At 68.5% G+C, this 57,671-nt stretch carries 38 protein-coding genes, 1 tRNA gene and 1 pseudogene (1 of these 40 running past the window's edge); 20 read left to right on the top strand and 20 right to left on the bottom strand.

Translation table 11 applies throughout. From position 1 onward, the window contains the following. On the bottom strand, nucleotides 1-1,356 hold the 5' portion of the coding sequence (locus ABDW21_RS00490) for an MBL fold metallo-hydrolase (RefSeq protein WP_343709919.1). Its footprint begins 192 nt before the window's first position; 1,356 of the gene's 1,548 nt are visible here — the first part of the coding sequence; its start codon is at nucleotides 1,354-1,356; the stop codon falls past the left edge of the window. Nucleotides 1,357-1,536: 180 nt separating this feature from the next. Between ABDW21_RS00490 and ABDW21_RS00485 the strand changes: the two genes are divergently transcribed. The 4 genes from ABDW21_RS00485 (at nucleotide 1,537) to ABDW21_RS00470 (ending at nucleotide 4,164) form a co-directional block, all read left to right on the top strand. Beyond that, nucleotides 1,537-2,319 carry a 1-acyl-sn-glycerol-3-phosphate acyltransferase gene (locus tag ABDW21_RS00485; RefSeq protein WP_343600569.1) on the top strand — a complete coding sequence of 261 codons (783 nt, stop codon included), beginning with the start codon at nucleotides 1,537-1,539 and terminating at the stop codon, nucleotides 2,317-2,319. 5 nt (nucleotides 2,320-2,324) lie between these two features. After that, nucleotides 2,325-3,074 carry a lysophospholipid acyltransferase family protein gene (locus ABDW21_RS00480; protein ID WP_343709918.1) on the top strand — a complete coding sequence of 250 codons (750 nt, stop codon included), beginning with the start codon at nucleotides 2,325-2,327 and terminating at the stop codon, nucleotides 3,072-3,074. 111 nt (nucleotides 3,075-3,185) lie between these two features. Further along, a complete protein-coding gene (locus tag ABDW21_RS00475) occupies nucleotides 3,186-3,326 on the top strand; it encodes a hypothetical protein (protein ID WP_343600567.1) in 141 nt (46 codons plus the stop codon). A 22-nt stretch (nucleotides 3,327-3,348) separates the two neighbouring features. Continuing rightward, nucleotides 3,349-4,164, top strand: a complete 816-nt coding sequence (locus tag ABDW21_RS00470; RefSeq protein ID WP_343709917.1) for an HAD family hydrolase — start codon at nucleotides 3,349-3,351, stop codon at nucleotides 4,162-4,164. Nucleotides 4,165-4,195: 31 nt separating this feature from the next. Here the strand turns inward: ABDW21_RS00470 and ABDW21_RS00465 are convergent, their stop codons facing one another. Both ABDW21_RS00465 and ABDW21_RS00460 read right to left on the bottom strand, forming a co-directional pair. Next, a complete protein-coding gene (locus ABDW21_RS00465; RefSeq protein ID WP_343600565.1) occupies nucleotides 4,196-5,806 on the bottom strand; it encodes an N-acetylmuramoyl-L-alanine amidase in 1,611 nt (536 codons plus the stop codon). Nucleotides 5,807-6,012: 206 nt separating this feature from the next. Beyond that, entirely contained in the window at nucleotides 6,013-6,813 is an 801-nt protein-coding gene (locus tag ABDW21_RS00460; RefSeq protein WP_343709916.1) for a hypothetical protein, read from the bottom strand. A 294-nt stretch (nucleotides 6,814-7,107) separates the two neighbouring features. On the opposite strand from ABDW21_RS00460, the gene glf reads away from it, so the two are divergent. From glf to ABDW21_RS00405, 11 genes are all read left to right on the top strand, one after another. Beyond that, on the top strand, nucleotides 7,108-8,301 hold the full coding sequence (gene glf / locus ABDW21_RS00455) for a UDP-galactopyranose mutase (RefSeq protein ID WP_343709915.1): 1,194 nt from the start codon (nucleotides 7,108-7,110) through the stop codon (nucleotides 8,299-8,301). Next, the gene (locus ABDW21_RS00450) at nucleotides 8,298-10,214 is read left to right on the top strand and encodes a glycosyltransferase (RefSeq protein WP_343709914.1); all 1,917 of its coding nucleotides are present in this window, start codon (nucleotides 8,298-8,300) and stop codon (nucleotides 10,212-10,214) included. Before glf ends, ABDW21_RS00450 begins: the two co-directional genes overlap by 4 nt. Next, complete coding sequence (locus tag ABDW21_RS00445; protein ID WP_343709913.1) at nucleotides 10,207-10,809, top strand: phosphatase PAP2 family protein; 603 nt, start codon at nucleotides 10,207-10,209, stop codon at nucleotides 10,807-10,809. Before ABDW21_RS00450 ends, ABDW21_RS00445 begins: the two co-directional genes overlap by 8 nt. After that, nucleotides 10,802-11,716, top strand: coding sequence for a decaprenyl-phosphate phosphoribosyltransferase (locus ABDW21_RS00440; protein WP_343600560.1), 915 nt, complete (start codon nucleotides 10,802-10,804; stop codon nucleotides 11,714-11,716). Before ABDW21_RS00445 ends, ABDW21_RS00440 begins: the two co-directional genes overlap by 8 nt. A gap of 49 nt (nucleotides 11,717-11,765) precedes the next feature. Then, nucleotides 11,766-13,724, top strand: coding sequence for a flagellar motor control protein ZomB (gene zomB / locus ABDW21_RS00435; protein WP_343709922.1), 1,959 nt, complete (start codon nucleotides 11,766-11,768; stop codon nucleotides 13,722-13,724). 360 nt (nucleotides 13,725-14,084) lie between these two features. Further along, nucleotides 14,085-15,170, top strand: coding sequence for a diacylglycerol acyltransferase/mycolyltransferase Ag85A (gene ag85A, locus ABDW21_RS00430; RefSeq protein ID WP_343600558.1), 1,086 nt, complete (start codon nucleotides 14,085-14,087; stop codon nucleotides 15,168-15,170). A 177-nt stretch (nucleotides 15,171-15,347) separates the two neighbouring features. Then, complete coding sequence (locus tag ABDW21_RS00425) at nucleotides 15,348-16,235, top strand: alpha/beta hydrolase family protein (protein WP_343600557.1); 888 nt, start codon at nucleotides 15,348-15,350, stop codon at nucleotides 16,233-16,235. Nucleotides 16,236-16,421: 186 nt separating this feature from the next. Next, nucleotides 16,422-17,444 carry a cutinase family protein gene (locus ABDW21_RS00420; RefSeq protein WP_343709912.1) on the top strand — a complete coding sequence of 341 codons (1,023 nt, stop codon included), beginning with the start codon at nucleotides 16,422-16,424 and terminating at the stop codon, nucleotides 17,442-17,444. 269 nt (nucleotides 17,445-17,713) lie between these two features. After that, on the top strand, nucleotides 17,714-19,603 hold the full coding sequence (fadD32, locus tag ABDW21_RS00415) for a long-chain-fatty-acid--AMP ligase FadD32 (RefSeq protein ID WP_343709911.1): 1,890 nt from the start codon (nucleotides 17,714-17,716) through the stop codon (nucleotides 19,601-19,603). A 5-nt stretch (nucleotides 19,604-19,608) separates the two neighbouring features. Continuing rightward, complete coding sequence (gene pks13, locus ABDW21_RS00410) at nucleotides 19,609-24,984, top strand: polyketide synthase Pks13 (protein ID WP_343709910.1); 5,376 nt, start codon at nucleotides 19,609-19,611, stop codon at nucleotides 24,982-24,984. Next, entirely contained in the window at nucleotides 24,981-26,534 is a 1,554-nt protein-coding gene (locus ABDW21_RS00405; RefSeq protein WP_343600553.1) for an acyl-CoA carboxylase subunit beta, read from the top strand. Before pks13 ends, ABDW21_RS00405 begins: the two co-directional genes overlap by 4 nt. 599 nt (nucleotides 26,535-27,133) lie before the next feature. Here ABDW21_RS00405 and ABDW21_RS00400 read toward each other — a convergent pair. The 3 genes from ABDW21_RS00400 to ABDW21_RS00390 all read right to left on the bottom strand — a co-directional run bounded on the left by ABDW21_RS00400 (nucleotide 27,134) and on the right by ABDW21_RS00390 (nucleotide 34,609). Further along, nucleotides 27,134-30,358 (bottom strand): arabinosyltransferase domain-containing protein, encoded by a 3,225-nt coding sequence (locus tag ABDW21_RS00400; RefSeq protein ID WP_343709909.1) that lies wholly within the window; start codon nucleotides 30,356-30,358, stop codon nucleotides 27,134-27,136. Continuing rightward, entirely contained in the window at nucleotides 30,355-33,672 is a 3,318-nt protein-coding gene (locus ABDW21_RS00395) for an arabinosyltransferase domain-containing protein (protein ID WP_343600879.1), read from the bottom strand. The genes ABDW21_RS00400 and ABDW21_RS00395 overlap by 4 nt, the downstream gene beginning before the upstream one ends. Nucleotides 33,673-33,808: 136 nt before the next feature. Next, the gene (locus ABDW21_RS00390; RefSeq protein ID WP_343600880.1) at nucleotides 33,809-34,609 is read right to left on the bottom strand and encodes a helix-turn-helix transcriptional regulator; all 801 of its coding nucleotides are present in this window, start codon (nucleotides 34,607-34,609) and stop codon (nucleotides 33,809-33,811) included. A gap of 303 nt (nucleotides 34,610-34,912) precedes the next feature. Between ABDW21_RS00390 and ABDW21_RS00385 the strand changes: the two genes are divergently transcribed. Beyond that, nucleotides 34,913-35,338 (top strand): MmpS family transport accessory protein, encoded by a 426-nt coding sequence (locus ABDW21_RS00385; RefSeq protein ID WP_343600881.1) that lies wholly within the window; start codon nucleotides 34,913-34,915, stop codon nucleotides 35,336-35,338. Beyond that, nucleotides 35,335-38,202, top strand: coding sequence for an MMPL family transporter (locus ABDW21_RS00380; protein WP_343600882.1), 2,868 nt, complete (start codon nucleotides 35,335-35,337; stop codon nucleotides 38,200-38,202). The genes ABDW21_RS00385 and ABDW21_RS00380 overlap by 4 nt, the downstream gene beginning before the upstream one ends. A 14-nt stretch (nucleotides 38,203-38,216) precedes the next feature. Here ABDW21_RS00380 and ABDW21_RS00375 read toward each other — a convergent pair whose 3' ends face one another. The 11 genes from ABDW21_RS00375 to ABDW21_RS00325 form a co-directional block, all read right to left on the bottom strand. Next, nucleotides 38,217-41,465: an arabinosyltransferase domain-containing protein gene (locus ABDW21_RS00375; RefSeq protein ID WP_343600883.1), complete on the bottom strand. Its 3,249-nt coding sequence runs from the start codon at nucleotides 41,463-41,465 to the stop codon at nucleotides 38,217-38,219. Next, complete coding sequence (locus ABDW21_RS00370; RefSeq protein ID WP_343709908.1) at nucleotides 41,465-43,444, bottom strand: galactan 5-O-arabinofuranosyltransferase; 1,980 nt, start codon at nucleotides 43,442-43,444, stop codon at nucleotides 41,465-41,467. Before ABDW21_RS00370 ends, ABDW21_RS00375 begins: the two co-directional genes overlap by 1 nt. A gap of 2 nt (nucleotides 43,445-43,446) precedes the next feature. Beyond that, nucleotides 43,447-44,211 (bottom strand): decaprenylphospho-beta-D-erythro-pentofuranosid-2-ulose 2-reductase, encoded by a 765-nt coding sequence (locus tag ABDW21_RS00365; protein ID WP_343600885.1) that lies wholly within the window; start codon nucleotides 44,209-44,211, stop codon nucleotides 43,447-43,449. After that, the gene (locus ABDW21_RS00360) at nucleotides 44,212-45,594 is read right to left on the bottom strand and encodes an FAD-binding oxidoreductase (RefSeq protein ID WP_343600886.1); all 1,383 of its coding nucleotides are present in this window, start codon (nucleotides 45,592-45,594) and stop codon (nucleotides 44,212-44,214) included. It abuts the gene before it with no gap. Nucleotides 45,595-45,627: 33 nt separating this feature from the next. Next, nucleotides 45,628-46,041, bottom strand: a complete 414-nt coding sequence (locus ABDW21_RS00355; protein ID WP_343600887.1) for a GtrA family protein — start codon at nucleotides 46,039-46,041, stop codon at nucleotides 45,628-45,630. Nucleotides 46,042-46,076: 35 nt separating this feature from the next. Beyond that, on the bottom strand, nucleotides 46,077-46,568 hold the full coding sequence (locus ABDW21_RS00350; protein WP_343600894.1) for a GreA/GreB family elongation factor: 492 nt from the start codon (nucleotides 46,566-46,568) through the stop codon (nucleotides 46,077-46,079). Between the two features lie 101 nt (nucleotides 46,569-46,669). Then, the gene (locus ABDW21_RS00345; RefSeq protein ID WP_343600888.1) at nucleotides 46,670-47,509 is read right to left on the bottom strand and encodes an ABC transporter permease; all 840 of its coding nucleotides are present in this window, start codon (nucleotides 47,507-47,509) and stop codon (nucleotides 46,670-46,672) included. Further along, nucleotides 47,506-48,417 (bottom strand): glycosyltransferase family 2 protein, encoded by a 912-nt coding sequence (locus ABDW21_RS00340; RefSeq protein ID WP_343600889.1) that lies wholly within the window; start codon nucleotides 48,415-48,417, stop codon nucleotides 47,506-47,508. Before ABDW21_RS00340 ends, ABDW21_RS00345 begins: the two co-directional genes overlap by 4 nt. Continuing rightward, entirely contained in the window at nucleotides 48,410-49,219 is an 810-nt protein-coding gene (locus ABDW21_RS00335; protein ID WP_343600890.1) for an ABC transporter ATP-binding protein, read from the bottom strand. The genes ABDW21_RS00340 and ABDW21_RS00335 overlap by 8 nt, the downstream gene beginning before the upstream one ends. A gap of 10 nt (nucleotides 49,220-49,229) precedes the next feature. Next, a complete protein-coding gene (locus ABDW21_RS00330) occupies nucleotides 49,230-49,757 on the bottom strand; it encodes a bacterial proteasome activator family protein (RefSeq protein ID WP_343709907.1) in 528 nt (175 codons plus the stop codon). 14 nt (nucleotides 49,758-49,771) lie between these two features. Next, nucleotides 49,772-51,760: a DUF6541 family protein gene (locus ABDW21_RS00325; protein WP_343709906.1), complete on the bottom strand. Its 1,989-nt coding sequence runs from the start codon at nucleotides 51,758-51,760 to the stop codon at nucleotides 49,772-49,774. A gap of 108 nt (nucleotides 51,761-51,868) precedes the next feature. On the opposite strand from ABDW21_RS00325, the gene ABDW21_RS00320 reads away from it, so the two are divergent. Further along, entirely contained in the window at nucleotides 51,869-53,065 is a 1,197-nt protein-coding gene (locus ABDW21_RS00320; protein ID WP_343600893.1) for a cysteine desulfurase-like protein, read from the top strand. 343 nt (nucleotides 53,066-53,408) lie between these two features. On the opposite strand, the gene ABDW21_RS00315 is transcribed toward ABDW21_RS00320, so the two are convergent. Next, entirely contained in the window at nucleotides 53,409-54,389 is a 981-nt protein-coding gene (locus tag ABDW21_RS00315) for an NAD(P)H-quinone oxidoreductase (protein ID WP_343600895.1), read from the bottom strand. Nucleotides 54,390-54,513: 124 nt separating this feature from the next. Between ABDW21_RS00315 and ABDW21_RS00310 the strand changes: the two genes are divergently transcribed. Further along, nucleotides 54,514-54,599, top strand: a tRNA-Ser gene (locus ABDW21_RS00310). On the opposite strand, the gene lipE is transcribed toward ABDW21_RS00310, so the two are convergent. Next, a complete protein-coding gene (gene lipE / locus ABDW21_RS00305) occupies nucleotides 54,581-55,840 on the bottom strand; it encodes a lipase LipE (RefSeq protein WP_343601229.1) in 1,260 nt (419 codons plus the stop codon). The two genes, ABDW21_RS00310 and lipE, sit on opposite strands and share 19 nt — an antisense overlap. Before the next feature lie 336 nt (nucleotides 55,841-56,176). Further along, nucleotides 56,177-57,001, bottom strand: a complete 825-nt coding sequence (locus ABDW21_RS00300; protein WP_343601228.1) for a crotonase/enoyl-CoA hydratase family protein — start codon at nucleotides 56,999-57,001, stop codon at nucleotides 56,177-56,179. Between the two features lie 23 nt (nucleotides 57,002-57,024). Between ABDW21_RS00300 and ABDW21_RS00295 the strand changes: the two are divergent. Continuing rightward, nucleotides 57,025-57,599: pseudogene (locus ABDW21_RS00295) on the top strand (TIGR03086 family metal-binding protein). The last annotated feature ends 72 nt before the right edge of the window (nucleotides 57,600-57,671 follow it).

Here is a 57,671-nt window from a genome sequence, read left to right as displayed (position 1 = left end):
GTCGTGGGTTTCGGCGAACCAGCCGTCGGCGTAGGCGATACGCTCGTCGGTCAGGCACTTGAAGAACGTGTACAGGTATTCGTTGTATCCGCCCACCCGCCAGGCCGTGAACCTGGTGGACAGGAAGATCGAGTTCACCCAGTCGCGTTCGTCGTCGCGCAGCACGGTGCGCACCAGCTCCGGCGCAATCGCGAACCCGTAGCGGAACTTCTCGGCGGAAATCGGCTCGCGCACGGCCCGTTTGGGGAAATCGAGCACTACGGTCTCGCTGCCCAGCATGAGTTCGACCGGGTAGCCGATGCCGTCGCACACCTCGTCGCTGCCGAGCATGATCGGCTCGAACAGCATCCTCAGCGGCTCCAGCAGCGATTCACCGGTCGCGGACGCCCAGCTCGCCTTCTCGGCCGCCAGCACCGGCGCCATCCGGGTGGCGTAGTCGGCGATGTACGCGGCTTTGTCGGTGGTGAAGATCGCCTCGACCTGCTCCGCGGGTAGTGGGTGACGCAGTGAATTGCGTTCTGCGCCGGTGAATTCCACAGTCGAACCGGGAATCATCAGCAATCCCCGGTCATGGCCGTGCTTGCGCAGCTGGTCCAGGAAGACCGTCTGGTCGGGGAAGATGTTGGCCGGGTCGCCTTGGTCGTCGTTGAGGTGGCGCAGCTCTGGGTCGAGAAAGCAGGGCGGACCCGCCGACGGGATCACCCAGCCGGCGCCGACCTGGGCGATGTACTGACGGGCGCGGTCCATCTGACGTTGCCGCTTCTGGGTGCCGAACGCGTGCTTGGCGCGCGCGGGGATGTCGTAGACCATCGGGTACCAGATCGCGCCCGAGTACTGCAGCATGTGCACGTCGATGTGGCCGAACTGCGCCAGCACGTCCAGGTCCACCGGCCGGGCGTCGTTCATATTGAAAGCCGTGGTGAGGCCATCGGAGATCACCAGCGCGGAGTCGCCGATCGGGCCGTCGGCGGGAGCCCGCAGCGCGATCACCATGATGTCGAGGTCACCCTTGGGCCCGCTGATCCGGTGTCGCTGCGAATCGGTGGTCTCGAAGAATCGGTGAAACCCAAGCCGTGCCAGCTCATTACGCAGGTCCGGCACCGGAAAGTCCGGCAGCAGCACCACCGCGTCGGTGTTGACGTGCTCGGCCAGCAACCGCGCGTCGAAGTGGTCTTTGTGCAGGTGTGAGACGTAGAGGTAGTCACAGTCGCCCAGGGCGGCCCAGTCCAGGCCGCTGTTGTCCGGGAACGGGAACCACGACCCGAAGTAAGCCGGGTTCACCCACGGGTCGCACAGGACGCTGCCCGCGTGGGTGTCGATCCGAAAACCGGCATGGCCGATGCTGGTGATCTGCACGTATGACCCTCGGTAGCTCGTACGAAGACGCCGACGTCTCCCCGAGCCTAGCGGGCCGGCGCGGCGTCTTCGCCGTGCCGCAGCGGGCTCGGCCGTGGTAGGCCCGGCTGCGGGAACTCTGAGGTCGACGATTCTGTCCGGCTGCTCCCGGAGTCGGCGTTCGACACTAGGGTTTATGCCGTGGAACCCGCATACGCGACCGCCATCAAGCTCGCTCGACTGGCCTGGCGGTTGCAGGGCCTGCGGTTCACCGTCACCGGGGTGGAGCACCTTCCGACGCAGGGCGGCGCCGTCGTCGCGATCAACCACACCAGCTACTTCGACTTCACGTTCGCCGGATTGCCCGCCTACCAGCAGGGTCTTGGGCGCAAAGTGCGGTTCATGGCCAAGCAGGAGGTGTTCGACCACAAGATCACCGGACCGATCATGCGCAGCCTGCGGCACATCCCGGTGGATCGCGGCAGCGGTGCGGCATCGTTCGACGCGGCCGTCGCGATGCTCATCGCCGGTGAGCTGGTCGGCGTCTACCCGGAGGCGACGATCAGCCGCAGCTTCGAGATCAAGGAGTTCAAGTCCGGCGCGGCCCGGATGGCGATCGCAGCCGGTGTGCCGATAATCCCGCATATCGTGTGGGGCGCCCAGCGGATCTGGACCAAGGATCACCCCAAGAAGCTGTGGCGCCCGAAGGTACCGATCGCGGTGGCGGTCGGCGACCCGATTCCGCCGACGCTGCCCGCGCCGGAGCTGACGGCGCTGCTGCACTCCCGGATGCAGCATCTGCTGGAACGGGTGCAGGACAGTTACGGGCCGCACCCGGCCGGCGAGTTCTGGGTGCCGCACCGGCTCGGGGGCGGGGCACCGTCGCCGGCGCAGGCCGCCCGGCTGGACGCCGAGGAAGCCGACCGCCGCGCGGCCGCCCGCGCGGCCCGCCGGCGAACCGATTCGGCAGGCCCACCGGAGTAGCCGCCGTGGAGCCGGTCTTCCGTGCGCTGGAGATCACCGCACAACTCGTGGTCAAGGCTGTGGGCAGCCGGATCACCTATCTGGGGTTGCACCACATTCCGGGCCATGGCGGCGCCGTGATCGCCGTCAACCACACCAGCTACGTCGACTTTCTGCCCGCCGGGCTGGCGATGCATCGCCGAGGGCGCCGTATGCGGTTCATGATCAAGGCCGAAATGCAACAGGTGAAGCCGGTGAACTTCCTGATCAGGCATACCAAGACCATTCCGGTGAACCGGGGGTCCGGTGCCCGCGCCTACCAGGTGGCCGTCCAGCGACTGTGTGAGGGCGAGATCGTCGGCGTCTACCCGGAGGCGACGATCAGCCGCAGCTTCGAGCTCAAGGAATTCAAGACCGGGGCGGCCCGGATGGCGCTGGAGGCCCGGGTGCCGATCGTTCCCCTGATCGTGTGGGGCGCGCACCGCATCTGGACGAAAGACCACCCCCGAAACCTCGGCCGCGCGAAGATCCCGATCACGGTGGCCGCCGGTCCGCAGTTGCCGCCGTCCGGGGACGTCGACGCGCTGGAAACCCGGCTGCGGGAGGAGATGTCGGCGGTGCTGCACCGGGTCCAGGAGGCCTACCCGCATCCCGCGGGTGCCTACTGGGTGCCGCGGCGGCTCGGCGGCGGCGCACCTACGATGGCGGAAGCCACAGCACTTGAGGAGGCTGAGGTCGCCGAGCGGGCCCGCCGGCGCACGGCCCACGGTCCGTGAAACGGTGCGCACACGCCGTCACCGGCGCGCGACGCCGGGGCGGGGCCCCGGTCGGCAACCGGGTGGAGTCGGCCAGCAGGCGGAGTTGGGCAGAAGAAAGGGACGACGAGCGTGGCCGAGCTGTTCTTGCGGATGACGGAGGCCATCGTTGCGCCGCTGGTCGCGGGGTCCGGTGCGGACGCGATGGGCGTCGAGCAGCGCACGGCCGGCGAACCGGCCGGCCGGGCCCGCGAACAGGGCGCCGCCGGGTGACGCTCCAGGGCAGCGCGTCTCCGTGACCTTGCCGGCGCTGATCGCCTGCGACGTGGACGGCACTCTGCTCGCTGACGACGACACCATCACCCCGCGCACCCGCCACATCGTGCGCGCCGCCGTCACCGCCGGAGCCCGGTTCATTCTGGCCACCGGGCGGCCGCCGCGGTGGGTGCGGCCGGTCGTCGATGCGCTGGGGTTCGCGCCGATGGCGGTATGCGCCAACGGCGCCGTCATCTACGACGCCGCCGCCGACCACGTGGTCGCGGCCCACACCCTGTCGGTCGACACGCTCGCGGAGCTGGCGGAGGCCGCGACCCGAGTCATCCCGGGCGCCGGCCTGGCGGTCGAGCGGATCGGGGCCAGCGCGCACGACACCGCGACGCCGCAGTTCGTCAGCTCACCGGGTTACGAGCACGCGTGGCTGAACCCCGACAACACCGAGGTGTCCATCGCCGACCTGCTCAGCGCGCCGGCCATCAAGCTGCTGATCCGCAAGTCCGGCGCCCGCAGCGGCGACATGGCCGCCGAGCTGGGCAAACACGTCCGCCGCGGGGGTGACATCACCTACTCCACCGACAACGGTCTGATCGAGGTCGTGCCGCGCGGCGTCAGCAAGGCTACCGGGATCGACGAGATCGCCGGTCCGCTGGGCATCGTCGCCGCCGACGTGGTCGCGTTCGGCGACATGCCCAACGACGTGCCGATGTTGCTGTATGCCGGTCACGGGGTGGCGATGGGCAACGCCCATCCCGACGTGGTGGCCGCGGCCGACGAAGTGACCACGACCAACACCGACGACGGGGTGGCCCGGGTGCTGGAACGCTGGTGGCTCTGAGCCGCTATCGCGGCGCGCGCACGGCGCCGGGTCAGCCGGTCGGGGTCGAGAAGCGCTCGAGCAGCTCGGGTGGATCTTCGGCGGACGGTGGCGGCAGTTCTTCGGCGACTCCGTCGAAGACCCGGACGACGTGGCCGCTTTCCAGGTCGAAGTTGAGGGTGCCGTGCGTGAAATTCTGCTTCACCCACAGGGGTTCCTGCATTTCGGCACTCGTCGGCAGGCCCAGGGCGCCGCGCTCGTATCCCAGGGCCGCCCAGGCCTGGTAGATCGCTCCGACGACCGGTTCGGCGCCGGTTTCCGGCGACCAGTACATGGCTCCGTTGGTGAAGTTTGCGTAGCGGGCCGTGCCGACGCCGGCGACCTCCGTCGACGTCGGGGCGCCCAGCGTGCTGTTCATGCCGCCCATCTGCTGCCAGCGGTCGTAGATCGCGCCACCTTGCAGCGCGGCCGCCATCTCGTCGGGTCCCGGCGGCTGGTCGAACCGGGCGGCGATGTCGCGGATCTCGTCCATCAGGCCGTAGCCGAGCTGCCCCGGGCAGTCGGTGTTGCCGACGTCGCGGTGGCTGAAGATGGTCGGCAGCGTGGGTGTGGCACCGGCCGGGAAATGCGTGTTGGCGCCGCCGGCCGAGGTCAGCGTCACCGTCGCGTGCGGATCGACCGCGTCCAGGCCCAGCCGCCAACCGAGCAGCCGGCCGACGGTGTTCAGCTGGATCGGCGTCGGCGGCACGTCGTCGAAATTGCCGATCATCGCGACCCCCCAGGTGTCGCGATTGAACCCCCCCGCGTGGTCGCCGTAGACCGGTCCGGTGAGGCCGCCGGCCCGTCCCTCGAACACCTGGCCGTACTTGTCGACCAGCGCGTTGTACCCGATGTCGCACCAGCCCAGCATTCGGGTGTGGTAGGCGTAGATCGACTGCACGATCGTCGCCGAGTCTTGCGGCTCGTAGTCGTTGGTTTCCGCGGTGTGATGCACCACGCCGGCGCGGAGCTGTTCGCGGTCCGGCCGACTGTGGCAGCGGACGGTGTCGTCGGCGCCCCACTGCGCCCGGCTGACGATGTTGGGCGGCTGGCCGGGGGCGATGATGGCGGTGGGCGGCGACCATTGGATGTCCGCCGGTGCCCGCGGCGGGGAGATCAGCACCGCGGAGATCTGCGGCAGCGCCCGTTCGACGGTCGCCGGGACGTACCCCAGGCTGGGCGCCGCCGGTGCTTCGGCGGGCGCAGACGTGGTGACCGGCGCGCCGGCTGGGCGGCTGATCGCGATCTGCACGGTCGTGGTGCTGCCGACGAACACCGGGTCGGTACCGCGGACACCGCCGTCGCGGCCGGCCGCATCCAGGGTCTCGGCGTCGCGCCAGGGGCCCCAGGAGCCGTCGGCGCGTTGCGCGCGGACCCTCGCGGAAGTGCCGGTGAGGTCGCCGCCGGTGACCGCGACCATGGAGAACGGCGTGGACTGGCTGACCTCACGAATGGTCGTTCCGCCGCCGAGACCGGTCAGGGGTTTTTCGGTGACCCGCGTCGCATCCGAGGCCGGTGGCCGGACGTGACGTGCCGGGGCCGAGGTGAGCGCGCACGGCAGGATCACGACGGTCGCCGTGATAGCGGTGAACAGCATCGTCGGCGCAGGGCGGCGGGTCGACACGAGCCGATGTTACTTGTGTGGCTATTGATACAGTTGTGCCGACACGCAGCGGCTGCCGACTAAACGCAGCTGCGACTGAACTGAGTCGCGCACGGCAACGGCACCGCAGAGATTCGGGCGGCGCCTGGCTTGGCCGCTCCCCACGTCTGCGGTGCCGTTTGGGTGACAAGTCCCGTTCGGCCGTCGCGGCCCCTGCAGGCCTCGCGTCAGGCGGCCGGAGCCGGCGGTATGTCCTCCGGTGCAGCCGCCGCCGCAGCCGCCGCCGGGTTCGCGTTCTGCACCGCCTGCGTGATCGACGGCATCAGAAGGCCTTTGAGCAGGTCGATGGCCTGACCGGCACCCAGTTGGTTGGCCGTGTTCAGCAGATCGTTGACAAGCCCGCCGCTGGCCGGCGTCGATGCCGCCGACCCGGCACCCAGCGACGGATCGCCGAGGATCGGGTAGGTCCCGCCAACGCCGGGGTCGAGGCCGATCGGTGCGCTGATCGGCACCTCGCCAGCGGCTGGCAGGCCGGCGTCCGGGTTGATCAGGGTTGGGTCGCCGCCGGCAGGGCTGGTCAAGCCCGGTGTCGTCGCCGACGGGCTGGTCAGTGCCGGGTTGGCCAGGCCCGGGTTGGCCAGGCCCGGTGAAGTCAGGCCCGGTGAAGTCAGGCCCGGTGAAGTCAGGCCCGGTGAAGTCAGGCCCGGTGAAGTCAGGCCCGGTGTGGTCAGGCCCGGTGAAGTCAGGCCGGGGCTGGACGCCGACGTCGAACCCGACAGGCTCGGCACGGGCGGCAGGTTGATGCCGAACTGCGACAACCCCTGAGACAGGGCGGCGATCAGTTCGCCGGGCAGGTCGGTGGCCAGCGTCGCGCTGACGAATTCGCGGTGTTCGACGGTGGGTGTGGTGTCGCTGGCCAAGTCGGTGGCCACCTGGCACGCGGCAACGTAAGCAAACGGACTCGCGACCGCCAGAGCGGCGATCGCGCTCATGGCTGTCGAGAGCCTGCGTCGACGTCGGTTCGGCACGGAAGTCTCCTCTATCTGGGGTGTATGTTCTCGAAGTCATGCCGGTGTAGCGCGACATGGTGCCTGACGGCGTGAAATCAGATCACGTAGTCGATGGTACGGGTGTGACTGATGTGACTAGAGTGACGATATCGAATCGTGAGTCAATCGCGACTTTCGTCACCCCGCGGTTGCTCGTCCGCCATCCGGGCCGCTGGTGCGGAGCGGGCCGGCCAGATCTCGGCCAGCAACCACCCCGCGCAACGACGCGGCAAAACGGGCTGCGGGCCCGCGGTCGGATACCCTAGGCAACCGATGACCGCTCGTTATGACCTCTTCGTCGTCGGCTCCGGGTTCTTCGGCCTGACGGTCGCCGAGCGCGTCGCCACCCAGCTCGGCAAGCGCGTTTTGGTCGTCGAGAAGCGCCCCCACATCGGCGGCAATGCCTACTCCGAGGCCGAACCGAAGACCGGGATCGAGGTGCACAAATATGGTGCGCACCTGTTCCACACCTCCAACGAACGGGTGTGGGACTACGTGCGGACGTTCACCGAGTTCACCGGCTACCAGCACCGCGTGTACGCCCTGCACCAGGGCCAGGCCTATCAGTTCCCGATGGGGCTGGGGTTGGTGTCGCAGTTCTTCGGCCGCTACTTCAGCCCCGACGAGGCGCGGGCGCTGATCGCCGAGCAGGCCGCCGAGATCGACACCGCCGATGCGCAGAACCTGGAGGAGAAGTCCATCTCGCTGATCGGGCGCCCGCTCTACGAGGCGTTTGTCAAGGGCTACACCGCAAAGCAGTGGCAGACCGACCCCAAGGAACTGCCGACGAGCATCATCACCCGGCTGCCGGTGCGCTACACCTTCGACAACCGCTACTTCACCGACACCTACGAGGGCCTGCCGGTCGACGGCTACACCGCCTGGTTGCAGAACATGGCCGCCGACGAGCGCATCGAGGTGCGCACTGACACCGACTGGTTCGACGTCCGGGACGGCCTGCGCAGGGAGTCTGCGTCGGCTCCTGTCGTCTACACCGGTCCGCTGGACCGCTACTTCGACTACTGCGACGGCCGGTTAGGCTGGCGCACACTCGATTTCGAAGTCGACGTGCTGCCGGTCGGGGATTTTCAAGGCACCCCGGTGATGAACTACAACGACCTCGACGTGCCCTACACCCGCATCCACGAGTTCCGCCACTTCCACCCCGAGCGCGACTACCCGACCGACAAGACGGTGATCATGCGGGAGTACTCCCGGTTCGCCTGCGACGACGACGAGCCCTACTACCCGATCAACACCGAGACCGATCGTGCGCTGTTGGCCGGCTACCGGGCCCGGGCAAAAGCCGAAACCGCCTCGGCGAACGTGTTGTTCGGCGGGCGGCTGGGCACCTACCAGTACCTGGACATGCACATGGCGATCGCCAGCGCGCTGAACATGTACGACAACGTCCTCGCACCGCACCTGCGCGACGGGCTGCCGTTAGACGAAGGCGCCCGCCCGTGAGCGACATCGCCGTGAGCCTGCTGGCGCGGGTCATCCTGCCGCGTCCGGGCGAGCCGCTCGACGTGCGCAAGCTCTACCTGGACGAGTCGGCGACCAACGCTCGGCGCGCCCACCCGGCGACCCGGACGTCCCTGCAGATCGGCGCCGAATCCGAGGTGTCGTTCGCGACGTATTTCAACGCCTTTCCGGCCAGCTACTGGCGGCGCTGGACGACGTGTAGGTCGGTGGTGCTGCGCGCGGAACTGAGCGGCGCCGGACGTGTGGACGTCTACCGGACCAAGGCCACGGCGGCGCGGATCTTCGTCGAAGGCCGCGACTTCGCCGGCGACCGCGACCACCCTGCGGTGGTCGAGGTCGAGGTCGGGCTGGGGCCGTTCGAGGACGGCGGCTGGATCTGGTTCGACGTCACCACCGACAGCGACGTCACGCTGCAGCGCGCCGGATGGTATGCCACCGTGGCGGCACCCGGCGTCGCCAACATCGCGGTCGGAATCCCGACCTTCAACCGTCCCGGCGACTGCGTCAACGCGCTCACCGAGCTCACCTCAGACCCGTTGGTGGACAACGTGATCGGCGCTGTCATCGTGCCCGACCAGGGCACCGCGAAGCTTCGCGACCACCCCGGTTTCCCTGCTGCCGCAGCCGCACTGGGCGATCGGCTCGCCATCCATGACCAGCCCAACCTGGGTGGCTCCGGCGGCTACAGCAGGGTGATGTACGAGGCGCTGAAAAACACCGACTGCCAACAGATTCTGTTCATGGACGACGACATCCGCATCGAGCCGGACACGATTCTGCGGGTGCTGGCCATTCACCGTTTCGCCAAGACCCCGATGCTGGTGGGCGGTCAGATGCTGAATCTGCAGGAGCCGTCGCACCTGCACATCATGGGTGAGGTGGTGGACCGCTCGGTTTTCATGTGGACCGCCGCGCCGCACGCCGAATACGACCACGATTTCGCGAAATTCCCGCTCGCCGACGACAACGAGCGCAGCGTCGTGCTGCACCGGCGCATCGACGTCGACTTCAACGGCTGGTGGACGTGCATGATCGGCCGGCAGGTGGCCGAGGAACTGGGCCAGCCGCTGCCGCTGTTCATCAAGTGGGACGACGCCGACTACGGGCTGCGGGCCGCCGAACACGGCTACCCGACCGTCACCCTGCCCGGAGCCGCGGTCTGGCACATGGCCTGGAGCGACAAGGACGACGCCATCGACTGGCAGGCCTACTTCCACCTGCGCAACCGGCTGGTGGTGGCCGCCATGCACTGGAACGGCGACATCCTCGGACTGCTGCGCAGCCATCTCAAGGCGACCTTGAAACACCTTGCCTGCCTTGAGTATTCGACGGTAGCAATCCAGAACAGGGCCATCGACGACTTCCTCGCCGGCCCCGAGCACATCTTCTCCATACTCGAGACGGCGCTGCCCGATGTGCGTCGCATCCGCGCGGACTATCCCGACGCGGTCGTGGTGCCGGCAGCCAGCGAGCTGCCGGCACCGTCGCGCAAGCACCGGGCGATGGCACCACCGGTCAACCCGCTGTCCATCGGCTACCGGCTGGCCCGCGGGATCCTGCACCAAGTCACGCGGGCCGACACCGCGCATCACCGGCGCCCGCAGCGCAACGTGCCCACCCAGGACGCGCGGTGGTTCCTGCTGTGCATGCTCGACGGCGCCACCGTAACCACGGCCGACGGCTGCGGCGTGGTCTACCGGCAACGCGACCGGGCCAAGATGTTGTCGTTGCTGCGGCAGTCGCTGCGCCGCCAGTGTCAGGTGGCCGTCCGGTTCGCGCACCTGCGCCGGGTCTATCGCGAGGCTTTGCCGGTGTTGTCCAGCACGCAGAAATGGGAGACGGTGCTGTCCCCCGCAAGCGGGTGCTACCCGCAGCCCACACACGCCGATGGCTGAGTCGCCGCCGCCGCGTGGCGAAGTCGCCGCCTTGGTGGCGATCCAGTCGGCGCTGGCCGCACGCCCGGGGATGCTGGCCGCGGCGCGCGCGCTGTCGTACTTCGGCGAGCACAGCATCGGCTGGTTGGCGGTGTCGGCGCTGGGCGCGATTCTGCAGCCGCAGCGCGCGAGGGCCTGGCTGACCGCCGGAGCCGGGGCGTTCGCCGCGCACGCCGCCGCCGTCCTGATCAAACGCCTGGCGCGCCGGCCGCGTCCGCACCACCCGGCGGTCGTGGTGCACGTCGGCACACCGAGCCGGCTGAGCTTCCCGTCGGCGCACGCCACGTCGACCACGGCGGCGGCCGTCCTGCTGACCCGCGTGACCGGAACCCGGCTGCCTGTCATGCTGGTGCCGCCGATGGCGTTGTCGCGGATGCTGCTCGGCGTGCACTATCCCAGCGACGTGGCCGCGGGCCTGGCCGTCGGCGCGGCGGTGGCGGCTCTGGCCGGGCGGCTCGACAACCGCCGTGACGCACGATTCAGCCGTGACGCACGATTCAGCAGCGACACGCGATTCAGCCGTGACACGCGATTCAAAGGTGTGCCGAATGAGTGAGGACGTGGTGCCGGTGACCGGACCTCCGGCAAACCTGGTCGTCGGTCTGGTCAAGGCCATGCGCCCGCGGCAATGGGTGAAGAACGTGCTGGTGCTGGCCGCGCCACTGGCCGCGTTGGGCACCGACGTGCACTACGACTACGTCGACGTGCTGGGCAAGGTGGGCGTCGCGTTCGTGGTGTTCTGCCTGGCGGCGTCGTCGGTATACCTGATCAACGACGTCCGTGACGTCGAGGCCGACCGCGAGCACCCCACCAAGCGGTTCCGGCCGATCGCCTCAGGCGTGGTGCCCGAGTGGCTGGCCTACAGCCTGTCGGCGGTGCTCGGGGCGGCCTCGCTGCTCATCGCCTGGTGGCTGACCCCGAGCCTCGCGGTGGTGATGGCGGTCTACCTCGGCATGCAACTGGCGTACTGCTACGGGCTCAAACACCAAGCGGTGATCGACATCTGCATCGTCTCGTCGGGGTTTTTACTCCGGGCGATCGCCGGCGGTGTAGCCGCGGGTATCTATCTGTCGCAGTGGTTTTTGTTGATGATGGCGTTCGGGTCGCTGTTCATGGTGGCCGGCAAGCGCTACGCCGAGCTGCAGCTGGCCGAGCGCACCGGCGCCAAGATCCGCAAGTCGCTGGAAAGCTACACCAGCACCTATCTGCGGTTCGTCTGGACGATGTCGGCCACCGCGCTGGTGGTGTGCTACGGGCTGTGGGCCTTCGAGCGCGACCAGGGCAGGGCGGGCTGGTTCGCGGTGTCGATGGTGCCGTTCACCCTCGCGATCCTGCGCTACGCGGTGGACGTCGACGGCGGGCTGGCCGGCGAACCCGAGGACATCGCGCTGCGGGACCGGGTGCTGCAGCTGCTGTTCGTGGCCTTGATCGGAACCGTCGGTGTTGCGGCTCTCCTCGGCTGACGTGACGGCGCCGAAAACCCGCCAAACCCAGGCCGGCCCGCCGGGCCTGGTGGCGTTCCGCTACCACGCCACGGTCCGGATCAGCCTGTGGATCAGCGTCGTCGTCGTCGCTGCGCTGTTCGGGTGGGGCGCCTGGCAGCGACGCTGGACCGCCGACGACGGCCTGATCGTGCTGCGCACCGTGCGTAACCTGCTGGCCGGCAACGGGCCGGTGTTCAACCAGGGCGAGCGGGTGGAGGCCAACACCTCGGCGATGTGGACCTACCTGATGTATGCGGGCAGTTGGCTGGCCGGGCCCATGCGCATGGAGTACGTCGCGCTGGCCTTCGCGCTGGTGCTGAGCGTGCTGGGCGTCGCGCTGGTCATGCTGGGCGCCGCCCGGCTGTACGCGCCCGGTCTGGTGGCGCGGCGCGCGGTGCTGCTGCCGGCCGGTGCGCTGGTGTACATCGCGCTGCCGACGGCACGCGACTTCGCCACCTCCGGCCTGGAGAACGGCCTGGTGCTGGCCTACCTGGGGCTGCTCTGGTGGATGATGGTGTGCTGGTCGCAGGCGCCCACAACCCGGCCGTCGGGTCGGGTGTTCACCGGGGTGCTGGCCTTCGTGGCCGGCTGCAGCGTGCTGGTGCGCCCGGACTTGGCGCTGGTCGGAGGACCGGCGCTGATCATCATGCTGGTCGCCGCGACGGGCTGGCGACGGCGGGTGCTGATCGTGGTGGCCGGCGGGCTGCTCCCGGTGGCCTATCAGGTGTTCCGGATGGGCTACTACGCGCTGCTGGTCCCCGGGACCGCGCTGGCCAAGGACGCGGCCGGCGACAAGTGGTCGCAGGGCCTGATCTACCTGGCGAACTTCAACCGACCCTACGCGCTGTGGATCCCCGCGCTGCTGCTGCCGGCGCTGGGTCTGACGCTGTCGATAGCACCCGGCCGCCGGCACCCGACGCGCTCCCGGCCGCCGACCGGAGCCCGCCGGCTTGCTCGCCTGGCGCAAAGCCCCGCGGCCGTCGTGGTCGTCATCGTCGTGGGCGGATTGCTGCAGGGGTTGTACTGGATCCGCCAAGGCGGTGATTTCATGCACGGCCGGGTTCTGCTGGCGCCGCTGTTCTGCATGCTGGCACCGGTGGCGGTGGCGCCGGTGGTCTTTCCCGACGGCACCAGATTCGCGCGGGAGGCCGGATACTGGCTGTCGGCGGCGGTCAGCGTGCTCTGGCTGGCCGTCGCGGGCTGGTCGCTGTGGGCGGCCACCTCGCCCGGCATGGGTGACGACGCCACCCGCGTCACCTACTCGGGGATTGTCGACGAGCGGCGGTTCTACGCGCAGGCCACCGGGCACGCGCATCCGCTGACGGCCGCCGACTACCTCGACTATCCGCGGATGCGGGCGATCCTGGTGGCGCTCAACAACACCCCGGAGGGCGCCCTGCTGCTGCCGTCGGGCAACTACAACCAGTGGGACCTCGTCCCGGCGCTCAAGTCCCCGCCGGCGCCCGCCGGTGGGCGCGACGCCCGCGCACCCCACGCCGGCACACCCCCCGTCGGCACACCCCTTAGGGGCCCGCACGCGGTGTTCTTCACCAACCTCGGCATGGTGGGCATGAATGTCGGCCTGGATGTGCGGGTGCTCGACCAGATCGGCCTGGCCAATCCGTTGGCTGCGCACACCGCGCGCGTGCAGCACAGCCGGATCGGACACGACAAGAACCTCTTCCCGGACTGGGTGATCGCCGACGGGCCGTGGGTCACGTGGTATCCCGGTGTCCCGGGCTACCTCGACGCGCGGTGGGTGGCACAGGCCGAGGCGGCGCTGCGCTGCCCGGCGACCCAGGCGGTGCTCAATTCCGTTCGCGGGCCGATGACTGTGCACCGGTTCGTCTCCAACGTGCTGCATGCCTACCAGTTCACCCGGTACCGCATCGACCGGGTCCCGCGCTACGAGCTCCTGCGCTGCGGCCTGGAGATGCCGGAGGGGGGCGGACCGCCCTACACCGGCATGCCGGCTACCGGGCCGTGACGAAAATTTTTTGTCACCCCGCTCACCGTCGGCAAGTCCGCGTTCGGACACCTCGTCAGCAATCGATCAGATCTGCTTTCAGCAGCACATAGACCTGAATGAGCACACTGACGCCGCGGGCGTTCGGTGGGGTGTGGCAGGCGCTGATCGGGTCGCCCGCGGTGCGGATCGACGGCCCGCGAGGCGCGCCGTCGCCCGCGGATGTGGTTGACTACGCGGGCGTGGCTGTGCACTGTGGCCGGCCCGACGACGAATCAGCCCGGGGTGGGATCTCCTGCTCGTGAGGGCGCGTCGGGTGACGCGAAGCATGAAGTCCGACCCAAATGAAGGTGGGCCCGACAAAGGATGAGGAAAACAAGAATGAAGCTTGTCGACAGGTTGCGCGGTGCCGCGAAGGTGATGCCGCGCCGACTCGTGTTAGGGGCCGTCGGTGCGGCCCTGGTGCCAGGGATGATCGGCGTTGCCGGCGAGACCGCGACCGCCGGGGCGTTCTCCCGGCCCGGTCTGCCTGTCGAGTACCTGCAGGTGCCCTCCGCGGCGATGGGCCGCGACATCAAGATTCAGTTCCAGAGCGGCGGCAACAACTCGCCGGCGGTCTACCTGCTCGACGGCCTGCGCGCGCAGGACGACTACAACGGCTGGGACATCAACACCCAGGCGTTCGAGTGGTACTACCAGTCGGGTCTCTCGGTGATCATGCCGGTCGGCGGGCAGTCCAGCTTCTACACCGACTGGTACAGCCCGGCCTGCGGGAAAGCCGGCTGCCAGACCTACAAGTGGGAGACCTTCCTGACCAGCGAGCTGCCGCAGTACCTGCAGGCGAACTACCAGGTCAAGCCGACCGGCAGCGCCGCCGTCGGCCTGTCGATGGCGGGGTCGTCGGCGCTGACGCTGGCGACCTACCACCCTGACCAGTTCGTGTACGCCGGCACGATGTCGGGCCTGCTCGACCCCTCCCAGGGGATGGGGCCGTCGCTGATCGGCCTGGCGATGGGCGACGCCGGCGGCTACAAGGCGCAGGACATGTGGGGCCCCAAGGAGGACCCGGCGTGGCAGCGCAACGACCCGATGCTCAACATCGGGACGCTGGTGGCCAACAACACCCGCATCTGGGACTACTGCGGCAACGGCAAGCCGTCGGAACTGGGCGGCGACAACCTGCCGGCGAAGTTCCTGGAGGGCTTCGTGCGGACCAGCAACATCAAGTTCCAGGACGCCTACACCGCTGCTGGTGGGCACAACGCCGTCTTCAACTTCCCGGACAGCGGCACCCACAGCTGGGAGTACTGGGGTGCGCAGCTGCAGGCGATGAAGCCCGACCTGCAGCGCGTCCTGGGCGCGTCGGCCGACACCGGCAGCAGCAGCGCCGCGGCCAGCCCGGCCGGCCAGAGCACCGCGGCCAGCGGGGGCACCGTGACAGGTGCGCAGGGCAACGGCGGCGCCTAGGCAGGCGCAACGCAGAACCTACAGCCGACGGCGGCGACCTCGACAGGTCGCCGCCGTCGGTCATTCCGCCCATCCCGGCGCGCCTTCTGTGATTCACTACCTTGCGGGACGGGGGTGCGGTGCTCGCGAAGCGATACACGAGTCGATACACGAGTCGACACACAAGAGAGGTTGAGCATGAGGGGCCTGTCGATGCTGCTGCGAATCATGTGGACGGCCGTCCTGACACTGGGCCTGGGAGCCGTCGGCGCCACCGCGCACGCCGCGAGCTACGAGACGCTGATGGTCCCGTCCGGGGCCATGGGCCGCGACATCCCGGTCGCGTTCCTGGGTGGTGGACCGCACGCGGTCTACCTGCTGGACGCGTTCAACGGCGGGCCCGACGTCAGCAACTGGGTGACCGCGGGCAACGCCATGAACACCCTGGCCGGCAAGGGCATCTCGGTGGCCGCTCCCGCGGGCGGCGCGTTCAGCATGTACACCGACTGGGAGCGGGACGGCAGCAAGCAGTGGGACACCTTCCTGTCCAGCGAGCTGCCGGATTGGCTGGCCGCCAACAAGGGGCTGGCGCCGGGCGGGCACGCCGTGGTCGGGGCGTCGCAGGGCGGATACGCCGCGATGGCGCTGGCCTGCTTCCACCCCGACCGGTTCGGTTACGCGGGCTCGCTGTCGGGGTTCCTCTACCCCTCGAACACCATCACGAACGGTGCGATCACGGCCGGCATGGCGCAGTACGGCGGCGTGGACAGCTACGGGATGTGGGGTGCGCCGCAGCTGGGCCGGTGGAAGTTCCACGACCCCTATGTCCACGCGTCGCTGCTGGCGCAGAACAACAGCCGGATCTGGGTTTACAGCCCGGGATTCGGGGCGCCCGGCGATGATGCCGCCATGATCGGCCAAGCCGACCAGGCCATGGGCAACAGCCGGTTCTTCTACCAGCAGTACCGCAGCGTCGGGGGACACAACGGGCATTTCGATTTCCCGGCCGGCGGGGACAACGGCTGGGGGTCGTGGGCGTCGCAGCTGGGCGCGATGTCCGGTGACGTCGTCGGCGCGATCCGGTAGCCCGCCGGCCCGGATCGGCTGGCCCCGCTCGGGGGCCGGCGCCGCTGCCGGGAACCGGTACCGTGAAGGCGTGCGGCAGACGTAGCGGCCCGGCCGCCGGTTTCTGCGGACGACCCTTCCCGGCCGACCCTTCCCGACCGACCCTTCCCGACCGACCCTTCCCGATCGACTCTGTGAGCAGGAGACATGGCTGCCAACAAGGCTGGTAAGTCCCGGCGCAAGCGCCACCGCGTCCTCGCGTTGGCCGCCGCCGGGGTGGTCGCGCTGGTCGTGGCGTTGGTCATCTGGGCGGCGGTTGTCATCCTGCGCAGGCCTGAACTGCCGCCCACCGCGGTGCCGCCCGGCGTCGTACCGCCGACCAGCGCTCCGGCGCGGCCGACGAAACCCCGCCCGGCCTTCCAGGACGCCAGCTGCCCCGACGTGCAACTGATCGCCGTGCCGGGAACGTGGGAGTCGTCGCTCACCGACAACCCGTTGCACCCGGCGGAGTTCCCGAACGCGCTGCTGCGCGACATCACCCAACCGATCTCCGAGCAGTTCGACTCCAGCCGGGTCGAGGTGTACACGGTCCCCTACACCGCGCAGTTCCACAATCCGCTGAGCGCCGACCAGCAGATGTCCTACAACGACAGCCGGGCCGAGGGAACCCGCGCGACGCTCAAGGCGATGACCGACATGAACGACAGGTGCCCGCTGACCAGTTACGTACTGATCGGCTTCTCCCAGGGCGCGGTGATCGCGGGGGATATCGCCAGCGACATCGGCAACGGGCGCGGACCGGTCGACGCGGATCTGGTTCTGGGCGTGACACTGATCGCCGACGGCCGCCGCCAGGACGGGGTGGGCAAGGACATCGGCCCCAACCCGCCCGGGGAGGGCGCGGAGATCACCCTGCACGAGGTGCCTGTGCTGTCCGGGCTCGGGCTCGCGATGACCGGTGCGCGCGCGGGCGGGTTCGGGGCGCTCGACGACCGGACCAACGAGATCTGCGCTCCCGGTGACCTGATCTGCGCCGCACCCCGGGATGCGTTCAACATCGCGAACCTGCCCAAGACGCTGGACGCCCTGGCCGGGGGCGCCGGCCAGCCGGTGCACGCCATGTATGCGACCACCCAGTTCTGGAGCCTGGACGGGGAGTCGGCAACCCAGTGGACCCTGAACTGGGCGCGGAATGTCATCGCCGACGCACCACATCCCCGACACCGCTGAGCGGCGCGACACGCGGCGCTTTCGGATTTGGTCCGGAGCGGCTGACCCCTTAACATTAAGAGATCGTTAAGATGCATTGCGGTTGGTATTTCGCGTCGACGTGCTGCCCATTTGCGCATGGGCCTCGGTACCATCTGGGGGTTTGCGGCATCCCGCGGGGCGCGTCGGGTCGGCTGCGACGGCCCGGCGAGCCGCACAGACGTAGCCGACCACAGACGTAGCCGACCACAGACGTAGCGGGCCGAGATGTGTTGTGACAGGAGAATGGTATGTACCACAACCCGTTCATCGTGAACGGCAAGATCACGTTCCCCGACAACGCCAACCTGGTCAAGACCGTCGAACGCTGGGCGGCGGTGCGCGGCGACAAGCTCGCGTACCGGTTTGTGGACTTCTCCACCGAACGTGACGGCGTGGTACGAGACATCTCCTGGTCGGAGTTCGGCACCCGCAACCGGGCGTTGGGGGCCCGGCTGCAGCAGGTCACCCAGCCGGGGGACCGGATTGCGATTCTGTGCCCGCAGAACCTGGCCTACCTGGTGGCGTTGTTCGGCACCCTGTACGCCGGCCGGATCGCGGTGCCGCTGTTCGACCCAGCAGAGCCGGGTCACGTCGGCCGCCTGCATGCGGTGCTCGACGACTGCGCCCCGTCGACGATCCTGACCACCGCCGATTCCGCCGAGGGCGTCCGCAAGTTCATCCGCAACCGGCCGGCCGGGGAACGGCCGCGCGTCATCGCCGTCGACGCGGTGCCGGCGGAGGTCGGTGCCACCTGGGAGATGGTGCCCGTCGACGCGGACTCCATCGCGTACCTGCAGTACACCTCGGGCTCCACCCGCGCCCCGGCGGGGGTGCAGATCAGCCATCTGAACCTGCCCACCAATGTGGTTCAGGTGATCCACGCGCTGGAGGGCCAAGAGGGCGACCGCGGCGTCACCTGGCTGCCGTTCTTCCACGACATGGGCCTGATCACCATCATGTTGTCGTCGGTGATCGGCTACCAGTGCACCTTCATGACGCCGGCCGCCTTCGTGCGCCGGCCCGGCCGCTGGATCCGCGAACTCGCCCGCAAGGAAGGTGAGACCGGCGGAACCATCTCCGCCGCACCGAATTTCGCGTTCGAGCACGCCGCGGCCCGCGGCCTGCCCAAAGACGGTGAGCCGCCGCTGGACCTGAGCAATGTGAAGGCGCTGCTCAACGGCAGCGAGCCGGTGTCGGCGGCGTCGCTGCGCAAGTTCAACCAGGCGTTCGCGCCGTACGGTTTTCGGGAGGAGGCGATCAAACCGTCCTACGGCCTGGCCGAGGCGACCCTGTTCGTCTCCACCACGCCGATGGACGCCAAACCCAAGATCATCCACGTCGACCGGGACGAGCTGAACAATCACCGGTTCGTGGAGGTGCCCGGCGATTCGCCGAACGCCGTCGCGCAGGCCTCCGCCGGGCTGATCGGCGTCGACGAGTGGGCGGTGATCGTCGACGCGGAGTCGGCCACCGAGGTTCCCGACGGCCAGATCGGCGAGGTCTGGCTGCACGGCAACAACATGGGCACCGGCTACTGGAACAAAGAGGACGAGTCCACCGAGACCTTCAAGAACATCCTCAAGTCCCGCACCAACCCGTCGCATGCCGACGGCGCCCCCGACGACGGGCTGTGGGTTCGCACCGGTGACTACGGCACCTACCACGACGGTCACCTCTACATCACCGGCCGGGTCAAGGATCTCGTCATCATCGACGGGCGCAACCACTACCCGCAGGATCTGGAGTACTCGGCCCAGGAATCGAACCGCGCGGTGCGGGTGGGCTACGTCGCCGCGTTCTCGGTACCGGCCAACCAGTTGCCGTCGGAAGTGTTCGACAACCCGCATGCGGGCCTGAAGTACGACCCGGAGGACACCTCCGAGCAGCTGGTGATCGTCGGCGAGCGCGCCGCCGGCACGCACAAGCTCGACCCGGGGCCGATCGCCGACGACATCCGGGCGGCCATCGCCGTCCGGCACGGGGTGACGGCCCGCGATGTGCTGCTGGTGCAGGCCGGGTCGATCCCGAGGACGTCGAGCGGCAAGATCGGTCGCCGCGCCTGCCGTGCCGCCTATCTCGACGGCAGCCTGCGCAGCGGCGCCGCGTCCCCGAATGTTTTCCCGGACGAGGCGGTCTGATCGGGATGACTGACACCGACATCGACTCCGGCGCAGCTGCGACGTCTGCGCGCACCGACATGACGGTCGCCGAGGTGCGGCAGTGGCTGCGCAACTGGGTCGCCCGGGCGACCGGCCAGGCGCCGGATGCCGTCGACGACGCGACGCCGATGGTGGAGCTGGGCCTGTCGTCGCGCGACGCGGTGGCGATGGCCGCCGACATCGAAGACCGCACCGGTGTCACGGTGTCGATCGCGGCCGCGTTCGAGCATCCGACCATCGAATCGTTGGCCACCTGGATCGTCGAAGGTGATCCATTGCACGAGGATGACGACGACGCCGACTGGTCTCGCCCCGGCCCGACCGAACGGGTCGACATCGCCGTGGTGGGGCTGGCCACCCGGTTCCCGGGCGACATGAACACCCCCGAGGAAACCTGGCGGGCGCTGCTGGAGGGTCGTGACGCGATCACCGACCTGCCCGAGGGCCGCTGGTCGGAGTTCACCGAGGAGCGGCGGATGGCCGAGCGGGTGGCCAAGGCCCGCACCCGCGGTGGCTACCTGAGCGACATCAAGGGTTTCGACGCCGAGTTCTTCGCGCTGTCGAAGACCGAAGCCGACAACATCGACCCGCAACAAAGGATGACGCTGGAGCTGACCTGGGAGGCGCTGGAGAACGCCCGGATCCCGGCGTCGAGCCTGCGCGGCGAAGCCGTCGGGGTTTTCGTCGGCACCTCGGTCAACGACTACGGCTTCCTGGTGATGTCCGACCCGACCGCCGCGCACCCCTATGCCATCACCGGTACGGCGAGCTCGATCGTCGCCAACCGGGTGTCGTACTTCTTCGACTTCCGTGGCCCGTCGGTGGCGGTGGACACCGCCTGCTCGAGTTCCCTGGTGGCGACGCATCAGGCGGTGGCGGCGCTGCGCAGCGGCGAGTGCGACGTCGCCGTCGCCGGCGGGGTCAACGCGCTGATCACCCCGGCGGTGACGCTGGGGTTCGACGAGATCGGCGCCGTGCTCGCACCGGACGGCCGAATCAAGTCGTTCTCCGCCGACGCTGACGGCTACACCCGCTCCGAGGGCGGCGGCATGCTGGTGCTCAAACGGGTCGACGACGCCCGCCGCGACGGCGACATGATCCTGGCGGTGATCGCCGGCAGCGCAGTCAACCACGACGGCCGCTCCAACGGGCTGATCGCGCCCAACCCGGACGCCCAGGCCGACGTGTTGCGCCGGGCGTACAAGGACGCCGGCATCAACCCACGCAGCGTCGACTACATCGAGGCGCACGGCACCGGAACCGCCCTCGGCGACCCCATCGAAGCGCAGGCTCTGGGCCGCGTGGTCGGCCGGGGCCGTCCCGCCGACAAGCCGGCTCTGCTGGGCGCGATCAAAACCAACATCGGGCACCTGGAATCGGCTGCCGGGGTGGCCAGCCTGGCCAAGATGGTGCTGGCGCTGCAGCACGGCACGCTGCCGCCGTCGATCAACTACGCCGGGCCCAGCCCCTACATCGACTTCGACGCCGCGCGCCTACGCGTCTTGGACACGGTGGCCGACTGGCCCCGCTACAGCGGGTACGCGATCGCCGGGGTGTCCAGCTTCGGCTTCGGCGGCGCCAACGCGCATGTGGTGCTGCGCGAGGTGCTGCCGCGCGATGTCGTGGAAAAGGCGGAAACGCAGACGCGCGAACCGGAGCCCCCTGGGGACACGACCGCTGGGGACACGACCGCTGGGGACACGACCGCTGCGGACACGCAGGCCGAGCACGCCGGCGGGGTGCGGTTCGACGAGTACGGCGAGTTCGTCCAAGGTGAGGGCATTGCCGCGGGCGCTGCCGCTGTGGAACCGGACCTGCCCGGCGTCACCGAGGAGGCGTTGCGGCTCAAGGCGATCGCAACCGAAGAGCTTGCGGCACAAGAGGTTCCGGCACCAATCGTGCCGCTGGCCGTGTCGGCGTTCCTGACGTCACGCAAGAAGGCCGCCGCCGCCGAGCTGGCCGACTGGATGGAGACCGAGGAAGGCCGGGCGTCGTCGCTGGAGTCGATCGGCCGGGCGCTGTCGCGGCGCAACCACGGCCGCTCCCGGGCGGTGGTGCTGGCCCGCGACCACGACGAGGCGATCAGCGGGCTGCGCGCGGTGGCCGCCGGCAAGCAGAGCCCCACCGTCTACAGCGCCGACGGGCCGGTGGCGTCCGGCCCGGTGTGGGTGCTCGCCGGCTTCGGAGCCCAGCACCGCAAGATGGGCAAGGACCTGTACCTGCGCAACGCGGTCTTCGCCGAGTGGATCGACAGGTGCGACGCGTTGATCCAGGACGAGCGCGGCTATTCGATCCTGGAAATGATTCTCGACGACTCGCAGGACTACGGCATCGAGACCACCCAGGTGGTGATCTTCGCCATCCAGGTCGCGCTGGGTGAGTTGTTGCGCCATCACGGTGCCCGGCCCGCCGCGGTCATCGGCCAGTCACTGGGCGAGGCGGCGGCGGCCTACTTCGCCGGCGGGCTGTCGCTGGCGGACGCCACCCGCACGATCTGCTCGCGGGCCCATTTGATGGGCGAGGGTGAGGCGATGCTGTTCGGCGAGTACATCCGGCTGATGGCGCTGGTGGAATACTCCGCCGACGAAATCCGCACGGTTTTCTCGGATTTCCCGGACCTGGAGGTGTGCGTCTACGCCGCACCGACCCAGACCGTGATCGGCGGCCCGCCCGAGCAGGTGGATGCGATCATCGCCCGCTGCGAAGAAGAGGGCCGCTTCGCCCGCAAGTTCGCGACCAAGGGCGCCAGCCACACCTCGCAGATGGACCCGCTGCTGGGTGAGCTCGCGGCCGAGCTCGCCGGCATTGCGCCGATGCCGCTGACCACCGGCTACTTCTCCACGGTGCACGAGGGCAGCTACATCCGGCCCGGCGGCGAGCCGATCCACGACGTCGCGTACTGGATGAAGGGCCTGCGACATTCGGTCCGCTTCACCCAGGGCATCAGCAACGCCGTCGAGGCCGGTTACATGACCTTTGTGGAGTTGGCGCCCAACCCGGTTGCGCTGGTGCAGGTGGGCTTGACCACAGCTGCGGCGGGATTGCCTGATGCACAGCTGATTCCGACGCTGGCCCGCAAACAGGACGACGTCGACTCGATGACCGCGGCGATGGCGCAGCTTTTCGTCTGCGGCCACGACCTGGACATCCGCACGCTGTTCACCCGCGCTGTCGGCCCGGAGGACTACGCGAACATTCCGCCGACCCGGTTCCACCGCAAGGAGTACTGGCTCGACGTGCACTTCTCCGGCGACGGTTCGGTGCTGGTGCCGGGCACTCACGTCGCGCTTCCGGACGGCCGGCACGTCTGGGAGTGGGCGCCGCGCGGCGGCAACCCCGAGCTGGCTGCTTTGGTGAAAGCCGCTGCGGAGCAGATACTTCCAGATGCACAGCTGACGGCCGCCGAGCAGCGGGCGGTGCCCGCCGACGACGCCCGGCTGGTGACGACGCTGACCCGCCACCCCGGCGGCGCGTCCGTGCAGGTGCACGCGCGCATCGGCGAATCCTTCACGCTGGTCTACGACGCCCTGGTCGCGCGGGCGGGTCAGGCCGGTGTCGCGGGACTGCCGGTTGCCGTCGGCGCGGCGACGGCAACCCCGACGACCACCGTGACCGCACCCGTCGAGCCCGAGCCAGAACCCGACGACGCCGACATCGTGCACGACAGCCTCACCCGGCGAACCGGGGTCACCTTCGAGAAGTGGTCGCCGGATTCCGGTGAAACCGTTGGCCAGCGGCTGGGCATGATCGTGTCGACGGCGATGGGCTACGCGCCCGAGGACCTGCCGTGGGAGGTTCCGCTGATGGAGCTGGGCCTGGACTCGATGATGGCGGTGCGGATCAAGAACCGCGTCGAGTACGACTTCGACATGCCGCCGATCCAGTTGCAGGCGGTCCGTGACGCCAACCTCTACAACGTCGAGCAGCTGATCGTCTACGCGATCGAGCACCGCGACGAGGTAGAGCAGCTGCACGACTACCAGCAGACGCAGAGCGCCGAGGAGATCGCCAAGGTAGCGGCCGAAGTACTCGGCGGCGAGTCGCCGCCGGCGGTCGACCAGCCCTTGCCGGAGCCGCCCGAGCCTGCGGCGTCGACCGAGCCGGAGGCGGCGTCGCCGGCGCCGGGGGCGGTGTCACCGGCGTCCGATGCGGCCGTTCCGCCGCCGCCGACCGACCCGGCCGGCCCGCCCGCCGCGGCCGACGAGCCGAACCTGACTGCCGCGGCACGGGCGCTCAACCAGCGGGCGGTCGCCGAGGCGCTCAATTCCGATGTGCCGCCGCGCGACGCCGCCGAGCGGGTCACATTCGCGACGTGGGCGATCGTCACCGGCAAGTCACCGGGCGGCATCTTCACACCGCTGCCGGGGCTCGACGACGACGCAGTCGCCAAGATGGCGCAACGGCTTTCCGAACGTGCCGCCGGACCGATCAGCGCCGACGACGTGAAGGCAGCCGCGAACATCGAGGAGCTGGCCGAGAAGGTCCGCGAGTACCTGGAGGCCGGGCAGGTCGACGGTTTCGTGCGGACACTGCGGGCCAGACCCGAAGGCGCGTCGCGGGTTCCGGTATTCGTGTTCCATCCGGCCGGCGGGTCGACGGTGGTCTACGAGCCGCTGCTGGACCGCCTGCCGCCGGACACCCCGATGTACGGCTTCGAGCGGGTCGAGGGCTCCATCGAAGAACGCGCCGCGATCTACCTGCCCAGGCTGGTGCAGATGCAGGGTGACGGGCCGTTCATCCTGGCCGGCTGGTCGCTCGGCGGCGCCCTGGCGTACGCGTGTGCGGTGGGGTTGAAGCGACTGGGTTGCGACGTGCCGTTCGTGGGCCTGATCGACACGGTGCGCCCCGCAGAGGAGATCCCGCAGACCAGCGAGGAGATCCGCAAACGCTGGGACCGCTACGCTCGCTTCGCCGAAAAGACGTTCAACGTCTCGATTCCCGCGATTCCCTATGAGGAGCTCGAAAAGCTCGACGACGAGGGCCAGGTCCGCTTCGTGCTGGAGGCGGTCAAGCAGAGCGGGGCGCAGATCCCGGCCGGCATCGTCGAGCATCAGCGGACGTCGTATCTGGACAACCGGGCCTTGGACACCGTGCAGATCCAGCCCTACGACGGGCATGTGACGCTCTACATGGCCGACCGTTACCACGACGACGCGATCATGTTCGAGCCGCGCTACGCCGTCCGTAAACCCGACGGCGGCTGGGGCGAGTTCGTCGCCGATCTGGAGGTCGTGCACATCGGCGGCGAGCACATCCAGGCCATCGACGAGCCGATCATCGCCAAGGTCGGCGCGCACATGACCCAGGTCCTGACCACGATCGATGCCAGGATCGATGCTGAGCAGAAGGCGCACACGTGACCTCGAAGACCACCGCCGAAAGCCTGGCCGAACTGCGCGAAAAACTGCAACTGGCAAGGGAACCCGGCGACGCGAAGGCGATAGCCCGACGCGACAGGAAGGGTCTCCCCAGCGCCCGCGCCCGCGTCCACGAGCTCGTCGACCCGGGCAGTTTCCTGGAGACCGGGGCATTGGCGCGCAACCCGGGCGACCCGGGCGCGCTCTACGGCGACGGCGTCGTCACCGGCCACGGCACCATCAACGGGCGGCCGGTCGGAGTGTTCTCCCACGACCAGACCGTGTTCGGCGGCAGCGTCGGAGAGATGTTCGGCCGCAAGGTCGCCCACCTGATGGAGTGGTGCGCGAAGGTGGCCTGCCCGATCGTCGGCATCAACGACTCCGGCGGCGCCCGGATCCAGGACGCGGTCACCTCGCTGGCCTGGTACGCGGAGTTGGGCCGCCGTCACGAACTGTTGAGCGGTATCGTTCCGCAGGTCTCCGTCATTCTCGGCAAATGCGCTGGGGGAGCGGTATATTCGCCGATCCAGACCGATACGGTGGTGGCGGTGCGCGACCAGGGCTACATGTTCGTCACCGGACCCGACGTCATCAAGGACGTCACCGGCGAGGATGTCAGCCTCGACGAGCTCGGGGGCGCCGACCACCAGGCCCGCTACGGCAACATCCACCAGGTCGTCGACTCCGAGGCGGAGGCTTTCCAGTACGTGCGCGACTTTTTGTCGTTCGTGCCGGCGAACTGCTTCGACGACCCGCCGGTCGTCAATCCCGGTCTGGAGCCGCAGATCACGCCGCACGACCTGGAACTCGACACGATCGTGCCGGATTCCGACAATATGGCCTACGACATGCACGAGATCTTGCTGCGCATCTTCGACGACGGCGATTTCCTCGACGTCGCGTCACAGGCCGGGCAGGCCATGATCACCGGGTTCGCCCGGATCGACGGGCACGCGGTCGGCGTGGTGGCCAACCAGCCGATGCACCTGTCGGGCGCGATCGACAACGAGGCCTCGGACAAGGCGGCGCGGTTCGTCCGGTTCTGCGATTCGTTTCACCTCCCGCTGGTGTTCGTCGTGGACACGCCCGGATTCCTGCCCGGAGTGGAGCAGGAGAAGAACGGGATCATCAAGCGCGGCGGGCGTTTCCTGTACGCGGTCGTCGAGGCCGAGGTGCCGAAGGTGACGCTCACCATCCGTAAGTCCTACGGCGGGGCGTACGCGGTGATGGGCTCCAAGCAGCTGTCCGCCGACCTGAACCTCGCCTGGCCCACCGCGCGCATCGCGGTGATCGGCGCCGAAGGTGCCGCGCAACTACTGATGAAACGCTTTCCGGACCCGAATGCGCCGGAGGCGCAGGCGATCAAGAAGAGCTTCATCGAGAACTACAACCTCAACATGGCGATTCCGTGGATCGCCGCCGAGCGGGGTTTCATCGACGCGGTCATCGAACCGCACGACACCCGGCTGCTACTGCGCAAGTCGATGCACCTGTTGCGCGACAAGCAAGTGTGGTGGCGCCTCGGCCGCAAGCACGGCCTGATCCCGGTGTAGCTATCACCAACCGACGTGGTCGGCGCCCGCTTTGCCGATCGCGGAAGGGCCCTTCGCGTCGGGGTGCCGCGGCGGGATGGGCGGTCTTGAATCCCCGGCGGCCCCTTGCTGCATCCAACCCGTGAAATAGCCTGAATCCGACTCGGCTCAATTCATTGCATATCGTGGGGCGGCCACGTCGCGTTGGTTGTCACTCAAGTGTCGCTGCGCCGGTCGGCACCGGAGGTGCCCGGCTCACTCGAAAATTGCGCAAACGCCCTGGTCGGCGCTCGCGTCGAGCAGAGCTATTCGTCGAGTGTGCGGTTTGCTACGCCAACGCCGGCGTGTCGCGTACGAAACCGCACACTCGACAGATTTTCCGGTGCTCACACCGGGGCGCAGCCCCTTGAACGCTCGCAGCGCCAGTATTGTGTGCCGGCTGATCGGCCGCCCAGCAGGCTCACTGGTGCGTTCACGCCCGTCGATAGCTCAGCGGGCCGCGGCTACCACAAACCGCGAAATAGCCTGAAAAGAAACCACTTCCGCCCAGACACCCTGTGCGCCCAGACATCCTGTGCGCCCAGACACCCTGTGCGCCCAGACATCACTTGTCCCCGGGGCTACGGCTTGATCCGGATCGGTCCGGGTGACCACCACCCGGTGCGGGTGGCGGTGCCCAACTCGAGCTGCGCGGGCTCGGCATTCACGATCGTGTCGAACATGCGCAGCGCCCCCCAGTCGCGGCCCCAGTCGCGGGACAGGTATGTGGCCATCACGTGCGCGCGCAACAGCACGTCGGTGATGCCCAAGAGACCCCCGTTGACGCCGTCCTCCCAAGTGTCGGTGTCCTGCTTTTTGGCCATGTAGTCCGGGGTGATGCGGAACTTCGGGATCTCGGTCACACCGTTGGCGTGCAGCATCGGATGCTGGCACGGGAAGGCCAGGCCGACAGCCCAGTCCATCAGCACCGGCTGCGACGAGCCGACGTACTCCTGCAGCGAACGCAGGTTCGGCACCCGCGGCGGAGTCACCGCGACCCAGTCCTGCGGGGTCAGCGAGAGGTCCTGCACCACCACCCGCACCACGGTCGCATCCGGCGGCACCTTGGCACGCGCGAAGCGCAGGTTGCGCCACACCTTGGGCTGCTCGCCGTACAGATCGTAGGGCACCAGCCGCCCGGCCGGAACGAGGTCGGCACGTGCGTATTCCAGCACCACGGCCTGCCCGTCGGTGTGCCCGTGCAGCACGCTGTTGCCGGCGATCTTGCCCGCCGCGGTCACCACTATCAGCGGGTGCCCGTCGTCGGGGCGGGACAGTTGGTACCACGCGGAGGTGAGCAGGCTCTGCTGCTGCGGGCCGGTGGTGTAGCTGCCGGCCACCGGAACCCGCGCCGGGTCAAGGCCGTACGGCAGCGGCACCGTCGAGCCGTTGATGCCGGGCCTGGTGAGTTTGGTCGGCGCGTCCCAGTCGTAGTCGGTGCCCGGCTGCGGCGGCGTCATCCGAACTGCCTCGGCGACAGTGTGTTCCGGTACACCGTTCGCCGTGAAGCCCACCGGGCCCACCCCGCCGAGGGGGCCCAGATCGCCGTAATCACCGGGCACTGCGGGCATGAAGCCCGCGTTGGTGTCCGGTTCGACGAGCACGTCGTCGGCCAGACCGCAGCCGCCGGTGAACGCCCGCAGGTTGGCCCAGCCGTTGGAGTAGGTGGGGTACTGACGCACGATCCCGGCCACCATCGACGCGACGAACACGCAGACCATGAAACCGGCGGCGATCGGCACCGGTGCCGCCGTCAACGCACGCGACAGCCGGCCGGCGCCGTGGTCGCGGGGGGCGAAGTGCAACCAGGTCGCATACAGTGCGGTCAGCGCGAACAACGCGAAAAATATTGTGCTGAAGGTTATTCCGCCGACCTTCGGCATTGCGCTGTTGAACGGCACGCCGTAGCTGGACACATACCACCAGCCGTTGGTGGTGGCGAAGCACAACGCGAGCAGGAAAAACACCGCCGCCACGAACGCCATCCGGTTTCGCGGCCAGCGCAGCACCGCCGGCGACACCAGCACCGTTGCCAGCGCGGCCATCGCCGCGCCCACCGCGGCGAACAGGCCGAAGTGGTGCACCCACTTGGTGGGCGCGAACATCATGAAGAACATGGTGCCGAATATGACACCCATCAGACGCCATGCCGGCCCCCGGGCCACGCCGGGAATCCGTTTGCGGCGCAACATGATAAACATCGCGGTGAACAGGCACAGCGCGGTGATGAAAAAGCCGAACCGGCGCGACAGCGACCCGTCGACGGTGGGCAGGAACAGGTAGTAGTAGCGCAGGTTCTCGGTGTACCACGCCTGGCTGGGCCCGATCGCCGCGCGAATCCTGGTGGCTTCCAACACCGCCCGCAGTGTCTGGTCGGCGAACACGACCGTTAGCACCACGGTGCCGGCCGCCAGCAGCGGGGCCACCAGCGGCCAGGTGCCGACCAGGCGGTGCCGGCGCACCAGGATCCGCAGGATCGGCCGGCCACCCGCTACCAGAGCGGCCACCGCGATCAGGCCGGTGGGCTGGATGCCGAGCGTGAACGCGGCGGTGACGACCGCCAGCGCCGCCGGCGTCATGCGCCCGAAGTACATCGACCGCTCGATCAGCACGTAGGTGACCAGCGAGCCTGCCGCGATGATCCCCTCGGGCCGCAGGCCGTTGTCGAACGGCATCCACGCGGCCAGCAGCACCGTCGCGGCCGCCCACACCGCGGGCTTGCTGGCCGCCACCGCGGGCCCCAGCCGGGGCAGCACCTCGCGGGACAGCAGCAGCCAGCACAGCAGCCCGGCGACCAGGTCGGGCAGCCGGATCCAGATGCTGGCGTCGCTGACGTGGGTCATCAGCGCCAGCAGGTTGTAGTACCAGCCGAACGGGTCCTCGGGGCTGCCGAACCAGCGGAAGTAGTTGGACATGTAGCCGGCGTGGTCGGCCACCCGGGCCATACCCAGGACGTAGCCGTCGTCCGACGAGTTCGCCCCGATCACATGCCAGAGCCCGAACACGACGATCACGGTGGCGTCGGCCGGCGTGAAGCCGTGCCAGCGGGCGGGGACGAGTCGGTGCATCCGGCGGCCGTCCATGCGGTCCAGCCGCCACAGCGCGACCAGCGCGACGACGGTGGCGGCGACCGCGAGCAGCATTGCGGACAGCTTGAGCGCGGTCGGCGTCGTGGAGAACCGGGTGTCGATGGTCGCCGAGAGGCGCAGCCCGGGCGGCGCCGGACCGGTCAGGTCGGTGAACACCCCGACCACCTGCGGCCGCAGGTTCGGGTCGGGGTAGCCGGAGCGCAGTGGATGCCCGGCCGGGTCGGTCAGCCCGACGAAGGCGGCGTAGGTGCCCGCGTGGGTGGAGGTGATCTCGATCCTGGAACATCCCGCGACATCCCCGGTCCCGTTGACCTGGGCGCGCGGCACGCTGATGATCACCACGTTGCGGTCGGTGACGTCGACCCGCCGGCTGGTGACGTCGACGAACAGCCCGTTGAGCGAGGCATCCTTGCCCTGCTTGGGGGTGGTGCCCACCACCAGGCCGCCGTTGCGCGGCATGGCACGGATCACGTCGCACGGCACTTCGACGGTCATCGCGACGGGGGTGAGCGAAATCAGCGGCGCCGTCACGCTGGCCAGCCGGCCCTGCTGCGGCCAGCTGAGCGTCGCGGTGGTCTGGACGACGGGCAGCAACGGTGTGGCGACCGACAGCACGAAGCCGACCAGTCCGGCGATCGTCGCCACCCAGCGCGCCACCCGGACGTCACCGGCAGCGGTTCGGGTGGCGGCGGGTTCGGCAGCTTGGGTGAGTGTCATGGCAGTGCCCGAATCGGTCCCTGTCGGCTCCAGCCGTACGCGGTGACGACGCCCTGTGCAATGTCGGCGTCGGGCGCCTGCTCGGCCGGCACCAGGCGGTGGTACTGCTCCACCGATCCCCAGTCCCGGTACCAGTCGTCGCGCAGATAGGTTGGGATCGTGGACGTCCACAGCAGCGCTTGGGTGAACAGGAACGGCCCGCCGTCCTCGCCCGACTGCCACAGGTTCGACGACGCCGCCGTCTGCTTGTGGTCGGGCAGGATGCGGTAGGCCGGGAGTTCGGCCACGCCGAGGTGTTCGGTGGACGGTCGCTGGCACGGGAAGTTCGCGGCGGTCGCGATGTCCATCAGCGCCGGGGTGTGCGAGCCGACCAGCTGCTGCAGGGTTTGCAGCACCGGCACCCGCGGCGGCGTGAACGCGAACCACTGCTCGGAGCTCAGGTTGGGGTCGTAGGCGACGACGCGGGCGGCGTTGGCCGCCGGCGGCGCCCAGGCCAGCGGGAACCGCAGGTTGCGCCACGCCGGCTGCGGCCCGAGGTCGATGGGGTAGACCTGCCCGATCGCCGCGGTGCCGCCGTCGGCCCGGGTGACGCCCCATTCGAGTTTGAGCTGTTGGCCGTAGTCGAAGTCGCCGTTTTCTTTATACGACCAGATAGCGCCGGCGGCCGAGATCACCACCAGCGGCCGGTCCGGTGTGCGGGGCGGCAGCTGGTACCACGCCGAGGTGGCGGTGGCGGCGAGGTTGTTCTCGCCGTAGCTGCCCATCACCGGGGTGCGGGCCGGGTCCAGGCCGAACGGCAGCGCGGCCCGTGAGCCGTTCACCCCGGCCGGCGCATCCTTGGGCAGCACGCCGCCGGCGGTGCCGGCCGAGTCGCTGATCGCGGCGTTGGGCTTGTTGGGGGAGGCGTCGGAGTTGACCAGGCCGGGCTTGGAGATCACCGGGTCCGACGACAGGTCCTCGCCGACCCCGTTGGGGGTGAAGCCGATCGGGTTCACCCCGCCGAGTGGGCCGTCCGGGCCGAAGGTTTGTCCCGGAACCGGGTGCAGCAGGCCGGCATTGGCGTCCGGCTCGGCCAGCACGTCGTCGGCCATCGCGCAACTGCTCGTCGACAGGCCCGACTCCAGTGCCGCGAGGTTCGCCTTGGCGGTGGTGTACAGCGGATAGCGGACGGCGGCGGCTTTGGCCATCGAGCCGACCTCGACGAGCACCATGATCGCGGCGACGACCAGCAGCGGGGTGGACGCCAGGATGCGGTTGCGCCGGTTGTCCTTGACCTCGGTGTGCCCGGCGTAGTCCAGCCGGAAGTGCTGCCAGGCGGCCAGCAGCCCGGTCGCGATCGAGGCGGCCAGGAACATCGAGGTCACCGGATGGCTGGCGATCACCGGCTGCAGGTCGTACCACGGCACCCCGTAGTTGCCGACGTAGAACCAGCCGTTGATGCCCGAGGTCGCCAGGGCCAGGACGAACAGCAACGCCGTGACATACAGCGAAAGGTTGCGGCGGCTGTGCAGGCCGACCCGGCCGACGGCGAAAGCGGTGACCGCGCCGAGCGCTCCGGCCAGCCCGGCGAACCCGCCGAACTGCACCGCCCACTTCGTCGGCGTGAACGTCAGCAGCAGCAACCCGACCGCGCAGCTGCCGATCAGCCGCCACGCCGCCCCGCTGGCCAGCCCCGGCACCCGGCCGCGGCGCAGCAACACCGCGATCATTCCGAACAGGCACAGCAACAACACCAGCACACCGAAGCGGCGGGTCATCGAGGCGTCGACGTTCTCCTCGACGGTGAGGAAGTAGTAGCGCAGGAAGTCTTGATACCAGGCGATCGTCGGCCCGACAACGTATTTGATCCGCGCCGACTCGGCGACCCCTGCCAGGGTCTGCGAACGGAACACCACGACCGTGATCAGCGACAGCGAGGCCGCCAGCACCGCCAGCGGCGCCCACAGGCCGTCGGCGGGCCGGCGCGCGGCGATCGTCCGGGCGATCGCCCGGGAGCCGGTCAGCAGCGGGGCGACCGCGATCAGCCCCTGCGGCGCGAGCGTCGCGGTCACGGTTGCGACCACGATTCCCGCCGCCGCCGGCGCCAGCCGTCGGGTGGCGATCGCGTTCTCCACCAGCACCCAGGTGACCACCACGCCGAGTGCGATCAGCGGCTCGGGCCGAAGACCGTTGTTGAACGGCAGCCAGGCGGCCAGAAACACCGCCCCCGCAGTCCACACCGCCACCCGGTTGGCGGCCAGGCCGCTTCGTCCGGGGCCCAGCCGGAGCAGCATGTAGCGGCTGATGACCAGCCAGCAGCCGATCCCGGCCAGCGTGGCCGGCAGTCGCATCCAGACGCCGGCGGTGCTCACCGCCGTCATGTGCGCGAGCAGGCCCAGGTACCAGTCGAACGGAGCCTCGGTGGCGCCGAAGTAACGGTAGTAGTTGGCCACATAGCCGGCCTTGGGCGCCACCCGCGCGATGGTCAGGTTGTAGCCGTCATCCGACGACGTGGCGCCGATGACGTGCCAGACCAGCAGCACCCCGATCACGCCGACGTCGACGAGCCTGGGGGCACTCGCCCGCAAGCGGGAGGTACCCCCACCGTCTCGCGGGGCAGTCGCGACCCCGGCCCGCCGGAAGTGCCGCCATGTGCGTGGTGCCCGCCGCCCGGAATACCGGTCCAAAACGGCCAGCGCGACGATCGCCGCCAGCACCGACAGCCCACCCAGGGCCATCGCCGTCTCTTTGGCTGCGGTGGGTGCCGTGATGAAGCGGGTGTCGACGTCGACGCGCGCCGACAGCCCCGGTTGAGCGGGCACTTTCAGGTCGGTGAAAATCCCGCCCACCTGCGGTTTCTTTTCCGGGGCGAGGGTGCCGGCGGCGCCTGGGATACCGAGGAAGTCCGCCCCCGCGCCGCCGGTGTCGGCCCAGACGTGCAGCGCGTTGCAGCCCCCGGCGGCGATCGCCGGACGCGGGGCAACCGCAGCCACCGAGTCCCGGAACGCGACGACGACCACGTCTTTGTCGGCACGGACGAACAACCCACTTTTTCCGGTTTGGAACCCGTCGACCGGCAGCGTCGACAGCACCAGCCCGCCGGCGGGGGGCAGGGTCGCGATCGCCGGGCAGGGGATGGAGATGTCCAGTGCCCGCGGCGCTCCGGACACCAACGGTGCGGTGATGCCGGTGACGTGTCCGTCGGTGCTGCCCTGCGGCCAGGTGATGGTCGCCGTGGTCTGTTTCACCGGGAGCAGCGGAACCAGGCCGCACAGCAACACCCCGGCGATACCCGCGACGGCGGCGACCAGGCGCGCGATGCGGTGAGCGGGCACGAGGTTCGATCGTAGGCGACGGTTTGGTCCTGAGGAAAAGACCCGACCGAGTTCGCGCTACCGGCGTGATTCTGGCGCCGCAAACGCAAACGCCCTCCGGCTGAGGGCGCACACACGACGGGCTACCGCCCGGACTTCACGCTGATTGTCCGATCGAAAACGCAGAATCGCTCTTCCTGTTTCTGTGGACGACAAGGAATTGTCCCGGAGCACTCGCGGCGGAAAAGAGCTCGTAATCAAATTCGAGCTCACCGAAATCACGGTGCTTGAGCCGTTTGACCCTGCCGTCGTAGACGCCAACATCGTGACTCTTCCACATCCGAAGGAAGTCGTTGCTCTTGTCGGATAATTCGCGAATAATATCAGCCACATCGGGCTGGTCGACGTCGACACCCATAATGCGGTGCAGAGTAGCGATAGTTGTTTTGGCGTATGATTCCCAGTTCACCCAGAAGGTTTTCGCCTCGGAATCCAGGAAAAGTAGACGCAGAACATTTCCGGTGATCTCGAATTGGTCGAAGAGCAATGAAGCTTGTGGGTTTTCGGCCAGCACGTCACACCGGCGGTTGACGATGTAGGCAGGGCCGAGTGTCCATGCGTGCATGAGCAGAAGCAGATATTCCGCGGGGCCCTGCTGTGAATCGGGTTTCCACTGCCATCGGTGTTGTGGGATCGCGAGATCGTGCAAGTAGGCCGCCTCGTCCGCCGACAGGGCGAGTGCAATCGCCAAGGCACCGAGAACCTGCACCGAGGGGTGCTTTTCGCGCCCCTGTTCCAGACGTGCGTAGTAGTCGGCGCTGATTCCGGCTCGCGCCGCCACCTCCTCGCGGCGCAACCCAGGGGTGCGTCGTCGCCGGGGAAACTCGCCGTCGCGCCCCCGAGAAGGCCTGATCGCCTCGCGACGCGCACGGAGAAACTCCCCCAACGTCGTCGTCACGCAGCGATGCTAGCGCGAATGCGCCGTCCTGGGTGCCGAATTCCTAGGTAAAGTTCGCCCTGCCGACGGCCGGTGGGTGCCCGCCACGCTGGATTTCGTGGCATCCATTGACTGCCGGCTTCCCGACGCCGCGTGCCGGCTGCAGATTCCGATTCCAACAGCCGCGCCCGATATTCCGGTCGTGTGGCACGTGCCCGGCCAGGAATCCGCGAACCGCCCACGATGCGGCGCGGGGTCATCGGGTAGAGCCGGCCGGAGTCGATCGGCTGGGCACCGCCGGGTCGGCGGCTGAAAAAGGTTGCGATGCTGGGAGTCCTCAAGCGGATATGGATACCGTTGCTCATTGTGGCGGTGGTGATGGTCGGCGGTTTTGTCGCCTACCGCCTACAAAAAATCTTTGGCTCACACAGCCTTTCGGCGGCCGGCGAGGTCGAAGCGATTGTGCCGATCAATGTCAAGCGGGTGACGTACCAGGTTGTCGGTCCCGCGGGCACGGTGGGACATGTCAGCTACTTGGACGAAAACGCCCAGCCACACGGGGCCGATTTCGCCACGTTGCCTTGGTCCTACACCGTGACCACGACTCTGCCCGGGGTTTTCGCCAACGTGGTGGCCCAGGGCGACAGCGATACGATCAGCTGCCGCATCGTCGTCGACGGCGAGGTCCGGGACGAACAGTCCGCGAGCGGTCTTAACGCGCAAGTTTTCTGCCTGGACAAGGCCGCATGAACGACGGTCACGGCCAGAAGCCGGTTGTGGCGCGGGCACTGCGGCAGCTGGCGGTGCCGATTGTTTTGGGCTGGCTGGCTCTTACCGTCTTCGTCAGTGTCTTCGTGCCGCGGCTGGATGTGGTTGAACGGGAAAACTCGGTAGGCCTGTTGCCCAAGGACGCTCCGTCGTTGATCGCGATGAAGCGTATGGGCAAGGTGTTTCACGAGTTCGACTCCGACAGCGTCGCGATGGTGGTGCTGGTGGGTGAGAAGCCGCTCGGCGCCGAGGCGCGCCGCTACTACGACCATCTGGTGCGCCAGCTCGAACAGGACACCACGCATGTCGAGAAAGTGCAGAACTACTGGGGCGAGCTGGTCACGGCGGCGGGCAACCAGAGCGCCGACAGCAAGGCTGCCTACGTGCAGGTCAACCTCGCCGGCGATCAAGGCGAGACGCGGGCGGACGAGTCGGTGCACGCGGTGGAAAACATCGTGGCGCGCTCGCATCCCCCGGCGGGGATCAAGGCGTATGTCACCGGTCAGGCGCCGCTGACCACAGACATCACCGAAGCCGGAGACCGGGGCCTGGCGAGGCGGACGGCAATCACGATCGGCGTCGCCACGGCCATGTTGCTCATTGTTTATCGCTCCATCGTGACGGTGTTGGCTGTGCTCGGCGTGGTCTTCGTCGAATTGGCCGTTGCGCGGGGAGTCGCCGCGTTCATTGGAAATTTTCACCTGCTCGGCTTTACCACTTTTGCGGTCAGCCTGCTCATGTCGCTCTCAATCGCGGCGGGAACGGACTATGCGATATTTTTTCTCGGCCGCTATCATGAAGCCCGCGAGACCGGCCAGGACCGCGAGACGGCGTTTTACACCACATATCGCGGGGTTGCCCACGTTGTCCTGGGCTCGGGCCTCACCGTCGCCGGCGCGATGCTGTGTCTTCGGTTGACGCGCCTGCCCTACCTGAATACCTTGGCGATCCCGTGTGCGGTGGCGCTGGTCGTCGTGATCGCGGCCTCGCTGACGTTGGTTCCGGCCGTCATTGCCATCGGCGGCCGGTTCGGCCTGCTCGACGCCAAACGAAAGATGAATGTCTACAGGTGGCGCAGACTCGCGGCCGCGATCGTACGATGGCCCGCACCGATCCTTGCCGGCGCTCTGGTCGTGTCTCTCGTCGGTGGGCTGACCCTACCCGGGTATCGCACCAGCTACGACGACCGCTACTACATACCGGCCGGCCTGGTATCCAATGTCGGAGACAGGGCCGCCACACAGCATTTCACCCACGCCAGATTGAATCCTGACCTGCTGCTGGTCGAGGCGGATCACGACCTGCGCAATCCGACGGACATGCTCGACTTGGACAGGATCGCCCAATACATGTTCCGGGTTCCCGGCATCGCCAGGGTGCAGAGCATCACCAGGCCGTTGGGATACAACATCGAGCACGGCACGATACCATTTCAGATCGGCATGCAGCCGGTCCCTATCAGGGAAAACCTGCACTATCTAAGGGACCGGTTGGACGATATTCTCAAGCTGAGTCGCGATGACCTCGGCATCCAGATTGCGACGTTAGAGCGCATGTACAACGTGCAAGAAGAACTATCCGATTCCATTAGCGATAGCGCTCGGGTCACAACTGATACTGCCGCTATTACGGATGAAATACGGGACCACATCGCAGATTTTGATGATTTCTGGCGGCCATTCCGCAGCTACTTCTACTGGGATAAGCACTGCTTCGACATCCCCATATGTTGGTCGCTGCGGTCTATCTTCGACACTTTGGACGGCTTCGACAAACTCGCCGAGAATTTCCACAATCTAGCCGTAGATCTCCAAAGAAGCGCTGACGCGTCGGAGAAGATACTCACGTTGATACCGCCGATGATCGCCGTCGCAAAGTCTATGCAGACCACGTTTTTGACCCTCTACAGCAGTTTTTCGGACCTGCTGACTCAAATGGATCGCATGACCGATACGACGACCTACATGGGCAAATACTTCGACGACGCGAGAATAGACGGTCTTTTCTACATGCCTCCGGAGGTGTTCGGCAGCCCGGACTTCCAGGCCGGCCTCAGACTGCTGGTCTCCCCCGACGGCAAGGCCACCCGCATGATCGTCACCCACGACGTGGATCCGGCGACCCCGGAGGGCATCTCGCACGTCGACTCGGAGATCAAGGCGGCGCGCGAAGCCGTGAAGGGAACCCCATTGGCCGGCGCCAAGCTGTACCTCGGCGGCACCGCGGCGTCGTTCAAAGATATCCAAGAATCAACCAAATACGACGTCCTGACCGAGGCCATGGCCGCGCTGATCCTGATCTTCATCGTCATGCTGGTCATCACCCGCGCGCTCGTCGCCTCGCTGGTGATCGTCGGCACGGTGGTGCTGTCGCTGGGGACAGGCTTCGGGCTGTCGGTGTTGATCTGGCAGCACCTCGTCGGCTTGGAATTGCACTGGATCGTGCTGCCATTCTCGGTCACCATCCTGCTGGCGGTGGGATCGGACTACAACCTGTTACTGGTCTCGCGGTTCAAGGAGGAGATCGGCGCGGGCCTCAAGACGGGCATCATCCGCTCCATGGGCGGCACCGGCGCAGTCGTGACCGCCGCGGGCCTGGTGTTTGCCTTCACGATGGGCTCGTTGGCGGTCAACGAGCTGAGCACCCTCAAGGAGGGCGGGACGACCATCGGCTTGGGCCTGCTCATCGACACCTTGATCGTGCGCTCGCTGATGACGCCGTCCATCGCCACCCTGCTGGGACGCTGGTTCTGGTGGCCGCTGAGAGTGCGACCCCGCCCGGCCAGCGAACTGCTCCGATCTATCGGACCCCGCCCGCTGGTTCGCGCGCTTCTGATGAGGGAGTAGCGACGCCGGTGCGGCTAATGCCGTAGCGGAGCCGGGCTCCACAGTCCGCTGCGGGTGACCGACCCGAGGACAAGCCGGGCCGGCGTCGCATCCGGGTAGTACGGCGTCAGTTGCTGCAGGGCGCCCCAGTCGCGGAACCAGTCGTCCTTGAGGTAGGTCGGCACGGTCGTTGCGCGGTCCAGCAGCTCGGTGATGCCCAGCGGGCCGCCGCCGTTGTTGTCCATCACCGGCGAGTTAGCCTCGGCACCGAATCGGTCCGGCAGGATCCGCCACTTCGGCGCCTCGATGACGCCGTTTTGGTGGCTGAACGGACGTTGGCACGGGAAGGCCAGCCCGACCAGCCAGTCCAGCAGCACCGGGTCGGTTGAGCCGACCACCTGCTGCAGCGTGCGCAGCCGTGGAATCCGGGGCGGGGTCACCGCGATCCAGTGCTGCGGGGCGAGGTCGTCGTCGGTGGCGATCACCCGCACCCGGGTGGCGCCGCGCGGGATCGCGTCCAGCGGCGCCCGCAGGTTCCGCCATGCCGGTGCCGCGCCGACATCCACGAATCCCATTGGGCCAGATGGCTTTCCATCGTCACCGGCCCACTGGAACTGCACCTCGCCGGGATTGAATCGGCCCGCTGCCGATACCACCAACAGCGGCCCGGCCTCGTCCCGCGGCGGCAGCCGATACCACGCCGAGCGCAGCCGGGCGGGTACCTGCACCCCGGGGCGCCAACTGCCCAGCACCGGGGTGCGCGCCGGGTCGAGGTCGTAGGGCAGACGTGCGCGCGAGCCGTTGATCCCCGGCGCAGTGGTGGTGCCGCCTTCGGTGCCCGCTTCGCTGCCGGTGACCATCCCGTCGTCGTTGAGGAAGCTACGGTCGCCGGGACGTTCCATCACCGGGTCGGCGGAGACGCTCGCCGGAATGCCGTTGGGGCCGAACCCTTCCGAGAAGGCACCGCCCAGCGCCTCCGCTACCGGCACCCCGATCGGTGTGAGCATGCCGGCATTGGGATCCTGTTCGACCAGCACGTCGTCGGCCAGCCCGCAGGTCCTGCCGGTCCCCAAAACTGGAAAAGCTTGCAGGTTAGAGCGCCCCACCGACCATGCCGGATACTGCTCGGTCATGCCCAGCGTCAACGACAGCACTTCGAAGAAGACCAGAGCCCAGGCCGCAATACCCAACGGGGACTGCACGATTCGCTGCAAGCGCGAAGGCGGCCGCGGCCGCGAGGTGTCGTTGGCGAAGTGGAACCACGCCGCCGCCAGCAGCGCCAGCACCGTCAGCCCGAGCAGCATGGTGGTGAACCCGAAGTGCCACTCCGGGAACGCGTTCGACCAGGGCACCCCGAAATTCGAGACGTACCACCAGCCGTTGACGCTGGCGAACGACAGCGCCACCACGAACAGCACCAGCGCGGTGAACATGGTGCGGTTGCGGTGCGAACGCATGGCCGCCGCCGTCACCGCGACGGCGGCCAGCGCGCCCAGCGATCCGGCCAGCCCGGCGAACACCCCGAAGTGATGTGTCCACTTGGTCGGGGTGAACATCATCGCCAGGAACGAGATGATCGTGATGCCGATGATGCGCCGGCTCGGGCCGGCGGCGGTGCCCGGAATCCGGCCCTTGCGCAGCGACATTGCCACCGCCACCGCCAACGCGACCAGCAGCGCCAGCACCGCGAAGCGGCGGGCCACCGAGCCGTCCGGGCTGGCCATGAACAGCCGCTCGTAGCGCAGGTGCTCGTCGAACCAGCTCAGGCTGGGCCCGACAACACGTTTGAGCCTGGTGGCCTGCATCTCGCCGGCCAACGTCTGGTCGCGGAAGATCAGGATCGCGGTGACGGTGACCGCAGCCAGGATGGGTGCCAGCAGCGGCAGCACCCCGAACTGTTCGGAGCGGCGCGCCACGATGGTCCGCAGCGGACCGATCGCCACCAGCACCGCACCGATCGACGCAATCCCGGTCGGCCCGGAGAACAGTGTCAGCGCCCCGATGATGCAGGCGGCCGCGACCGGCAGCAGCCGGCTGGTGGCCACCGCGCGTTCCACCGAACACCAGGTGAGCAGGATGCCCAGCGCGATGATCGGCTCCGGCCGCAGCCCGTTGTTCAGCGGCAGCCAGAACGCCAGGAACATGCCGGCCGCCGTCCATGCTGCCGCGCGGCTTTGCTTGACGGCGTGGCCGAGCCGGGGTATCACCTCCCGGCTGATCAACCACCAGCACGTCAGCGCCATCAGCAGGGTGGGCAGCCGCATCCAGATGCTCGCGGTGCTGACGTGCGCCCACAGCGCCAGCAGGTCGTAGTACCAGCCGAACGGGGCCTCGGGGGTGCCGAACCAGCGGTAGTAGTTGGCCATGTAGCCGGCGCGCTCGGACACCCGGGCCATGGTCAGGATGTAGCCGTCATCGGAGGTGTTGGCGCCGACGAAATGCCACCACACCAGCACCGCGGTGACCAGAGCGTCCAGACCGGAGATCGACCACCAGCGCGGGGGCAGGAAGCGGCGGTGCCTGGCAGTCCCGGCAGTTTGCAGGGCGGTGTCCAGGACGTGCAGGGCGATCAGCGCGACGAGCGTCAGCGCGACCCCGAGGATCATGGCGGTCAGCTTCAGCGCCGACGGGGCGCTGCTGTAGCGGGTGTCGACGGTCGCGGAGAATTCCAGACCGGCCGGGGCGGGACCGTCGAGGTCGGTGAACACCCCCACGATCTGCGGCCGGAAGTCGTAGCCACTCCGCTCGCCGCGCAGCGCCTCCCCGGGGTGATCGGCGTTGAGCCCCTTTTTGAGTCCGACGAATTCGCCGGTGACCTTGTCGGCGTGCGCGGTGAAGACCAGGCGCTGGCAGTCCGGCGATAGCACCTGGCGCAGCGGGGCCACCACCACCGGGGTGTTGCGCACGATGACCAGCAGGTCGTCGTTGGCGCGTTCGATGAGCAGGCCGCGGTCGACGGCCTTCGGCGCCTGCTTGGGCACCGTGGACAGCAGCACCGATGTCGACTTCGTGAGGCCCGCCGCCGTCTGGCAGGGCACGGTGATGCTGAGATCGGTGGCCACGTAGCCGATCAGCGGCGCCTCGACACTGCCGAGGACGCCGTTCTGCGGCCAGTTCAGCTGCGCGGTGGTTTGCTTGACCGGCAGTACCGGGGTGGCGATCGCCAGCAGCGCGCCCAGCAGACCGGCGACGACGGCGACGACCCGGGCGGTCCGATGGTTTGCTCGGCCGTCGTTCACGGAGCTAGATGCTAGTTGCCCGGCCCGGGCGGTTTTGGTCGCCATCAGTCGCCCGGTGTGCGGATGGCCAGCACGAACGGGCCGGTCGTCGTGACGGTGAAGCGCGGATCGGCGAACAACGCGGCCTTGAGGTCGACGGTGTAGCGCCGGACGTTGGGCTGGTTGGGATAGACGTCCTCGGCCAGCCGCAGCGTGTAGACGCCGGCCGACCCGGGACCACCGCCGCGGCGCATCAGGAACACCGTCGGCGGCTGCCACGGCAGGGCGTCCAGGGCGCGCACGAACTGGTCGGCGGTGGTGAGCGTGGACCAACTCTTGATGGCGGCGGCCCGCTTGTCGAACTGCGCCAACGGGTTGGCGTAGTGCGCGGTCAGACCCTGGAATCCCCAGTACGGGTAGTAGGACAGGAAGCTGTAGTCGGCGGTCAGCACAACGGTGCGGTCACGCGGCGTGCCGGTCACCGCGGCGATGGTGGCGTCGATGGCCGGGTAGTATTTCTCCGCGCCGGGTGGGCGGCGGTCGCCGCGGTGGCCGAACCCGTCGGTGTCGGTGTAGGCGATCGCGAGGTCCGGCCGCAGCACCTCGGGGATGTCCTGGCTGAAGCCGATGGCCCCGGCCAGCCCGACCGCGCCGGCCACCGGCACCACGCGTCGTCTCCAGGCGGGCTGCTGTGCGCGCGCGGCCAGTGCGACGGTGGCCTCGACGAAGCCGAACACGCCGGCAGCGGCTAGCAGCACGGTCAGCGTCGGCTGCAGCCGAAACGACAGCAGCGTGCTGCGGGCCAGCGTCGTGAGCATCGACAGCAGCGACCACAGGTACATCGCCACCACCCCGATCGCCAGCGCGCCCGCCCGCACCGAGGTGCGGGCGCGTACCACCAGCCACAGCGTGCCGAGCATGCACAGCGCACCCAGCAGGGTGAACTGCAGCATCGGGAAGGTCAGCACCGCGCCGTCGGCCGGCAGGTAGTGTGCCGCGCTGCCGGTGTTGCTTACCGGGTCGTGCGCGGCGCGCAGCAGGAACGGCAGCCAGGTGGTCGTACCGATCGACCCCGCGATCACCCCGATGACGGCCAGCCGCAGCATCGGGTCGAGTGCCGCGTTGACGCCGTGCCGCCGGCGTGACGCGGCCACCAGCACGGCCATCAGCGCGATGGTGAAGGCGGTGAAGCCGAACAGCAGCGTGTAGAAGGTGGCGGCGAAGCCCAGGAAAATCCCGGCGCCGGCCACCGCAGCCCAGCCGCCGGCCCTGGCCCCGCCGAGCGTGAAACTAGCTTCACGTTCGCCGCCTGGCGCGAAGCTAGCTTCACGCTCGGCGGGGCGGCGGGAGCCGGCCCGCAGCCCCGACCAGGTCAGGACAAGCACCGGCGGCAGCAGCACGGTGATCATCGCGGCGTAGGGCTCCGGGGAACCATAGGCCAGCGTGACCGCGGCCGTCGCGATGGTGACGATCAGCGCGTACTCGAAGCGGACCATCCGCCACCACAGCACCAGCGCGACCGCGACCGCGACCGTGATCGAGGTGATCGCCCACGGCTTGTACATCTCCCAGGCCGGTGTGCCGGTCAGCGCGGCGGCGCGCCCGCCGAGCCAGAACCAGCCGGGCGGATAGAACGGCGGCAGCCCGATGTAGGTCATGTCGTGCAGCGTGGGGCTGTCGGTGAGCCGGGTCAGGTATTCGGTGCGGAACTGCTGGTCGACGGAGATGCCGAACAGGTAGAGCTTGGTGGCGCCCAGCGGCATGCCCAGTGTCACCACGGTGAAAGCGGACATGAACAGCACGGCGCCGAGCCGGGCCAGGGGTCGCCGGAACCGCGCCCCGCCGCTTCTGGACAACCAGCCGCAACCGATCAGCCCCGCGATGCACCCGACCTGGCCGACTGTGGTCAGCGCGTGCAGCTGGTTCGACGACGGGTAAGCCGGCCACTGCACCCGAGAAATGGCCCGCAGCGAGACGGTCGCCACCACGACGGCAACGGCCGCGGCGAGCACCATCTGGCGGATGCTGTCCAGCGCGTTGCGCATGCTCAGATAGGAAGCCTGCGAAAGACCGGCCGGGGAACGTGCCGTAACACCATCATCACGTAGCGAAATGCTGCTGGTGCCCAAACCAATTCCTTACCTTTCGCCGCCGCTGTGACCGCGAGGTTGGCGACGTACTCTTTGTCAACGGTGAGGGGGGCTTCCTTGATGTGCGCGCTCATCCGGGTCCGCACCTGGCCAGGGCGGATCACCAGCACGTGAACCCCGTACTCGCGCAGCGCCTCTGACAGTCCAAGGTAGAAGCCGTCCAGGCCGGCTTTGGTGGAGCCGTAGACGAAGTTGGACCGCCGCACCCGCTCGCCGGCGACTGTGCTCATCGCGATGATCTGGCCGAAGCCCTGGGCGCGCATCTTCTCACCCAGCAGCACACCCACCGACACGGCTGCCGTGTAGTTGACTTCGGCGATCTGCACGGCTTTGCGCTGGTTCTGCCAGAGTTCCTCGGCGTCGCCGAGCAGGCCGAACGCCACAATGGCCACGTCGACGTCACCGCCTGAAAAAGCGGCATCGATCATCTGCGGATGACTGTCGGTGTCGACGGCGTCGAAGTCGATCAGCTCCACCGACCGCGCACCCGCGGCCGTCATCTGGGTCACCGCGTCGTCGCGGCCCGGGTCGTCGGGCAGGCACGCCAGCACGATCCGCGCGCGCGCGTTCTGCAGGTAACGCTCACAGATCGCCAGGCCGATCTCGGAGGTGCCGCCGAGCAGCAGTATGGTCTGCGGATTTCCCACGGCGTCCAGCACCATTTACAGCAACTCCAACCGTCGGGCCATGTCCGAGGCGAAGACCCCGGTCGGATCGACCTTGCGGCGCAACGCGATCCACTCGTCGATGCGCGGGTACATGGCGTGGAAGGTGTCGGCGCTCACGCGAGAGTCCTTGGCGGTGTAGACGCGACCGCCGAATTCCATTACCCGGGCGTCGAGTTCGCTGAGGAACTCGTTGACGCCGGGCTTGTTGGGGAAGTCCATCGCGACGTTCCACCCGGCCATCGGGAAACTGAGCGGTGCGCGGTTGCCGGGCCCGAAAAGCTTGAACACGTTAAGGAACGAGTAGTGGCCCTTGGTGTGAATCCATCCGATGATGCCCTTGAGCTCCGCCATCGCATTCGGTGGCACCAAGAACTGGTATTGAGCGAAACCCGCAGGGCCATAGGCGTATTGCCATCCGGTCGTCAAGTCCAGCATGTGATAGAACTGCGTCAAGTTGACGATCTTGCTCTGGTAGTTCCCGCTCATCCGGTAGAAGGCCTCACCGACCATGCTCCCTGTCAGTTTGTTCATCACGCCGATCGGGAAGACGTTGGGCACTGCGGGCAATTGCGGCGCAACGAATTTCAGCGGGTTCTTGGCGAGCTTCTTCGGCAACTGATCCAGCGTCGCCAAACTGCCCCGGCTGACCGCGGCCCGGCCGAGTTTCGGCGGCGGGCTGATCAGGTCGAACCAGGCGGCGGAGTAGGTGTAGTTGTCCTCGCTGCCGTCGAGGTGAACGGCGACCGTCTCGTCGAGGCCCCTGGTCGCAATGCCGTCGGCAATGAAATACGCCGTCTCCGTCGGCGTCATCGCGATGGTCGCACGCAGCACGATGCCGGTGAGCCCGTTGCCGCCGACGGTGGCCCAGAACAGCTCGGCGTCGTCTCCGTCGGGGGTGAGGGTGCGCACGGCGCCGTCGGCCGTCAGTAGGTCCATGGAGGCGACGTGATTGCCGAAGCTGCCCGCGCTGTGGTGGTTCTTGCCGTGGATGTCGCAGGCGATCGCACCGCCGACGGTGACCTGCCGGGTGCCCGGCAGAACCGGCACCCACAGCCCGAACGGCAACGCGGCCTGCATCAGCTGGTCGAGGCTGACGCCGGCGTCGACGTAGGCCAACCCGGTGTCGGCGCTAATCGAGTGGATGCGGTTGCACGCCGTCATGTCGATCACCAGCCCGCCACCGTTCTGGGCGTTGTCGCCGTAGGAGCGGCCCAGGCCGCGGGCGATCACGCCTCTGTCTCCGGCGCACGCAACCGCCTTCGCGATCACCTCGGGGTCCGGCGTGGACAGCACCTGCGCCACCGACGGCGCAGTGCGCGCAAAGCCGGTCAGCCGCTTGCTGGTCGTGGGAAGCGTCGTGGAAAGGGAGGAAATCATCAGGGAACGAGGGTACCGCCTGCGCGGGCCTGTTCAGCGCAGCCGGAAGATCACGGAGCGCTGCACGATGAAGTTGATCACGGTGGCGGTGCCCTGCGCGATCACGAATGCGGCCGGTATCGCCCACGCCCGGAACTCGAACAGGTGAAGACACAGATGGTTGATTCCGACCTGCGCCGAGAAGGTGACGCCGTAGAGCGCCATGACCGCGGCGAATCGGGTGGTGCTCGGCGCCGCCTGAAACGTCCACCGCCGGTTGATCAGGTATGCGGTGACGGTGCCGGCGAACCAGCTGCTCGCCTTGGCCGCATCCCACGGCAGGCCCGCCGCGTGCAGCAGCAGATACAAGCCGAAGTCGACGATCGCGGAGAACCCGCCGGCGACGACGAACCGCCACACCTGGGTCGTCAATCTCAGCTGTGCGCGCGGCGGGGCGAGTTCTGCCATCGCGGGCAGTCTACGGTCCGGGCGAACCGGCGCCGCTAGGCCGGGTACTTCACGTCGAGCAGTTCGACCTGACTTTCCCCTCGCGGCGTCGTGTAGGTGACGGTGTCGCCGGGTCGCCGTCCGGCAAGGGCACGCCCCAACGGGCTGCCGGCGGTCAGCGTTTCGGCCTCACCTCCGGCCGGTGTCTCTTCGACGATGGAAATCACCAGCATGGTGACCACCGAGCCGTCGGTGAACCGCAGCGTGACCTCGGTGCCGCCGGGCAGCATGTCGCCGTTCGACGGCGACGGCCCAGCCCGCAGCAGCCGGTCGAGCTCGGCGATCCGCTCGTCGAGGCCGGCCAGTTCGTCGGCGCGCTGGATGGCGTCGGCGGCGTCGGCGTGGTCGCTGACGTTGCCGCGGTCGTTTCGTACCTCTAGCTCCAGACGATCGCGCCGTTCGCGCAGCCGGGCCAGCTCCGCGGCGATCCGGTCTCGGGCCGCATCCGCTCGCCCGGTTGATTCGCTCACCTTCGCACCTGTCCTCAGGGCGCAGCGGGGATTGCCATGCCGGGGGCGCCTCGATTGTCTGGTTGTCGCCCGCCAATTATTCATGTGCGGCGTATCCCGGTGGGGTTTTTCGTCGCCGGCTACACCCAGTACGGCACCCGGGCACGGTACTGGCGCATCGCGAATGCCGCCAGCACCCACCCGATCACGGTCAGCACCAGCACCACCAGCCAGTGCCGCAGCTCCTGGTGAGCGCCCAGCAGCGGCGCCCGCACGATGTCGAGGTAGTGCAGCAGCGGGTTGAGCTCGACGATGTCGCTCCACCGCTCTGCTCCCTCGGCGTGCAGCGTCTCGTCGTTCCAGATGATCGGCGTCATGAAGAACAGCAGCTGGACCACCGAGAACAGCAGCGGACCGATGTCGCGGTAGCGGGTGGCCAGGATTCCGAAGCACAGCGACACCCACACCGCGTTGACGACGATCAGCCCGAGCGCCGGGATCACCGAAAGGTCGGCCCACGACCACGGTTTGGGGTAAACCGCCGCGATGACGAGATAGATGACGATGTTGTGGGCGAACAGGATCATCTGGCGCCACACCAGCCGGTAGACGTGCAGGCTCAGCGGTGCCGGCAACTGCGTGATCAGACCTTCGTTGGCGACGAACACGTCGGCGCCCTCCATGATGGCGGCGTTGATCAGGTTCCAGACGATCAGCCCGAGCGTGACGTAGGGCAGATGCTCGGCGAGTTCGAGGTGGAACAGTTTGGAGTACAGGCCGCCCATGGCGACCGCGGTTGTTCCGGTGGCGATGGTGATCCAGAACGGTCCCAGCACGCTGCGGCGGTACCGCTGCTTGATGTCTTGCCAGCCCAGGTGCAGCCACAGCTCGTGACGCCGGAAGCCGTCGACGAGATCGCGCCGGGCTCGGGTGAGGGTCTTGGATTCGCTCGATTCGCCGGTCGCCGCGACGAGTGTCATAGCGGCCTCTCCTCGGGCCGGCTGAACCGCTCGCGACGGCCCAACCGCCGCAACCGGATCCACGCCAGCAGCCCGGCGGGGTCGCGGCGCGACACCAGGAAGAACCACCCGAACCGCAGCCATTCCTGCACCGACAGCGCGCGCAGGCCCGGCTGCGACAGCAGGTAGCCGCGGTTGCGGTAGGTATAGAAACGTTTAGCAGCGCTTTCCGGATACTGGGCGTGCATCCGCCCGCCCAGTATCGGTTTGAATTCGTCGGAACCGCACGGATGCAGGTAGACCGCGTCCAGGCAGGTTCCGAAGGGCAGGCCGGAGCGGACCAGCCGGCGGTGCATCTCCACCTCGTCGCCGCGGACGAACAGCCGCAGGTCCGGCACGCCGATCGCCTCGAACGTCGACGCGGCGAACAGCGCGCCGTTGAACAGCGACGCGATGCCGCTCAGCAGATCCTGGCCGGGCTCAACCCGCAGTTCGCTGACCAGCCGGCGCCAGACCAGCCCGCGGCGCAGCGGGAACGCCAGCCGGGCCGGGTTGGCCATGTCGCACACCATCGGCGAGACCTCCGCCAGCCGGTGCTTGTCGGCGCAGGCCAGCAACGTGGCCAGCAGGCCGGTGTCGGCGGGGTGGCCGTCGTCGTCGGCCAGCCACACCCAGTCGGCGCCGCACGCCAGTGCATGCAGGATGCCGAGCGCGAAACCGCCTGCGCCGCCCAGGTTTCGGCGCGAGCCCAGGTACGTCGTCGGGATGGGTTGGCCGGCCACCAGATCTCTGACCGGATCGTCATGCCCGTTGTCGACAACGATCAGGTGATCCGGCAGCCTGCTCTGCGTGGTCAGCACATCAAGCGACTTCGCCAGTTCGTCGTGACGCCGATGGGTGACCACGACGGCGTATACCCATTCAGTCATGGGTGTGCGCCGTCTCGACGAGCACCTCGCGGACATGGCGGGCCGCGTCCTCGCCTTCGTAAGCCCGCACGACGTCCTCGATGCCGCCGGTGAGCCGGATGGTGCCGTGCTCGATCCACATCGCGGTCTTGCACAGGCGGGCCAGAAAGTCGTTGGAGTGGCTGGCGAACACGAGGATTCCGGATCGCTCCACCAGACGCTGCAGCCGGCTCTGGGCCTTCTTCAGGAAGTCGGCGTCCACCGCGCCGATGCCCTCGTCGAGCAGCAAGATGTCCGGGTCGATGCTGGTGACGACCCCCATCGCCAGCCGCACCCGCATGCCGGTGGAGTACGTGCGCAGCGGCATCGACAGGTAGTCGCCCAGCTCGGTGAACTCGGCGATCTCGTCGACCTTGGCCAGCATCTGCCGGCGGGTCTGCCCCAGGAACAGGCCGCGGATGATGATGTTCTCGTAGCCGGAGATCTCCGGGTCCATGCCGACGCCCAGATCGAACACCGGCGCCACCCGCCCGGTGACCGACGCCGAGCCGCGGGTGGGTTCGTAGATGCCCGAAAGTAGCCGCAGCAGCGTCGATTTCCCGGCACCGTTGTGCCCGACCAGCCCCACCCGATCACCCAGGTTCAGCGACAGGGTGATGTCCCGCAGCGCCTCGACGACCACCACGTTGGAGGTGGTGCGCCCGATCCGGCCACCGGCCTTGCCCAGGAAGGCCTTCTTCAGCGAGCGCGACTTGGCGTCGAAGATGGGAAACTCCACCCACGCGTTGCGGGTCTCGATACGGGGACTGTGCGGCGTCGGCACCGGCGTCTGCTTACAGGTACTGCCCGGTGCCCGAACCGTGGCCGCCCTGCCCGGACCAGGTGGCTCCCGGCGGCAGCGCACCCTGGCGCATCTGCTTCAGCTGCGCGCGGGCGGCCATCTGCTGGGCGAACAGCGCCGTCTGGATCCCGTGGAACAGGCCCTCCAGCCAGCCGACCAGCTGCGCCTGCGCGATGCGCAACTCCGCATCCGTCGGTGCGGCGCCCTCGTCGAACGGCAGGGTCAGCCGGTCGAGCTCCTCCCGCAGCTCCGGCGCCAGCCCGTCTTCGAGCTCGCGGATGCTGGTGGCGTGGATCTCGCGCAGCCGGTTGCGGCTGGCTTCGTCCAGCGGTGCGGCGCGCACCTCTTCGAGCAGCTGTTTGATCATGGTGCCGATCCGCATCACCTTGGCCGGCTGCTCGACCAGGTCGGTCAGCGAGCGGTCGTCGGAGTCGTCGTCGCTGTCGGTGATCAGACGGGGGTCGATGCCACCGATGATCTCGACGTTGTCGTCGTCGCTGTCGATGCTCAATCCCTTCACTCTCCCTGCGGTTCTCAACGGTTGGTCTGCTGGTTCGGCACCGCCGGGGCGCCACGCCACTGGTAGATCCGGGCCTCGCCGTTGTCGTAGATCTTCGCCCAGGACTTGGACTTCTCCAGTGACACTAGTCCGTCGGGCATCACGAATCCGCGCACCACTGGCGAGCTGATCAGTACGTAGCGGATGTCGAGCGCGCGGATGGCCTCGGCTACCCGCGGGTCGGTGTCGGCGTCGTCGGCGTAGGCCCAGAAGATGAACCGGTGGTAGCCCGGCCCCCGCTGCACGGGGTAGTCGTAGTGGGTCCACAACGGGTGCAGGCCGGCGACGGCGTACATCCACGCGGTGCCGTCGGTGTTGGCGTTGCCGATCAGTGTGTCGCGGGCACCGGGCAGGGTGGCCAGGTAGGCGAACGCCTCCAGGTCCTTCTGGTCGACGATCACCGAGTCGTACTTGTCCCCGAACAGGAACCGGTGCCGTGGGAAGTAGTGCCAGGCGCTGGCCAGGCTGACCGCCACCGCCAGCACCGCGGCGGTGGCGGTCTGGGCCGCTGTGGGCAGGCGCCGGGTGGTCACCCGGGCCGTCAGCCACCGCGCCGCGCCTACCCCGGCCAGCGCCAGCACGACCAACCCGATCCCGGCCATCGGCGTCAACAACAGGGTCGTCGCGGCCGCCAGCCGGCGCGGATCCTTGTAGAAGAACTCGCCGAACGTTCCCGCCAGCGCGCCGATCGGCCCGGGCAGCGGTGTGCCCGCATCAACGTTCACCACGACCAGCAGCAGCCAGACCGCCAGCGGCCACCAGATTCTGGTGACCAGCAGCACGACGCCTCCCAGCGCCGCCAGCCCGATCAGCCCGTACTGCACCGGGAAATCGTTGAGGTGGCGGGAATGCTGGAAAACCGCGTCGAACACGCCGCGCTTCGTGCTGAGATAGGTCAGGAACGAGTGCCCGGCGATGATGTCCTCCTGTTGCCGGACGCTGAGGAACTGCGGCAACAGGATCAGCCCGGCCGGCACGACGGCGGCGGCCAGCGCCACCGTGTCGCCGAGCCGGCCGCGCACCGGATGCCACAGCCCGTCCATCAGCCACCACGCCGCCAGCAAGAGCACGACGACGACACCGCCGGTGATGTGCACCGAAAAGACACCCACCAGCGCCAGCGTCGCCAACGGTGCGCGGTCGCGGTGCCGCGGCGTGGAGGTGACCAGCGCGAAGGTCGGCACGGCGATGCCGTAGGCGGTCAGGTTCGGCATCGCCGCGGTGTCGAATTCGACGTAGGGGAGCGCGGTGAACGACGCGGCGAGCATCGCCGCGCAGGCGGCCGCACCGGCGGCGCGCCACTCGGTGCTGCGGGTGCGCACCACGCGCCAGGTCAGGATCGCCGCGCTGGTCGGGAACAGCCAGACCGCGGCCGCCAGCGCGCTCACGGTGTAGGCGGTGGTCGGCGCCGCGCCGGTCAGCTGGCTCAACACCGCGGCCAGCGCATGAAACGCCGACGGGTAGTAGAGCAGGTCGTGGGTCTCGACGTTGCGCAGCTCACCCATGTGGGTCGACGACGCCTGCCCGGTGTCGAGGATGAAGCCAATGGTGTTGGCGTGCCAGACCGCGTCCCAGGTGCTGGGGATGGACTGCCAGTGCGGGATTCCCCGCAGCGCGGCGTACCAGATCCCCACCGCGCCCAGCACCACCCCGGCAGCCATGGTCGCCGCCGGCCGGCCGCGGACTGCCCGGGATTCGCCGTCGGCGTCGCGGAACCGGGCCAGCGCGAACCGGAGAACGACCATCACGGCCGTCACGACGACCAGCGCGGCAAGCGCCGTCCACGCGTTCCACCCGATCCCGGCCCCGCCGTAGGGGATGATCGCCAGCGCGACGACGCCGTACGTCGCCGCGGGGCCGACCGCGACAGAGACCGGCCAGCTCAGCCGCGCAACATGTGCGATGGTTGCCCCCGGTACAATCAGCAAAAGCAGCGCGCTCAGCGTTCCGAATGCCAGCCCCACTGGACTAGTATGGCTGGCCGGGTGACCTGGCTCGGCGCTGCGGGGCACGTGTCCGGGCGCTCGCTACCGTCGCTGTCCGCGTAGTGACGGGAATTTGAGGTGGCTGGCATGGCATACGACGTCGCCCGGGTGCGTGGACTGCACCCGTCGCTGGGCGATGGGTGGGTGCACTTCGACGCGCCGGCCGGGATGCTGATTCCCGAGTCGGTGGCCACCACCGTGTCGACGGCCTTTCGGGGGTCGTTCCCCAGCGCCGCCGGCCCGCATCCGTCGGCGCGGCGCAGCGCGGCGGTGCTGGAGGCCGCCCGGGCGGCCGCGGCCGACCTGGTCAACGGGGACCCGCGCGGGGTGGTGCTGGGCGCCGATCGCGCTGTGCTGCTGTCGTCGCTGGCCGAGGCGTCGTCCACCCGGGCCGGGCTGGGTTACGAGATCATCGTCACCCGGCTCGACGACGAGGCGAACATCGCCCCGTGGCTGCGCGCGGCAAATCGATTCGGCGCCAAGCTGAAATGGGCCGAGGTCGACGTCGAGACCGGGGAACTGCCCGCCTGGCAATGGGAGAGCCTGATCGGCAGGTCGACGCGTCTGGTCGCGCTGGCGTCGGCGTCGGCCGTGTTGGGCACCGTCACCGATGTGCGGACCGTCACCAAGCTGATTCACGAGGTCGGGGGTCTCGCGGTCGTCGACCACACCGCCGCTGCCCCATACCGGCTGATCGACATCGACGCAGTCGAGGCCGACGTGGTGGCCCTCAACGCGGTCGGGTGGGGCGGCCCGCCGATCGGCGCGCTGGTGTTCCGCGACCCGGCGCTGATCAACGCGTTCGGGTCGGTGTCCGCCAACCCGCATGCCACCGGGCCGGCCCGCCTGGAGGTCGGTGTTCATCAGTTCGGGCTGCTCGCCGGATTCGTCGCCAGCGTCGAGTACCTGGCTGCCCTCGATGAGTCTGCTCGCGGGAGCCGACGCGAAAAGCTGCTGCTGTCAATGCAATCCGCTGCCGACTACCTGAACAGGCTGTTTGATTACCTCATGGCGTCGTTGCGGTCACTGCCGCTGGTGGTGGCGATCGGCCAGCCCGAGTCGCGCGTACCCGTGGTCAGCTTCGCCGTCCACGAGGTGCCGGCCGAGCGGGTGGTGCAACGGCTGGCGGACAATGGAATTCTGGCGACAGCCAACGCCGGTTCCCGGGTGCTCGACGTCATCGGCGTGAACGATTTCGGCGGCGCGGTCACCGTCGGGCTCGCGCATTATTCGACGCCGGCCGAGGTCGACCAGCTGGTGCGTGCCGTCGCATCCCTGGGCTAGCGGTCTCGCTCGTAAGTTCGTTGGGGTGCCGTGCACCGGGGGTCAGGTCACCGAACGTGAAGCCCTTGGAAAAAAATCCGGCCTTGGTTCAAGGGTTGGTCGCAACGGCTTCACGTTCGGTGAGGCCGGGCTGAACAGGGTCGACCCACACGCCTCGTTGATCACAGCTACCTGGCTGTGCTGCAGACCCTGGGTGCGCTGCAGACCCTGGGTGTGCTGAAGACCTGGTGACAAACACATGATCCCGACGAACTTATGAGCGCGACCACTAGCTTCCCCAGGTGCGAAACTTATGCGCGTAATGCCAAGTGCCGGTTGGCGTTAGCCGGCTCCTAGCCGGCCCTTAGCCGATGGTGAGCACGATCTTTCCGGTCACCCGCCCCGACGAGAGCAGGCGGTGGGCGTCGGCGGCCTGCTCGATCGGCATGCGGGCGCCGATGACCGGACGGACGCGGCCGTCGGCGATCATCGGCCAGACCGAGGCGGTGACCGCGTCGACGATCGCGCTTTTGCCGGTGGGACCCGACACCGGTCGGCTGCGCAGCGCAGTCCCGATGACGCGGGCCCGTTTGCCGATCAGCGTGCCGAGGTTCAGCTCGGCCCGGACCCCGCCCTGCAGTCCGATCACGACCAGCCGACCGTCGGTGGCCAGCGCGTCGAGGTTGCGTTCCAGGTAGGCGGCACCCATGATGTCGAGGATCACTTCGGCGCCCGCGCCGTCGGTCGCCTCTTTGACGCGGGCGACGAAGTCCTCGTCGTGATAGGCGATGGTGATCTGGGCTCCCAGCTCGCGGCAGAGGTCCAGCTTCGCCGGTGATCCCGCGGTGATCGCCACCCGGGCGCCCAGTGCGCGGGCGACCTGGATGGCGTGGGTGCCCACGCCGCTGGCTCCGCCGTGGATCAGGATCAGCGAGCCCTCGCGCAACTGCGCCGCCAGCACCAGGTTCGACCAGACCGTGCAGGCCACCTCGGGGAGGCCGGCGGCATCCTGCAACTCGACGCCGTCCGGAATCGGCAGAACCTGACCGGCGGGGACGACGGCGTATTCGGCATATCCTCCCCCCGCCAGCAAAGCGCAGACTTTTTGCCCGACCGTCCATTCGGCGACGCCGTCGCCGACCGCGGCCACCGTCCCGGACACCTCCATGCCCAGCACGTCGCTGGCGCCGGGCGGCGGTGGATAGTGACCGGCGGCCTGCAGCAGGTCGGCCCGGTTCACGCCGGCGGCGCTGACCTTGATCACCACCTCGCCGCGGCCCGGCGTCACGTCGGGCACCTGCTGCCACACGAGCTGACCGGCGGATTCGGCGACGATCGCGTGCACGGTGGACACGCTACTAGCCGGCACTGGCCGCTACTCGCGGGTACTCGCCGCGCATGCCGGGCCATTCCCGCTGCGCCGCGTCGCGCCGCACGCCGCCGGCCCGTGTCCCGTTAGGCTGGTGCGCGGTGGCGTGGCAGAGCGGCCTAATGCACTCGCCTTGAAAGCGAGAGACGTAACAAGCGTCCGGGGGTTCAAATCCCTCCGCCACCGCGCGTGTCGTGTCTGGGGATCTCCGCGGCGATCCGGTCCATCAGGGCGGTGTAGCGCCTGACTTCGGGATCCCGTCCGGGTTTGCCGCTGCTGACCAGTCCGGCAGCGAGGCCGCGTTCAGGGTCGGCCCAGATGGCGCAGTTCACCAGCCCCAGGTGGCCGAACGCCGCGGGCGCGTCGCGGCCGAACGGCCCGAACCGGTTGGACCCCAACATGAATCCCGTGCCCCAGCGCAGCGGCTTCAACCCGGTTGCGACATCGGGCCGCAGGCGTCGGCATTCCCGCACCGCGCTGCGCAGCGTTTCCGGCTGCAGTACGCGAATGCCGTCGAGTTCGCCTCCACGGCGCCATATTTCGGCGAACCGCGACAGCTCGTAGGCGTTCGAGATGGTATTGGACGACGGGACAACCGTGGTCAGGAACAGCGGGGTGTTGCTGAACGGGATGACCTGGTGCACGGTCCCGCCGATGGCCTTGCGGAATACCGCCGCGATCGGCGTCGGCAGCGGCGTACCGGTCGCATGGCTGGGCGCGACCAGCGGAACATCTTGTGCCGCAACGCCGTAGTTGGTCCAGCGGAAGCCGAGCGGGTCGAGGATCTCGGCGGCAAGGATCTCGCGGATGTCTTTGCCGGTGGCCGCTGAGACGATCTCCCGCATCAGCGGTCCCCACGTCAGCGCGTGGTAGATGTGGATCAGCCCCGGCCGGTACAGCGGTTTGAGGTTGCCCAGTTGCTCACGTGCGTAACGGCTGTCGTCGGCGCGGGTGACGTCGGGCCGGGGCCCGGACGCAAACGGGACGCCCGCGCTGTGGGTCAGCACATGGCGGATCGTGGTGCGGTGTTTGCCGTGGCTGGTGTAGCCGGGCAGGTAGTCGCACACCCGATCGTCGAGCGAGAACCGACCGCGCTCGACCAGCATGTGCACGACGGTGGCGGTGATCGCCTTTGCCGTCGAGTACACACAGAACGGTGTGTCGGTGCGCACCGGCACCTTGTCGGCGTCGGGCGGATCGGTCGGCGCGTTGCCCCAGCCGTGTCCGATCGCGCGGTTGAGCACAACCTTTCCGTTGTGCCGCAGGCACAGCTGAATGGCCGGGTGCATGCCGGCCCGATACCAGTGCCGTGCGGCCTGCCAGATGCGTTCGACGCGGGCCGGGTCGATCCCGGAGTGGTCTTCTGCGCCCACAGCGGTGACGGCGTCGAGGTCGGCCGGGACGCGGATCGTGCCGTCTGGTGACATGCGTGGTCTTCCCGTCAGGTCGACCCTGTCGGGTCGACTCATCCGCGAGGGTACGTGTCGGCTCGCCGGACGGGAGTTGTCCACAGTCACGTTTTTATCCACAGCGGGGGTTTGCGGGGTGGTTCATGTCGGCCCGGGCCGATATGATTAGCACATGTGTTCGGACATCCGCGAGCAGATCGTCGAATTGATACCCCCACCCCGGAAAGCTGCTGCGGCCGGCGGCGACGACGACGATCCGTGATCGCGGCACTCGGGTCAGGCGCGGACCCCGAGGCGCGGACCCCGTGGCGCGGACCCCGTCGAGCGGTCCCGGCCGCGGGAATCCCGAATCGGCTACTCCCCGGTGAACTTCGGCGGTCGTTTGGCGAACGTTGCCGCGATACCCTCGGACAAATCCTTGGACGGCAAGAACGCCGCGTTCCACGCCGCCACATAGCGCAGGCTCGCGGATACCGCCGAAATACGTTGCTGGTCGAGGACATCCTTGATGCCGTGGACGGTAAGCGGCGGGTTGGCGGCGATCTCGGCGGCGGTGGCGTGCGCCGCGGCCAGCGCCGCGTCCGCGTCGCCGAACACGTCGTTGACCAGGCCGATCTTCTCGGCGCGGGCGGCGTCGACGTTCTTACCCGTCAGCGCCAGTTCCCGCAGGTGCCCGTCGGACAGGATCAGCGGCAGCCGCGCGAGGCTGCCGACGTCGGCCACCATCGCCAGCCTGACCTCGCGGACGGAGAATTTGGCGTCGGCGCTGGCGTAGCGGATGTCGACCGCCGAGATCAGGTCGACGCCGCCGCCGATGCACCAGCCGTGCACCGACGCGATCGTGGGCGTGCGGCAGTCGGCGACGGCACTGATCGCCCTTTGCATGCGCTGCACTTCGGCGTGGAGCTCGGCGCGCGGCCGCGCCGACGCGCCCTCGGCCATCACCCCGGCCAGCGACCCGCCCATCGCCGGCAGATCCAGGCCGTAGCTGAAGTTGCGGCCCGATCCGGTCAACACGATGGCGCGCACGTCGGGATCGGCCTGTAGCGCGGCGAACACCTCGGGCATCTCCGACCAGAATGCCGGCCCCATCGCATTGCCCTTGCCCGGCCCGATCAGCGTCACCTGCGCGACGTGATCCTTGGTCTCGATGGTGACGGATTCATACGGCTCGCCCATGGGCAGACCGTACCGCGGACAACATGTCTGACGACCTGCGGCCCGGCCCCGACTCACCGCCCGCCGACGAACGTTCCGGCGCCAACGCAACGCTGGCCGTCCGATCGCCCGCGACGAGTTGGCCGACCGCACGCCGTGCACGGAATACGACGTGGCGGCATACGACGTGGCGGCGCTGACGGACCATCTGCTGAAGTCCATCATCGTGATTGACGGCGCGGCGGGCGCGACATTGCCGAACCGGGGCGCAGGCGATTCAGTGGAGCGGCAGATCGTCGGCGCCGCCAGGCCCGCGCTGGACGCCAGGCACCACCGCGGCCTGCACGGCACGGTGACGATCGGGCCGAACACGCTGCCCGCGGCAGTCGTGGCCGGGATTCTGTCGCTCGAATTCCCCGTTCACGCTTGGGATTACGCGAAGTCGACCGGTCACCCCATCGATGTCGCCGACTCGGTCGCCGAATACGTGCTGGGCCTCGCCAAGAAGAACATCACGCCGCAGGGCCGAGCGCAGGTCGGCTTTGACGATCCCGTCGACGCGCCCGACGACGCACCGCCGCTGGATCGGCTGATCGCCTTCACCGGCCGCCAGCCCTAGTTCGACCTCCCCGAGCGTGAAGCCAGGTTCACGGTCGCACACTGAGCGTGAACCTAGCTTCACGTTCGAGCG

The organism is Mycobacterium sp. (assembly GCF_039583805.1).
GTDB lineage: Bacteria > Actinomycetota > Actinomycetes > Mycobacteriales > Mycobacteriaceae > Mycobacterium.
Note: the sequence above shows the minus strand (reverse complement) of the source record. Positions and strands in the feature narration are given on the sequence as shown.

What these genes read in the sequence shown, in the direction of transcription:
- glf (WP_343709915.1), top strand. Translation starts at nt 7,108, where the DNA reads ATGACCGCTCGTTATGACCTCTTCGTCGTCGGCTCCGGGTTCTTCGGC.
- ABDW21_RS00445 (WP_343709913.1), top strand. Translation starts at nt 10,207, where the DNA reads ATGGCTGAGTCGCCGCCGCCGCGTGGCGAAGTCGCCGCCTTGGTGGCG.
- ABDW21_RS00440 (WP_343600560.1), top strand. Translation starts at nt 10,802, where the DNA reads ATGAGTGAGGACGTGGTGCCGGTGACCGGACCTCCGGCAAACCTGGTC.
- ag85A (WP_343600558.1), top strand. Translation starts at nt 14,085, where the DNA reads ATGAAGCTTGTCGACAGGTTGCGCGGTGCCGCGAAGGTGATGCCGCGC.
- ABDW21_RS00425 (WP_343600557.1), top strand. Translation starts at nt 15,348, where the DNA reads ATGAGGGGCCTGTCGATGCTGCTGCGAATCATGTGGACGGCCGTCCTG.
- ABDW21_RS00420 (WP_343709912.1), top strand. Translation starts at nt 16,422, where the DNA reads ATGGCTGCCAACAAGGCTGGTAAGTCCCGGCGCAAGCGCCACCGCGTC.
- fadD32 (WP_343709911.1), top strand. Translation starts at nt 17,714, where the DNA reads ATGTACCACAACCCGTTCATCGTGAACGGCAAGATCACGTTCCCCGAC.
- pks13 (WP_343709910.1), top strand. Translation starts at nt 19,609, where the DNA reads ATGACTGACACCGACATCGACTCCGGCGCAGCTGCGACGTCTGCGCGC.
- ABDW21_RS00400 (WP_343709909.1), bottom strand. Translation starts at nt 30,358, where the DNA reads ATGACACTCACCCAAGCTGCCGAACCCGCCGCCACCCGAACCGCTGCC.
- ABDW21_RS00385 (WP_343600881.1), top strand. Translation starts at nt 34,913, where the DNA reads ATGCTGGGAGTCCTCAAGCGGATATGGATACCGTTGCTCATTGTGGCG.
- ABDW21_RS00380 (WP_343600882.1), top strand. Translation starts at nt 35,335, where the DNA reads ATGAACGACGGTCACGGCCAGAAGCCGGTTGTGGCGCGGGCACTGCGG.
- ABDW21_RS00375 (WP_343600883.1), bottom strand. Translation starts at nt 41,465, where the DNA reads ATGGCGACCAAAACCGCCCGGGCCGGGCAACTAGCATCTAGCTCCGTG.
- ABDW21_RS00370 (WP_343709908.1), bottom strand. Translation starts at nt 43,444, where the DNA reads ATGCGCAACGCGCTGGACAGCATCCGCCAGATGGTGCTCGCCGCGGCC.
- ABDW21_RS00365 (WP_343600885.1), bottom strand. Translation starts at nt 44,211, where the DNA reads ATGGTGCTGGACGCCGTGGGAAATCCGCAGACCATACTGCTGCTCGGC.
- ABDW21_RS00360 (WP_343600886.1), bottom strand. Translation starts at nt 45,594, where the DNA reads ATGATTTCCTCCCTTTCCACGACGCTTCCCACGACCAGCAAGCGGCTG.
- ABDW21_RS00355 (WP_343600887.1), bottom strand. Translation starts at nt 46,041, where the DNA reads ATGGCAGAACTCGCCCCGCCGCGCGCACAGCTGAGATTGACGACCCAG.
- ABDW21_RS00345 (WP_343600888.1), bottom strand. Translation starts at nt 47,509, where the DNA reads ATGACACTCGTCGCGGCGACCGGCGAATCGAGCGAATCCAAGACCCTC.
- ABDW21_RS00340 (WP_343600889.1), bottom strand. Translation starts at nt 48,417, where the DNA reads ATGACTGAATGGGTATACGCCGTCGTGGTCACCCATCGGCGTCACGAC.
- ABDW21_RS00320 (WP_343600893.1), top strand. Translation starts at nt 51,869, where the DNA reads ATGGCATACGACGTCGCCCGGGTGCGTGGACTGCACCCGTCGCTGGGC.
- lipE (WP_343601229.1), bottom strand. Translation starts at nt 55,840, where the DNA reads ATGTCACCAGACGGCACGATCCGCGTCCCGGCCGACCTCGACGCCGTC.
- ABDW21_RS00300 (WP_343601228.1), bottom strand. Translation starts at nt 57,001, where the DNA reads ATGGGCGAGCCGTATGAATCCGTCACCATCGAGACCAAGGATCACGTC.